The sequence below is a fragment of the Anaeromyxobacter sp. Fw109-5 genome (genome assembly GCF_000017505.1).
Taxonomy (GTDB): Bacteria; Myxococcota; Myxococcia; order Myxococcales; family Anaeromyxobacteraceae; genus Anaeromyxobacter.
Genome location: NC_009675.1, coordinates 2,985,001 through 3,041,853 on the forward strand (window position 1 = coordinate 2,985,001; position 56,853 = coordinate 3,041,853).

Annotated in this window: 53 protein-coding genes (2 of these 53 cut by a window edge); 15 read left to right on the forward strand and 38 right to left on the reverse strand. The window is 73.7% G+C overall.

All coding sequences use genetic code 11. The annotated features are described in order from the left end of the window. From ANAE109_RS13190 to lpxB, 16 genes are all read right to left on the reverse strand, one after another. On the reverse strand, positions 1–561 hold the 5' portion of the coding sequence (locus ANAE109_RS13190; protein WP_012097369.1) for a YicC/YloC family endoribonuclease. 315 nt of this gene lie to the left of the window's left edge; only the first 561 of its 876 coding nucleotides appear in the window; it begins with the start codon at positions 559–561; the stop codon falls past the left edge of the window. A gap of 56 nt (positions 562–617) precedes the next feature. After that, a complete protein-coding gene (locus tag ANAE109_RS13195) occupies positions 618–830 on the reverse strand; it encodes a Trm112 family protein (protein ID WP_012097370.1) in 213 nt (70 codons plus the stop codon). A gap of 20 nt (positions 831–850) precedes the next feature. Continuing rightward, positions 851–1,984, reverse strand: coding sequence for a glycosyltransferase family 4 protein (locus ANAE109_RS13200; RefSeq protein ID WP_012097371.1), 1,134 nt, complete (start codon positions 1,982–1,984; stop codon positions 851–853). A 13-nt stretch (positions 1,985–1,997) separates the two neighbouring features. Then, positions 1,998–2,480: an adenylyltransferase/cytidyltransferase family protein gene (locus ANAE109_RS13205; RefSeq protein ID WP_012097372.1), complete on the reverse strand. Its 483-nt coding sequence runs from the start codon at positions 2,478–2,480 to the stop codon at positions 1,998–2,000. Between the two features lie 7 nt (positions 2,481–2,487). Beyond that, positions 2,488–3,498, reverse strand: a complete 1,011-nt coding sequence (locus ANAE109_RS13210; RefSeq protein WP_012097373.1) for a bifunctional heptose 7-phosphate kinase/heptose 1-phosphate adenyltransferase — start codon at positions 3,496–3,498, stop codon at positions 2,488–2,490. 9 nt (positions 3,499–3,507) lie between these two features. Then, positions 3,508–4,428, reverse strand: coding sequence for a lysophospholipid acyltransferase family protein (locus ANAE109_RS13215; RefSeq protein WP_012097374.1), 921 nt, complete (start codon positions 4,426–4,428; stop codon positions 3,508–3,510). Between the two features lie 4 nt (positions 4,429–4,432). Continuing rightward, entirely contained in the window at positions 4,433–5,548 is a 1,116-nt protein-coding gene (gene lpxK, locus ANAE109_RS13220; protein WP_012097375.1) for a tetraacyldisaccharide 4'-kinase, read from the reverse strand. Next, the gene (locus ANAE109_RS13225; RefSeq protein WP_012097376.1) at positions 5,545–6,543 is read right to left on the reverse strand and encodes a glycosyltransferase family 9 protein; all 999 of its coding nucleotides are present in this window, start codon (positions 6,541–6,543) and stop codon (positions 5,545–5,547) included. The genes lpxK and ANAE109_RS13225 overlap by 4 nt, the downstream gene beginning before the upstream one ends. Next, positions 6,540–7,823: a 3-deoxy-D-manno-octulosonic acid transferase gene (locus tag ANAE109_RS13230; RefSeq protein ID WP_041449165.1), complete on the reverse strand. Its 1,284-nt coding sequence runs from the start codon at positions 7,821–7,823 to the stop codon at positions 6,540–6,542. The genes ANAE109_RS13225 and ANAE109_RS13230 overlap by 4 nt, the downstream gene beginning before the upstream one ends. A 23-nt stretch (positions 7,824–7,846) precedes the next feature. Then, the gene (locus ANAE109_RS13235; RefSeq protein WP_012097378.1) at positions 7,847–8,941 is read right to left on the reverse strand and encodes a PHP domain-containing protein; all 1,095 of its coding nucleotides are present in this window, start codon (positions 8,939–8,941) and stop codon (positions 7,847–7,849) included. Between the two features lie 3 nt (positions 8,942–8,944). Then, entirely contained in the window at positions 8,945–10,780 is a 1,836-nt protein-coding gene (locus ANAE109_RS13240; protein ID WP_012097379.1) for an ABC transporter ATP-binding protein, read from the reverse strand. A 148-nt stretch (positions 10,781–10,928) separates the two neighbouring features. Further along, a complete protein-coding gene (locus tag ANAE109_RS13245) occupies positions 10,929–12,998 on the reverse strand; it encodes a translation factor GTPase family protein (RefSeq protein WP_049768582.1) in 2,070 nt (689 codons plus the stop codon). 143 nt (positions 12,999–13,141) lie between these two features. After that, a complete protein-coding gene (locus tag ANAE109_RS13250) occupies positions 13,142–14,842 on the reverse strand; it encodes an AMP-binding protein (RefSeq protein ID WP_012097381.1) in 1,701 nt (566 codons plus the stop codon). Positions 14,843–14,943: 101 nt separating this feature from the next. Then, on the reverse strand, positions 14,944–15,594 hold the full coding sequence (locus ANAE109_RS13255; protein ID WP_041448329.1) for a MarC family protein: 651 nt from the start codon (positions 15,592–15,594) through the stop codon (positions 14,944–14,946). 99 nt (positions 15,595–15,693) lie between these two features. Next, a complete protein-coding gene (locus ANAE109_RS13260; RefSeq protein WP_012097383.1) occupies positions 15,694–16,431 on the reverse strand; it encodes a polyprenol monophosphomannose synthase in 738 nt (245 codons plus the stop codon). After that, positions 16,428–17,561: a lipid-A-disaccharide synthase gene (gene lpxB / locus ANAE109_RS13265; RefSeq protein ID WP_012097384.1), complete on the reverse strand. Its 1,134-nt coding sequence runs from the start codon at positions 17,559–17,561 to the stop codon at positions 16,428–16,430. The genes ANAE109_RS13260 and lpxB overlap by 4 nt, the downstream gene beginning before the upstream one ends. Before the next feature lie 115 nt (positions 17,562–17,676). On the opposite strand from lpxB, the gene ANAE109_RS13270 reads away from it, so the two are divergent. Next, the gene (locus ANAE109_RS13270; protein ID WP_012097385.1) at positions 17,677–18,354 is read left to right on the forward strand and encodes a lipopolysaccharide assembly protein LapB; all 678 of its coding nucleotides are present in this window, start codon (positions 17,677–17,679) and stop codon (positions 18,352–18,354) included. A gap of 90 nt (positions 18,355–18,444) precedes the next feature. Next, positions 18,445–18,873: a hypothetical protein gene (locus ANAE109_RS13275; protein WP_012097386.1), complete on the forward strand. Its 429-nt coding sequence runs from the start codon at positions 18,445–18,447 to the stop codon at positions 18,871–18,873. 60 nt (positions 18,874–18,933) lie between these two features. On the opposite strand, the gene ANAE109_RS13280 is transcribed toward ANAE109_RS13275, so the two are convergent. From ANAE109_RS13280 to ANAE109_RS13300, 5 genes are all read right to left on the reverse strand, one after another. Further along, a complete protein-coding gene (locus tag ANAE109_RS13280) occupies positions 18,934–19,245 on the reverse strand; it encodes a helix-turn-helix transcriptional regulator (RefSeq protein WP_041449166.1) in 312 nt (103 codons plus the stop codon). A 53-nt stretch (positions 19,246–19,298) separates the two neighbouring features. Then, positions 19,299–20,675, reverse strand: a complete 1,377-nt coding sequence (locus ANAE109_RS13285) for a cytochrome c3 family protein (RefSeq protein WP_012097388.1) — start codon at positions 20,673–20,675, stop codon at positions 19,299–19,301. 101 nt (positions 20,676–20,776) lie between these two features. Next, positions 20,777–21,082, reverse strand: coding sequence for a hypothetical protein (locus tag ANAE109_RS13290; RefSeq protein WP_012097389.1), 306 nt, complete (start codon positions 21,080–21,082; stop codon positions 20,777–20,779). A 40-nt stretch (positions 21,083–21,122) separates the two neighbouring features. Beyond that, positions 21,123–21,836, reverse strand: a complete 714-nt coding sequence (locus ANAE109_RS13295) for a YeeE/YedE thiosulfate transporter family protein (RefSeq protein WP_012097390.1) — start codon at positions 21,834–21,836, stop codon at positions 21,123–21,125. Then, entirely contained in the window at positions 21,833–22,348 is a 516-nt protein-coding gene (locus tag ANAE109_RS13300; RefSeq protein WP_012097391.1) for a YeeE/YedE thiosulfate transporter family protein, read from the reverse strand. Before ANAE109_RS13300 ends, ANAE109_RS13295 begins: the two co-directional genes overlap by 4 nt. Before the next feature lie 509 nt (positions 22,349–22,857). On the opposite strand from ANAE109_RS13300, the gene ANAE109_RS13305 reads away from it, so the two are divergent. The 3 genes from ANAE109_RS13305 to ANAE109_RS13315 all read left to right on the forward strand — a co-directional run bounded on the left by ANAE109_RS13305 (position 22,858) and on the right by ANAE109_RS13315 (position 27,179). After that, a complete protein-coding gene (locus ANAE109_RS13305; RefSeq protein ID WP_012097393.1) occupies positions 22,858–24,204 on the forward strand; it encodes a cell wall metabolism sensor histidine kinase WalK in 1,347 nt (448 codons plus the stop codon). Then, positions 24,201–24,581: a response regulator gene (locus ANAE109_RS13310; RefSeq protein ID WP_012097394.1), complete on the forward strand. Its 381-nt coding sequence runs from the start codon at positions 24,201–24,203 to the stop codon at positions 24,579–24,581. Before ANAE109_RS13305 ends, ANAE109_RS13310 begins: the two co-directional genes overlap by 4 nt. 87 nt (positions 24,582–24,668) lie before the next feature. Beyond that, a complete protein-coding gene (locus tag ANAE109_RS13315) occupies positions 24,669–27,179 on the forward strand; it encodes a heavy metal translocating P-type ATPase (protein ID WP_012097396.1) in 2,511 nt (836 codons plus the stop codon). An 18-nt stretch (positions 27,180–27,197) separates the two neighbouring features. On the opposite strand, the gene ANAE109_RS13320 is transcribed toward ANAE109_RS13315, so the two are convergent. Next, positions 27,198–28,289 carry a hypothetical protein gene (locus ANAE109_RS13320; protein ID WP_041448331.1) on the reverse strand — a complete coding sequence of 364 codons (1,092 nt, stop codon included), beginning with the start codon at positions 28,287–28,289 and terminating at the stop codon, positions 27,198–27,200. A gap of 236 nt (positions 28,290–28,525) precedes the next feature. Further along, positions 28,526–29,107, reverse strand: a complete 582-nt coding sequence (locus ANAE109_RS13325; protein ID WP_012097399.1) for a TIGR00730 family Rossman fold protein — start codon at positions 29,105–29,107, stop codon at positions 28,526–28,528. Between the two features lie 87 nt (positions 29,108–29,194). Between ANAE109_RS13325 and ANAE109_RS13330 the strand changes: the two genes are divergently transcribed. From ANAE109_RS13330 to ANAE109_RS13340, 3 genes are read left to right on the forward strand one after another with little or no spacing between them, the layout of a single operon-like run. Next, positions 29,195–29,887: a succinate dehydrogenase cytochrome b subunit gene (locus ANAE109_RS13330; RefSeq protein WP_012097400.1), complete on the forward strand. Its 693-nt coding sequence runs from the start codon at positions 29,195–29,197 to the stop codon at positions 29,885–29,887. 7 nt (positions 29,888–29,894) lie between these two features. After that, entirely contained in the window at positions 29,895–31,808 is a 1,914-nt protein-coding gene (locus tag ANAE109_RS13335; protein ID WP_012097402.1) for a fumarate reductase/succinate dehydrogenase flavoprotein subunit, read from the forward strand. After that, positions 31,805–32,635 (forward strand): succinate dehydrogenase/fumarate reductase iron-sulfur subunit, encoded by an 831-nt coding sequence (locus ANAE109_RS13340; protein ID WP_012097403.1) that lies wholly within the window; start codon positions 31,805–31,807, stop codon positions 32,633–32,635. Before ANAE109_RS13335 ends, ANAE109_RS13340 begins: the two co-directional genes overlap by 4 nt. A 113-nt stretch (positions 32,636–32,748) precedes the next feature. Here ANAE109_RS13340 and ANAE109_RS23455 read toward each other — a convergent pair whose 3' ends face one another. Further along, positions 32,749–33,537, reverse strand: coding sequence for a DUF4262 domain-containing protein (locus tag ANAE109_RS23455; RefSeq protein ID WP_012097404.1), 789 nt, complete (start codon positions 33,535–33,537; stop codon positions 32,749–32,751). A gap of 185 nt (positions 33,538–33,722) precedes the next feature. On the opposite strand from ANAE109_RS23455, the gene ANAE109_RS13350 reads away from it, so the two are divergent. Beyond that, a complete protein-coding gene (locus ANAE109_RS13350) occupies positions 33,723–35,213 on the forward strand; it encodes a lipopolysaccharide biosynthesis protein (RefSeq protein ID WP_304411958.1) in 1,491 nt (496 codons plus the stop codon). Positions 35,214–35,250: 37 nt separating this feature from the next. Here the strand turns inward: ANAE109_RS13350 and ANAE109_RS13355 are convergent, their stop codons facing one another. From ANAE109_RS13355 to ANAE109_RS13410, 12 genes are all read right to left on the reverse strand, one after another. Next, entirely contained in the window at positions 35,251–36,414 is a 1,164-nt protein-coding gene (locus ANAE109_RS13355) for a glycosyltransferase (RefSeq protein WP_012097406.1), read from the reverse strand. Continuing rightward, entirely contained in the window at positions 36,399–37,697 is a 1,299-nt protein-coding gene (locus ANAE109_RS13360; RefSeq protein WP_012097407.1) for an O-antigen ligase, read from the reverse strand. Before ANAE109_RS13360 ends, ANAE109_RS13355 begins: the two co-directional genes overlap by 16 nt. Positions 37,698–37,825: 128 nt before the next feature. Next, positions 37,826–39,052, reverse strand: coding sequence for a polysaccharide deacetylase family protein (locus tag ANAE109_RS13365; RefSeq protein ID WP_012097408.1), 1,227 nt, complete (start codon positions 39,050–39,052; stop codon positions 37,826–37,828). A gap of 79 nt (positions 39,053–39,131) precedes the next feature. Then, a complete protein-coding gene (locus ANAE109_RS13370) occupies positions 39,132–40,337 on the reverse strand; it encodes a GNAT family N-acetyltransferase (RefSeq protein WP_012097409.1) in 1,206 nt (401 codons plus the stop codon). Beyond that, a complete protein-coding gene (locus ANAE109_RS13375) occupies positions 40,334–41,503 on the reverse strand; it encodes a DegT/DnrJ/EryC1/StrS family aminotransferase (RefSeq protein WP_012097410.1) in 1,170 nt (389 codons plus the stop codon). The genes ANAE109_RS13370 and ANAE109_RS13375 overlap by 4 nt, the downstream gene beginning before the upstream one ends. A gap of 8 nt (positions 41,504–41,511) precedes the next feature. Then, positions 41,512–42,648, reverse strand: a complete 1,137-nt coding sequence (locus tag ANAE109_RS13380; protein WP_012097411.1) for a GNAT family N-acetyltransferase — start codon at positions 42,646–42,648, stop codon at positions 41,512–41,514. Positions 42,649–42,665: 17 nt separating this feature from the next. Next, on the reverse strand, positions 42,666–43,685 hold the full coding sequence (gene yvcK, locus ANAE109_RS13385) for a gluconeogenesis factor YvcK family protein (protein ID WP_012097412.1): 1,020 nt from the start codon (positions 43,683–43,685) through the stop codon (positions 42,666–42,668). A gap of 2 nt (positions 43,686–43,687) precedes the next feature. Further along, positions 43,688–45,085: an exopolysaccharide biosynthesis polyprenyl glycosylphosphotransferase gene (locus tag ANAE109_RS13390; protein WP_012097413.1), complete on the reverse strand. Its 1,398-nt coding sequence runs from the start codon at positions 45,083–45,085 to the stop codon at positions 43,688–43,690. A 146-nt stretch (positions 45,086–45,231) separates the two neighbouring features. Then, positions 45,232–45,966 carry a CpsD/CapB family tyrosine-protein kinase gene (locus tag ANAE109_RS13395; RefSeq protein WP_012097414.1) on the reverse strand — a complete coding sequence of 245 codons (735 nt, stop codon included), beginning with the start codon at positions 45,964–45,966 and terminating at the stop codon, positions 45,232–45,234. A 33-nt stretch (positions 45,967–45,999) separates the two neighbouring features. After that, on the reverse strand, positions 46,000–47,367 hold the full coding sequence (locus ANAE109_RS13400; RefSeq protein WP_012097415.1) for a Wzz/FepE/Etk N-terminal domain-containing protein: 1,368 nt from the start codon (positions 47,365–47,367) through the stop codon (positions 46,000–46,002). A gap of 10 nt (positions 47,368–47,377) precedes the next feature. Next, a complete protein-coding gene (locus ANAE109_RS13405) occupies positions 47,378–48,583 on the reverse strand; it encodes a hypothetical protein (protein ID WP_041448333.1) in 1,206 nt (401 codons plus the stop codon). Positions 48,584–48,626: 43 nt separating this feature from the next. Next, on the reverse strand, positions 48,627–49,208 hold the full coding sequence (locus tag ANAE109_RS13410; protein ID WP_012097417.1) for a polysaccharide biosynthesis/export family protein: 582 nt from the start codon (positions 49,206–49,208) through the stop codon (positions 48,627–48,629). 330 nt (positions 49,209–49,538) lie between these two features. Between ANAE109_RS13410 and ANAE109_RS13415 the strand changes: the two genes are divergently transcribed. Further along, positions 49,539–49,733, forward strand: coding sequence for a hypothetical protein (locus tag ANAE109_RS13415; protein WP_041448334.1), 195 nt, complete (start codon positions 49,539–49,541; stop codon positions 49,731–49,733). A 78-nt stretch (positions 49,734–49,811) separates the two neighbouring features. Here ANAE109_RS13415 and ANAE109_RS13420 read toward each other — a convergent pair whose 3' ends face one another. Beyond that, positions 49,812–51,275 (reverse strand): sigma-54 dependent transcriptional regulator, encoded by a 1,464-nt coding sequence (locus ANAE109_RS13420; protein WP_041448335.1) that lies wholly within the window; start codon positions 51,273–51,275, stop codon positions 49,812–49,814. 155 nt (positions 51,276–51,430) lie between these two features. Between ANAE109_RS13420 and ANAE109_RS13425 the strand changes: the two genes are divergently transcribed. The 4 genes from ANAE109_RS13425 to ANAE109_RS13440 all read left to right on the forward strand — a co-directional run bounded on the left by ANAE109_RS13425 (position 51,431) and on the right by ANAE109_RS13440 (position 54,369). Beyond that, a complete protein-coding gene (locus ANAE109_RS13425) occupies positions 51,431–51,688 on the forward strand; it encodes a hypothetical protein (RefSeq protein ID WP_041448336.1) in 258 nt (85 codons plus the stop codon). A gap of 209 nt (positions 51,689–51,897) precedes the next feature. Then, a complete protein-coding gene (locus ANAE109_RS23460; protein WP_012097420.1) occupies positions 51,898–52,698 on the forward strand; it encodes a PHP domain-containing protein in 801 nt (266 codons plus the stop codon). A 1-nt stretch (position 52,699) separates the two neighbouring features. Continuing rightward, the gene (locus tag ANAE109_RS13435) at positions 52,700–53,347 is read left to right on the forward strand and encodes a sugar transferase (protein WP_012097421.1); all 648 of its coding nucleotides are present in this window, start codon (positions 52,700–52,702) and stop codon (positions 53,345–53,347) included. Beyond that, positions 53,305–54,369: an ATP-grasp domain-containing protein gene (locus ANAE109_RS13440; RefSeq protein ID WP_083776882.1), complete on the forward strand. Its 1,065-nt coding sequence runs from the start codon at positions 53,305–53,307 to the stop codon at positions 54,367–54,369. Before ANAE109_RS13435 ends, ANAE109_RS13440 begins: the two co-directional genes overlap by 43 nt. A gap of 79 nt (positions 54,370–54,448) precedes the next feature. On the opposite strand, the gene ANAE109_RS13445 is transcribed toward ANAE109_RS13440, so the two are convergent. Beyond that, on the reverse strand, positions 54,449–56,230 hold the full coding sequence (locus tag ANAE109_RS13445; RefSeq protein WP_158305890.1) for a hypothetical protein: 1,782 nt from the start codon (positions 56,228–56,230) through the stop codon (positions 54,449–54,451). Between the two features lie 138 nt (positions 56,231–56,368). Here ANAE109_RS13445 and ANAE109_RS13450 point away from each other — a divergent pair, with 138 nt between their 5' ends. Beyond that, positions 56,369–56,853, forward strand: partial view of a right-handed parallel beta-helix repeat-containing protein gene (locus ANAE109_RS13450; RefSeq protein WP_012097424.1) — the 5' end (the start) only. Its footprint extends 805 nt past the window's final position; the window shows 485 of its 1,290 coding nt (coding positions 1–485); it begins with the start codon at positions 56,369–56,371; its stop codon lies beyond the right edge, outside the window.

Below are 56,853 nucleotides of genomic sequence, written 5' to 3' on the forward strand. Positions count from 1 at the left end.
CAGACGCGTGCGGTGGTGCTCCACCGCCTGCGGCGCGAGCTCGGCCACGCGGGCCGCCAGCGCCTCGATGGTGTCGAGGCGGCCGGACAGGTCGCGCGCGAGCGCCGCGCCCTCGCGCGCGCGCATCTCCACGAGCGCGTCCAGCGCGGTCGAGAGCGCGGCCCGCAGCGCCTCGCGCCCGGCCTCCAGATCGACCTCCCGCTCGTCGAGCCGGACGACGCCGTCGGCGGCGAGGATGTCCGCGAGGGTGGCGCCGCTCGCCAGGCCGAGCCGGGCCTGCAGCTCCGCGAACGCGCGCGCGTACGCCTCGGCGAGCTGCACGTCCACGCGCGGGGCGAGCCCGCCCACCCCCGCGGCGCGGCGGATGGAGACGTCCACTCCACCGCGCGCGAGCCGCTCCTTCACGAGCTTCGCGGCCTCGAGCTCGAGGGCCGCGTACTCGCGCGGCAGTCGGACCTTGACCTCGCAGAACTTGTGGTTGACGGAGCGGATCTCGGCGTCCAGCTCCTCGCCCGCGGCGGCGCCGTGGCCGGCGCCGAAGCCAGTCATGCTGCGGATCATCGCTCGACCCCGGGAGCACGCATGGGCGCGGACCGTAGCGTCGCCCTGGGGGACCGTCAAGGCGCGTCGCCGCCCTCGCCGGAGCTGCCGGCCGGGCGGACGCCGAGCGGTCGCGCCTCGTCGAGGAGCATCACCGGGATGTCGTCCTCGATGCGAAAGGCGAGCTGACACCGGTGACAGCGGATCTCGTGGACGTCCTCGCGGAACTCGAGGTCACCCTTGCAGCGCGGGCAGGCGAGGATCTCCTTCAGCTCGGGCGCGAGCGCCATGGACACCTCCGTCGCGGAGATTACGCCGCGCGTCCGGCGGGCGGCAAGGAGAGGATCCGCGTCAGGAACGCTGCGACGGCCTCGCCGCGCGCCGCCTCGGTGAAGGCGGTCTTCATCCGCTCGCGCGCCGCGCGGCCGAGGGCCCGCGCCCTCGCGGGCGCGCCCAGGAGCTCGACCAGGGCGTCCGCCAGCGCGGCGACGTCGCCCTCCGGCGCGAGGAGCCCGGTCGCGCCGTCGACGATCGCCTCGGCGGGAGCGCCGAACCGGTAGGCGACGCCGGGCCGCCCCGCGGCCATGCCCTCGAGGAGCGCGCGACAGGTGCCGTCGTTGCCCTCGGCGAGCAGCACGTTCACGTCGAACGTGCGGTAGGCCGCGGCGAGCGCGTCGCCGGTCCGGTAGCCGGCGAAGCCCACGTTGCGCTGCAGGCCGCGGTGCGCGACCCGCACGCGGATCGCCTCCTCGCCCTCGCCCCTGCCCACGATCACGAGCCGCGCCTCCGGCAGCCGGTCCGCGACCGTCCGGAAGGCGTCCACCAGCTCCTCGTGCCGCCGCCCGGGCTTGATGCGCGAGACGATCCCCGCGACCGGGACGCCCGGCGCGATGCCGAGCTCCTCGCGCAGGTCGGGCCCCGCCGGCGCGAAGGCCGCGGCGTCCACCGCGCCGCGCGTCGCGAGGACGCGCGCCTCGGGCACGCCGGAGCGCTCGACGAGGGCGCGCGCGTGCGCCTCGCACACCGCCACGAGCCCGTCGGTCCGCCTGAACGCCGCGCCCTGCAGGCCGCCCCGCGCGAGGGCCCGGGCGGAGTGGACCGTCCGCACGACGCGCGCCCCTTCGCGATCGCGGAGCGCCAGGAGCGCGAGCACGTGATCGTGCGAGAAGTTCGCGTGCAGCACGTCCACCCCGCCGCGCGCCAGCGCCGCGAGCCGGCGCACGTCGCGCAGGTAGCGCACGGGGCCGGACTTCGTGGAGAGCGCGAGGTCGTCGCGGACCGTGAAGCCGTCGGCGCGGAGGCGCGCGACGAGGTTGCCCTCGCGGAGCGTCTCGACCGCGAGCTCCACCGCGTGCCCGCGCGCGGCGAGCTCCCGCGCGACCGACGCCATCGGCTCGGCCGGGCCGGTCCACCAGGCGGAGGAGAGGAGCTCGAGGACCCGCACGACACCCGGGCGCCTAGCGCCGCGTCGCCTCGAGCTTGCCGATGAGCTCGGTGGTGGAGTGGTCCTTCGGGTCCCCGGCGACCGCGACGCGCCCGCCGTAGGCGCGCACCTCGGCCGCCTCGGGGATGGTGTCGGGGGTGTAGTCCGTCCCCTTCACCTGCACGTCTGGGCGGAGCGCGCGGATCACGGGGACCACGTCCTTCGAGTCGAAGAGCACCACGTGATCGACGCAGCCGAGCGCCTCGACGATCTCGGCGCGCTCCCCCTCGGGCACGATCGGCCGGCCGGGCCCCTTGTTGGCGCGCGTGGAGGCGTCGCTGTTGACGGCGACCACGAGCAGATCGGCCTCGGCCCGGGCGCCCTTCAGGTAGCGCAGGTGGCCGACGTGGAAGAGGTCGAACACGCCGTTCGCCAGCGCGATGGTGCGCCCCGCCGCGCTCGCGGCGGCGCGCACCCGGGGGAGCTCGGCGAGGGTCACGCGCTTCGGGGAGATCACGCGGGCCTCACGGGCGGAGGAGCTCGGCGGCGAGCTCCTCGCGGGAGACGGTGGCGGTGCCCGGCTTCTGCACGACGAGCGAGCCGGCCACGTTCGCGAGCCGCGCGGCGGTGACGGGGTCGCCGCCCGCCGCGAGCCCGGCGCTGAAGGTCGCCGCGACGGTGTCGCCGGCGCCGGTCACGTCCACCGCGTCCTGGCTGCCGTGCGCCGGGACGTGGACGGGCGGGAGCCCCTTGCGAAAGACGGACATGCCGTTGCGGCCGCGCGTGACGAGCAGCACCTCGCAGTCGACGCGCCGCTGGAGCGTTCGCGCCGCGCGCTCGAGCGCGCCCGGCTCGCCGAGGGGCACGCCCGAGGCGGCCTCCAGCTCGACCTCGTTCGGCTTCACCATCGTGAGGCCGGTGTAGGAGCGCAGCTGGTAGCGCGAGTCGACGCAGACCGGCACGCCGCCACGCTTCAGCCGGCGGAGCGCCTCGATCGCGTCCGGGTGCACGGTCCCCGAGCCGTAGTCGCTCGCCAGCACGGCGCTCGCGCCCTTCCCGTGCCGCTCGAGCTCGCGGACGATCCGCCGCTGGATCACCGCCGGGAGCGGCTCGCGGGGCGCGCGGTCGAGGCGGATCATCTGCTGGCGACGGGTGGAGCGGCCACCGGCCAGGATGCGCGTCTTCGCCTCCGTGGCGCGGCCGGGGACGCGGATCAGCCCCGAGACGTCGATGCCGCCCTCCTCCAGCTCCTCCAGGAGCGCCGCGCCGAGCCGGTCGTCGCCGACCACGCCGACCGCGCGGACCTTCACCCCCAGCGCGGCGAGGTTCTGCGCGGCGTTGCCGGCCCCGCCCGCCTTCAGCTCGGACGACTCCCAGCGCACGATGAGGACCGGCGCCTCGCGGCTGATCCGCTCCGTCTCGCCGTACACGTACTCGTCCGCCACGAAGTCGCCGACGACCACCACCTCCGTCCGCTCGAACGAAGGGAGCAGGCCGGCGAGCGACGGCAGCAGGTTCTCACGGGGGCGGCGCACGCGCGTTTCCTACCGCGCGCCGTCCGGGCGCGTCAATGCGGCGGCGGCCGCCGCCCCGCCCACCCCTGCCCCCTCGCCCTCCGGCCGCGTCTTCCACCGGCGGTGGAGCCAGTACCAGCGATCGGGGTGCAGCCGGATCCAGTGCTCCAGGCGGTCGTTCAGCGCCTGCATGAAGGCGAGCGCGTCGGCGTCGCGGTCGCCGGTGTCGGGCGGCGCGAGCGGACCCTCGATCACCACCTTGTGGCGCCCGTCCCCGAGCGGCACGGAGACGGTGAACACGACGGCCGCGCCCGTGCGCATCGCGAGCAGCGCGGGCGTCGCCGCGGTCGCCGCCGGCACGCCGAAGAAGGTGGGGAAGATGGCCCGGCGGCGAGGCTGGTTCTGGTCGATGACGTAGCCGAGCACGCGCCCCGCCTTGAGGGAGCGGATCGCCGCCGAGAGCGTGCTGCCCTTCGTGACCACCAGGTCCTCGACGCCGGCCCGCAGCCGCGCCTTGCGCCAGAGGTCGTTCGCGCCCGACTTGCCCATCTCGCGGCTGATCATGGTGATGGGCACGCCGCGCAGCGTGTGGGCGGCGGCGAGCACCTCGAAGTTCCCGAAGTGCGCGGTCGCGGCGATGACGCCCTTGCCGAGCGCCCGCGCCGCCTCGAAGTTCTCCCACCCGTCGTGCACGAAGATGCCCTCGAGCGCCTCGCGCGGCAGCGAGGGCACGCGGAAGAAGTCGGGGATCATCTGGCCGAAGTTGCGGTAGGTGCGGCGCGCGATGTCGCGGCGCTCGGCCTCGGTCTTCTCCGGGAAGGCGAGCCGCAGGTTGTCGAGCACGACGCGCCGGCGGATCCGGCTCTGCCAGGCGAGCCAGCCGAGGGCCGCGCCGAGCGCGGCGACGACGCGGGGCGGGAGGCGGGAGAGGATCCAGCCGAGGAGGCGCATGCGGTCACCCTGCGCTGCGGGAGAGGACGTCGCCGCGCGCGAGCGCGGCGTCGAGGGACTGGGCGAGGTGGTCCTCGCCGCGGACGAGCTCGGCGTCGATGCGCACGGCGCACAGGCGCGGATCGGCGGCGCGCGCCGGCGCGAGGCGCACCGCGTCCTTCTCGGTCGTCACCGCGCGCGCGCCCGCGGCCTCGGCGGCCCGCAGCGCCTCGTCGAGCTCGCGGTCGGTGAACCGGTGGTGATCCGGGAAGGCGCGCTCCCCGACCACCTCGGCGCCGAGATCCGCGAGGGTCCGCCGGAAGGCGCCCGGACGCGCCAGGCCGGAGAGGGCCAGCACGCGCGCCCCGCGCAGCGCCTCGCGCCCGAGGCTCCGCGCGAGGGTCCCGTCCACGACGTCCACGGGGGCGTGGCGCGACTCCACCGGAGCGCGCCCCGTCGCCTCGAGCGCCAGCGCCCGCAGCGCCTCGAGGGCCACCTCGTCGGCCTGATCCACCCGCGACAGCCAGACGAGCCCGGCACGCCGGAGCGCCGCCCGCGGCTCGCGGTTCGGGCCGCGCGGCAGCAGGTGCCCGTTGCCGAAGGGGTTCGCCGCGTCGAGGACCACGACGTCGAGGTCGCGCGCGAGCGCCCGGTGCTGGAAGCCGTCGTCGAGGACGAGCGCGTCGGCGCCGAGCGTCGTGACGGCGGTGGCCGCGAGCGCGGCGCGCCGGGGCCCGCACAGCACCGCCACGCCCGGGAGGCGGCGCGCGAGGAGCGCGGGCTCGTCGCCGGCCTCGCCCGCGCCGAGCAGCACGTGCGCCCCGTCGGAGACGACGCGGGCGTCGCGCCGGGAGGCGCCGTAGCCGCGCGAGAGCACCGCCACCCGGCGGCCGCGCGCGGCCAGCCGGGCCGACACCGCGATGGCCGCGGGCGTCTTCCCGGCGCCGCCGACCGCCACGTTGCCGATGGAGATCACCGGCACCCCCGCCCGCGCCTGCGCGAGGAGCCCGGAGTCGTAGAGGGCGCCGCGCGCGGCGGCGCCCGCGCGGAAGAGCCCCTCCGCGAGGAGGAGCGGCGCGAGCAGCACCGCCTCGCCCGGCGCGGCGCGGTGACCCCACCAGATCCGCTCCACGACGCTCATCGTCCGAGCATCTCGCGGGAGGCGGCGAGCACCGCCTCCGGCGCGAGGTCGCGCAGGCAGCGGTGGTGGCCCTCGGGGCAGTAGTCGCCGCCGTGGTTCGAGCAGGGCGCGCACGAGAGCGCGAGGGAGAGCGACCGCCCGGGCGCGGGCGGCCCCCAGCGGGCCGCGGAGGTCGGACCGAAGAGCGTCAGCGCCGGCGTCCCCACCGCCGTCGCGAGGTGGACGGGGCCGGAGTCGCAGGCGACGAGCAGCCGGACGCGGGCGAGCGCCGCCGCCAGCGCGTCGAGCGGCAGGAAGGAGAGGTCCGCGGCCACCTGGCATCGCGCCGCGGCGCGGAACGCGGCGAACGCGTCGCGGTCCGGCGGCCCGCCGCAGAGGACGATGTGGTGGCCGTCGGCGGAGAGCGCGTCGGCGATCGCGGCGAACCGCTCCGCGGGCCAGCGCTTGGTCGCCCAGCGCGCGCCGGGAGCGATCGCGACGATCGAGCCGTCCACCCCGCCGAGCGCGTCGGCCGCGAGCGCGCGCGCCTGCGGCGACAGCGCGACCTTCGTGCGCCCCGGCTCCGTGATTCCGAAGGGCGCGAGCGCCTCGGCGTAGAGGTGCGTCTGGTGGGCGCGGACGAGCGGCGGATCCGCCCCGAACACCGAGCGCAGCGCCTGCGCCGCCGAGCGGCGGCGGAAGGCGGCGCGCATCGGAGCGGCCGCATGCGCGAGCAGGACGCTCTTCGCCTTGTGCTGCAGGTCGATGGCGACGTCGAAGCGGCCGCGCAGCCGGGCGGCGAGCGCCCACGCGCCGTTCGCGCCGTCGCGCGCGAGCCGGTGGACCTGCGCGAGCTCCGGCAGGCCCTCGAGGAGCGGCGCGTAGAGCGGATCGGTGACCCACTCGACGCGCGCCCCGGGGAAGCGGCGGCGGAGCGGCTCGAGCACGCTCGTGGCGAGGACGACGTCGCCGAGCGCGCTGTACCGCACGACGAGGATGCTCGCGGGCTCCCTCACGCGACCGCCGCCTTGGCCCGGGGGAGGATCGACAGCATGTGCTCGACGTTGCGGGCGCTCGCGCCGCGGATGGAGGTCACCGACCCGCGCGCCAGCGTGCCGAGCTCGGCGAGCTGGTCCGGCCGGGAGATCAGCTCCTCGGCGACCTTGAGGAGCTGCTCCGGGGAGGCGACCTGGATCCCGCCGCGCCCCTGCAGCACCTGCACCGAGTCCTTGAAGTTCTCCATGTGCGGCCCGAACAGCACGGGCTTCCCCTGCGCCGCCGGCTCCAGCACGTTCTGCCCGCCCCGGGTGACGAAGCTCCCGCCCACGAACACCAGGGTGGCGAGCCGGTACGCGAGGGAGAGCTCTCCGATGGTGTCGAGGATCGTCACCTGCGCGTGCCCGGCGGCGGCGCCGCCGCTCCGCAGCCGCACCGAGAGGCCCGCCTCCGCCGCGAGCGCCATGATCTTCCCGGAGCGCTCGACGTAGCGCGGCGCGATCACGAGCTGCAGGAGCGGGTGGCGCTCGAGCAGCCCCTTGTACACGCCGAGCACGAGCTCCTCCTCGCCCTCGTGCGTGGAGCCCGCCATGAAGGTGGGGGCGGCCGGATCGAGCGCCATCTCCGCGCGCAGCGCCTGCTCCCTTCCCTCCGCGCCGTCGAGCACCAGCGCGTCGAACTTGGTGTTGCCGGTCACCCAGACGCGATCCGGCGCGGCGCCCAGCGCGAGGGCCCGCTCCGCCTCCTCGTCCGAGCGCATGAGGAAGCAGTCGATGCGGCGCAGCGGGTTGCGGATGGCGCGGAACATCGCCCGGTAGCGCGAGAGCTTCGCCGGGTTGAAGCGGCCGTTCGTGAGGGCGATCCGCACCCCGGCCTTGCGCGCGGCGCGGATGAGGTTCGGCCAGATCTCGGTGTACTCGAGGACGAGGAGGTCGGGGCGGAGCGCCGCGACCGCGCGGCGGGTCGCGCCGAACAGGTCGTACGGCGCGTAGAGCACCACGTCCGCCTCGGAGAGCTTCTTGCGCGCCATCTCGAGGCCGCTGTTGGTGATGGTCGTGACGATGATGCACGAGCCGGGCAGTCGCCGCTTCAGCTCGCGCATCATGGGCTGCAGCGAGAGGAGGTCGCCGGCGCTCGCGCCGTGCAGCCAGATGCGGGGGGCTCCCCGCCCCAGGTCGAGGCCGCGCCGGTAGAGCCCGAGGCGCTGGCCGATGCCGTGGCGCAGCTTCCGGTGCGTGAGCAGCACCGGCAGCGTGACGAGGAAGAGCGCGTAGCTCGCGATGACGTAGACGACGTGCAGGAGGACCTCTCGTCGGGCGCTATTTACTCGATGCGCAGGGGGTTGGTGAAGATCCACGGACGGCCGTCGACGCGGGCCTCGACCCGGTAGTCGCCGGGCGGGCACGCGCCGTCGCAGCGGAACGCCGCGCCGTCGGCGCCCGGCGCGAGGTCGCCCGCCGGGCGGCCGTCGCGGAAGAGCGCGAGGCGGGCGCGGGGATCGGGGGGACCGCCCAGCGAGAGCGCGATCGTGCCGGCGTCGGCCCGGACGAGCCTCACGCGCGCGGCGGGCGCCACGCCGTCGAACACGCACGCGGCGCTGCCGTCGAGGAGCGCCGCCGTCACCGCGCGCGCGTCCGCCTCCGCGTCGCCGGTCCGCGCCGCGGGCACGCGCATGGAGAACGCCTCGAAGGCCGCGCGGTACCCCGGATAGCCGTGGGCGTCGGCCGAGCACAGCAGCACCCGCTCGTCGCCCGCCGCGCGCGCCGCCGCGTTCTCGGCGTCGAAGCGCGCGAGCTCGTCGGCGGGATCGTCGGACAGCGCCAGCACGGCGCGGGCCCCGTCCCACGGCAGCGACGCCACGGCGCGCACGAGCTTGCCCGCCTCCCGATCCGCGACGACGCGGGACCAGGAGGTGTCGTTGGAGACGATCTCGAACCCGCGCCACGGGCCCCTCCCCCACCCCGTGAACGGACGCCGCGGGTGGAAGGGGTGGGCGAGCACCGCCCGCCCGCCCAGGGCCGCGATCGTGCCGAGCGGGTCCCGCTCCCGCTCCTCGCGGCTGAGGGCGCGGGGGACGCCGAGCGCCACCACGTGCCCGAACGGCGTGGACACCTCGGTCGCGGGCACGACGAGGACGCCCTCGAGGTACTGCGGCCGCTCCGGCGCGCGGACGTTGTGGTCCGTGACGACGACGAAGTCGAGGCCCGCCTCCCGCGCCGCCGCGACGACCTCCGCGAGCGAGCCGCGGCCGTCGCTCGCGGTGGTGTGCACGTGGTAGGCGCCCCGCAGCCCGTCCCGCGCGGCGTCGACGTGGACCGCCGCGGCGCGCCGCAGGGCGCGCTCCCGCCAGGACGTCGCGGCGAGGACCCCGTAGGCGGCGATCAGGAGGACGACGGCGAGCGAGACGATCCGCTTCACGGGCTAGCCGGCGCTGGCGCGCGCCTCGGCGCGGGCCTCGCCCTCGAAGATCCGGTGGAGGCGCGCGTACTCCCCGCCGCGGGCGACGAGCTCGGCGTGCGTGCCGAGCTCCACCACGCGGCCGCCGGAGAGCACCACGATGCGGTCGGCGTTCCGCACGGTCGAGAGCCGGTGCGCGATGACCAGCGTCGTGCGGCGGTGGCCGCCCTCGATCGCCATGAGCGAGTCGAGCGCGCGCTGCACCTCGCGCTCGCTCTCCGCGTCGAGCGCGCTCGTCGCCTCGTCGAGCACCAGGATGGGCGCGTCCTTCAGGAACGCGCGCGCGATGGCGATGCGCTGCCGCTGCCCGCCCGAGAGGAGGACGCCCCTCTCGCCGACGCGCGTCTCGTAGCCCTGCGGCAGGGCCTCGATGAACTGGTGCGCCTGCGCGAGGCGCGCCGCCCGCTCGACCTCGGCGAGCGACACCTCCGGCCGGCCGTAGGCGATGTTGGCGCGGATGGTGTCGTTGAAGAGCACCGTCTCCTGCGTCACGAGCGCGAGCTGGGCGCGCAGGCTCTCCAGCGTCACCTCGCGGAGGTCCTTCCCGTCGACGGTGATCCGCCCGGAGGAGACGTCCCAGAAGCGGGGCAGCAGGTTCGCCACCGTGGTCTTGCCGCCGCCCGAGGACCCGACGAGCGCGACCACCTCGCCCTTGCGGATCTCGAGATCCAGCCCGTGCAGCACCGGCCGGTCGCCGTAGGCGAAGGTCACCCGCTCGTAGCGGATCGCCTGGGAGAACGGCGGGAGCCGATCGCGCCCCTCGTCCGGCACCGCGCTCGGCGTGTCGAGGATCTCGAAGATCCGGTCGCCGGCGGCCGCGCCCTGCATGGCGATCTGCCCGACGCGCCCGAGCTGCTTCACCGGCGTGTAGAGGAGGAGCACGGCCGCGACGAAGGAGAAGAACTTCCCCGGCTCGAGCTCGCCGGCGAGGATCCGCCCGCCCACCCACCAGATCGCCGCCGCCAGCCCGGCTGCGCCCATGATCTCCATGAGCGGCGAGGAGAACGCGCGGACGAGGTAGCTGCGGCGCAGGATGCGGATGAGCTTGCGGTTCGCGTCGGAGAACCGCCCCGACTCCCACCGCTCCATGCCGTACGCCTGGACGACCCGCATCCCGCTCACGGCCTCCTGCACCATCTCCGAGAGCTCGCCGGCCGTGGACTGCGCGTGGCCGGTGACGCGCTTGAGCCGCTTCGCGAGCCGCACCACGGGCAGCAGCGTCACCGGCACCGCGCCGAACGCGACGAGCGACATGCGCCAGTCCAGCAGGAAGCAGGAGGCGAGCATCACGATCACGGTGATGCCGTCGCGCAGGTAGCTCGGGATGGCGTTCGAGACCGCGCTCTCCACCGAGAGCACGTCGGCGGAGAAGCGCTGGAGGATGTCCCCCGAGTGGCGGCGCGCGTAGAAGTCGGGCGACAGCCGCAGGAGGTGGTCGAACAGCGCGCGGCGGACGTCCGCGATCATCCGCTGCCCCACCATGCCCATGAGGTAGAACTGCCCGAAGTACGCGACCCCCTTCACCATCGCCAGGGCGACGATGATGGCGGGCAGCACGCCCAGCACGGCCGTGCGGTCGAGCCGGGCGAGCTGGCCCGCGACGTCCCACGAGGCGGGCAGGAACCGGGCGAGGCCAGCGAGCGCGTGAGGGTCGCCCCGGAACAGGAACTCGAGCACCGGCCCGAGCAGGTACACGTACGCGGCGGTCGAGAGCGACAGCACCGCCATGCACAGGATGGCCAGTGCGAGGGTCAGCTTGTACGGCGCGGCGAAGGCGAGGAGTCTCAGGTACGAGCGCAAGGCGCGGCCATCCTATGCCAGAACGCCCGCCTTAGGCAGGACGACGGCACCCCGACCGGGGGCGACTCGCGCCCACCCCTTCGCTCGCCCGCCCGCTCGCCGCCTCAACCCCGCCATCGATCGGCGCCGCCGGGGCAGAGGGGCAGCTTCATTCCTCGACGCCCTTGACCTTCCCCTCGGCCCTCCGCCGCTCGATGATCTTCTGCGCGATGGGCGGCGGCACCGGATCGTAGTGCGACGGCTCCATGGTGAAGTAGCCGACGCCCTGGGTGAGCGAGCGGAGATCGGCGTCGTAGGTCATGGCCTCCGCGTGCGGGCAGACGGCGCGGATGAGCACGCCGCGCGCGAGGGGCTCCATGCCCTGCACCTTGGCGCGCCGGCTGTTCAGATCGCCCATCACCGCGCCGACGTACTCCTCGGGGACGCGCACCTCGAGCTTCATGACCGGCTCGAGCAGGATGGGCCGAGCCTCGAGCACCGCCTTCTTGAAGGCCATCGACCCGGCCACCTGGAACGCCATGTCGGAGCTGTCCACGTCGTGGTAGCTGCCGAACACGAGCTTCGCCCTGAAGTCGACCACCGGGTAGCCGGCGAGCGGGCCCGAGTGGAGCGCCCCGCGGATCCCCTTCTCGACGGAGGGGATGAACTGGCGCGGGACGACGCCACCCACGATCGCGTCCTCGAACTCGAAGCCCTCGCCGCGCGGCTTCGGCGACAGCTCCACGTGCGCGTCGCCGTACTGCCCGTGCCCGCCGGTCTGCCGCTTGAACTTGCCCTGGGCCTTGGCGGGCGCGGTGATGGTCTCGAGGTACGCCGGCGTCGGAGGCGCGAGGGTGATCTCGACGCCGTGCTTGCGCTTCACGCGCTCGACGGTGACATCGATGTGCGCCTGGCCCATGCCCTGGAGGAGCATCTCGCCGGTGTCCGGGGAGCGGGCGAGCTCCAGCGAGGGATCCTCCTCGATGAGCTTCTGGAGCGCCGCGGCCGCCTTGTCGTCGCCGGCCTTCGCGTGGACCGCGTACGACACCGGGCGCGTGTGCTGCGCGAAGGGAGGCAGGACGAGGGGCGCGCCGGGGTCGCACAGCGTGTCGCCGGTGTGCGCGTCCTTGAGCTTCATGAGCACGACGAACTCGCCGGGCCCGGCCTCGGGGACCTCCGCCGTCTGCGCGCCGTCGGTGCGGTGCAGGTGGGCGACGCGCTCCTCGCTGCGCGTCCGCGGGTTCATCACGGTGGCGTCGTGCTTCAGCGTGCCGGAGAAGACGCGGACGTAGTCGACGCGCCCGGCGAAGTGGTCGATCGTCGTCTTGAACACCTGGCCGCAGAACGGAGCCTCCGCCGAGGCCTGGCGGGAGACCTCCTTGCCCGCGAGGTCCTTCCCCTTCAGCTCGCGGGTCTCCGGGGCCGGGAAGACGCGGACGGCGAGGTCGAGCAGCTCCCGGATCCCGACGCCGCTCTTGGCGCACGCGCAGGCGACGGGGAGCAGGCGCTGCGCCGCCGCGCCCGCCGCGACGCCGCGGGCGATCTCGTCCTCCGTCAGCGCGCCGCCCTCGAGGTACTTCCCGAGCAGCTCGTCGTCCGACTCCGCCGCGGCCTCCACCAGGCCCGTGCGGAGGCGCTCCGCCTCGCCGCGCAGGTCGGAGGGGATCTCGCCCTCCGCGTACTTCCCCTTGCCGTCGTGGAGGTGGGCCTTCATCGACAGCAGGTTCACGAGGCCGGCGCACTTCCCGCCGGCGACGATGGGGAGCTGCAGCGGGACGGCCTTCACCTTGAGAGAGGCCTCCGCGTCGGCGAGCGTCTTCGCGAAGTCGGCCTGCTCGTGGTCGAGCCGGGTGATGACGGCGATCGCGGGCCGGCCCGACTCGGCGAGCACGTCGAAGGTGCGCTCCGCACGGTTGTGCGCACCGTCGGCGGCCGAGATGGCGAGCACCGCGCCCTCGGTCACCTGGAGCGCCCACTCCACCTCCGTCAGGAAGGCGGCGAAGCCCGGGCAGTCGAGCACGTGGAACGCGCGGCCGCCCTCCTCGAAGCTCTCGGGGTGCAGCGACAGCGTGAAGTTGCGCTTCTTCTCCTCCGGCTCCGCGTCGAGGCGCGAGGTCGAGCCCTCGGCGGGGGGGCGCTTCGGATCGGCGATGCGCCAGAGCGCCTCGACGAGGGCGGTCTTCCCCGCCCCGTCGGCGCCGATGATGGAGAAGGTGCGGATCACGCGGGAGTTGGCCATGTCGTTCTCCGGCATCCCGCGCCCCCGGGCGCGGGGTGGTCGCTGAAGGATGCAACGAGACACGGCCGCGGCGCCACGGGTTCTTCACCGCGCGGCCGGCGCGGCCCGAGAGGGCCGCGCCGGTTCGCCGCGGACCGTCGTGATCAGTCGCCTCGGGCGAGCTCGGGGAAGTCGTCCTGCCAGAACTCGCGGGGACCGCGCGGCGCGCCGGGCTCGCGCGCCTGCTCGCGGCGGCGGAGCTCGACGCGGCGGATCTTGCCGGACACGGTCTTCGGCAGCTCCGAGAACTCGAGGCGCCGGACGCGCTTGAACGGCGCGAGCCGCCGGCGCAGGAACCGGAAGACCTCCAGCGCCAGCTCTCGATCGGGCGCGCGCCCGGGCTTGAGGATGATGAACGCCTTGGGGACGAGGCCGCGCACCGGGTCCGGGCTCGGCACGATCGCCGCCTCCGCCACCGCGTCGTGCTCGATGAGCGCGCTCTCCAGCTCGAACGGGCTGATCCGGTAGTCCGAGCTCTTGAAGACGTCGTCCGCGCGCCCGACGTAGGTGATGTACCCGTCCGCGTCCCGGGTGGCCACGTCGCCGGTGTGGTAGTGGCCGTGCCGCGCGGTGAACTCGTTGAGATTGGGGTCGTCCTCGTAGCCCGCCATGAGGCCGGCCGGGCGCGGCTCGAGCGAGATGCTGACCTCGCCCTCCTCCGGCGCCGGGCGCCCGTCCTCGTCGAGCAGCGCGATGCGGTAGCCCGGCAGCGGGCGGCCCATGGAGCCCGTCTTGAGCGGCTGCCCGGGCGAGTTGCCGATCTGGGCGGTCGTCTCCGTCTGGCCGTAGCCGTCGCGGATGGTGACGCCCCACGCCCGCTTGACGCGCTCGATGACCTCGGGGTTGAGGGGCTCGCCCGCGGAGAGGGCCTCGCGCAGCTTCACCTGGTGCTGGGCGAGCTCCTCGAGGATGAGCATGCGCCAGACGGTGGGCGGGGCGCACATCGTCGTGACCTCGTGGCGCGCGAGCACCTCCAGCGTCGCGCGCGGCACGAAGCGCGCGTAGTTGTGCACGAACACCGTCGCGCCCGCGTTGAACGGGGCGAAGAAGCTCGACCAGGCGTGCTTCGCCCAGCCCGGCGACGAGATGTTCATGTGCACGTCGCCCTCGCGGAGGCCGATCCAGTACATCGTGGAGAGGTGCCCGACCGGATAGCTCCGCTGCGTGTGCACGACGAGCTTCGGCTTCGCGGTCGTGCCGCTCGTGAAGTAGAGCAGCACCGGGTCGGACGACATCGTCTCCCCGTGCGGGATGAAGAGCGACGACTCCTCGTAGGCGAGCTCGAACGGGATCCAGCCCGGGACCTGCTCCCCGACGACGAGGCGCGTCAGGCCGCCGTCGATGGTGCGCATCTTCTCCGCGCCCGCCGGGTCGGTCACGACGTGGCGCACGCGGCCGCGCTCGATGCGGTCCACGAGGTCCTCCGGCGTGAGGAGCGTGCTGGCGGGGATCACGCACGCGCCGAGCTTCATCGCCGCGAGCATCACCTCCCAGATCTGGACGCAGTTCGGCAGCATCATCAGGATGCGGTCGCCGCGCTCGACGCCGTGACGGCGCAGGTAGATGGCGACGCGGTTCGACCGCTCCGCCAGCTCCGCGTAGGACAGGCGCACCTCGGCGCCGTACTCCTCGACGATGTGCAGGGCGGTGCGGGGGTTCCCGTCCGCGACGATGTCGAACCAGTCGAGCGCCCAGTTGAAGCGATCCAGGACGGGCCAGCGGAACTCCCGGTAGGCGGTCTCGTAGTCCTCGCGGTGCTTCACGAGGAAGTCGCGGGCGCGGCGGAAGCTCTCCGTGGACGACATTCGGCCTCCCGTGGTTGGGGACGGCGAGTGTGACAGAGGGCCGCAGGCGCCGCGAGCCGTCCGGGGCGTCCCGGCAGGGTACCCTCGGGACGGCCGCGCTCTCACCCGCCGAGCAGCCGTCCGACGAACGACTCCGACAGGCCGTCGAGCATGAACTGGATCCCGATCGCCACGAGGAGCAGGCCGGCGGCGCGCTCCAGGATGGCGAGGCCGGTCCGCCCCAGGACCTTCTCCGTGCGCGTGGCGCCGGCGAGGATGGCGTAGCTCGCCGCGGCGGTGAGCGCGATCGCGACGAGCACCGGGAGGGCGTGCCACCACGGGCCGCCCCGGGCGCGGGCCATGAGGACGACGGCGGTCGCGATCCCCCCGGGCCCGGCCAGCAGCGGCATCGCGAGCGGGACGATGGCGATGTCCTCCTTGTCGGCGCCGGCCTCCACCTCACCCTCGGTGATGCGCGTCCGCGACGGCTGCGTGCGGATCATGTCGAGCGCCAGGAGGAGGAGCACGACGCCGCCCGCGATCTTGAAGGCCCCGAGGCTGATGCCGAGGAGCTTGAACACCCACGCGCCGGCGAGCGCGAAGCCGGCGAGCACGACGCCGGCGGCGATGGAGGCGCGGAGCGCGATCACGCGCCGCTCCTCGGCGGAGTGCCGTCGCGTCATCGCGAGGAAGAACGGCACCGCCGAGAACGGGTCGACGACGAAGAAGATCGCCGAGAACGACACGAAGCCGAGGCTGAGGAGCTCTCCCATGACGCGGGGCGCAACATACCCCAAACGACCGGTCGTCATTCCGGAAACAGCGCGCGAGGCGGGCCGCCGGGGCGCACCCCCCTCGCCTGCGGCGCGGGGCTACTGCTCGGACGCGCGGCGGGCGAACGGCGAGCGGCGGATCGACCAGACCTTGCGCACGGCCTCGAGCACGATGCGGCGCGACATCTTGGACTGCCCCACGCGCCGGTCCGCGAAGACGATGGGCACCTCGACGACCCGGAACCCCCGCCGCAGCGCGCGGTAGGTGAGCTCGATCTGGAAGGCGTAGCCGGTGCACTCCACCGTGGAGAGGTCGATCGCCTCGAGCACCTCCCGCCGGAAGCACTTGAAGCCGCCGGTGAGGTCCCTCACGCGGACGCCCAGGATCGTGCGCGCGTAGAGGCTCCCGCCGCGCGAGATGAGCTTGCGGCCGAGGCCCCAGTTCACCGTGCCGCCGCCGCGCACGTAGCGCGAGCCGAGCACGAGGTCCGCGTCGGTGCGGGCCCGCCCCAGCAGCGCGGGCAGGTAGCGCGGATCGTGCGAGAAGTCCGCGTCCATCTCCAGCACGTACGCGTAGCCGCGCGAGAGCGCCCAGTCGAAGCCGGCGAGGTACGCCTTCCCGAGCCCCTGCTTGCCGGCGCGGTGCAGCACCTGCACGCGCGGCTCGCGCGCGGCGATCTCGTCGGCGAGCCGGCCGGTGCCGTCCGGCGAGTTGTCGTCGATGACCAGCACGTCCACGTCCGGGGTGGCCGCCAGGACCGCCGCCAGGAGGGGCTCCAGGTTCTCGCGCTCGTCGTAGGTGGGGAGGCACACCAGGGCCGGACGGCGATCGTTCATGTCATGACCCCAGCCACCTCCTCGGCCACCCGCCTCGGCGCGCCGGGCTCCCCGAGCGAGTCGCGCACCTCGCGCAGGGCCGCGAGCTGCGTGTCGCGCGCGACGCGGTCGCCGAGGAGCTTCTCGATCTCCGCCGCCATGCGGGCCGGGGAGGCCTCGCCCTGCAGCAGCTCGGGCACCACTCCACGACCGGCGAGGATGTTGACGAGCGCGAAGTGCGCGATGCGCACGAGGAGGCGGCCGAGCGCGTACGTGAGCCAGGAGAGCCGGTACACCACCACCATCGGGCGGAGCATGATCGCCGTCTCGAGCGTGGAGGTGCCGCTCTTCACGATGGCCGCGTCGCTCGCGCCCACCACCTCCTCGGTGCGCCCGTCGACGAGCTTCACCTCGATGGTGCGGTGCTGCGCGAGGTACGGCTCGAGCGCGCTCCGCGGCAGCGTGGGCGCCACGGGGACCACGAACTGCGCGTCCGGGTGAGCGGCCTTGATCCGCTCGGCGGCCTCGAGCATCGGCGCGAACAGCCGCTTCAGCTCGGAGGGGCGACTGCCCGGCACGAGGGCCACGGTCGTGCGCGCCCCGTCGAGCCCGAGCGCGGCGCGGTAGCTCCCCGGCGCCTCCGGAGGCGGCCGCTCCGCGAACGGATGCCCGACGAAGCGCGCCCGGACGCCGGTGCCTTCGTAGTAGCGCGGCTCGAACGGGAGGATGCAGAGCATCCGGTCCACCACCTTGGCGATCTTCTTCGCGCGGCCCTTCCGCCAGGCCCAGATGGTGGGAGACACGTAGTAGACGACGGGGATCCCGAGCTTCTTCAGCTTCGCGGCCAGCCGAAGGTTGAAGTCGGGCAGGTCCACGAGCAAGGCCGCCTTCGGGCGCCGCTCGGCGGCGGTCCGCGCGAGCAGCCGCAGGATCCCGAGGATCCGCGGCAACCTGGGCAGCACCTCGGCGACCCCCATGACGCAGATGTCCTCCGCGGGGGCGATCGCCTCCAGCCCGGCGGCGCGCAGCCGGGGCCCCCCGACGCCGAAGGCGTGGACCCCCGGGCGCAGGCCGCGGAGCTCCTCCAGCGCGCGCGCCGCGTGCAGGTCGGCGCTCGCCTCGCCCGCGACGATGAGGATCTCCTCGGCCAAGCGGGCGGGTCATAACACCGCGCCGACGGCCGGTCCAACGGCGGGGGCCGATGTGGGCGGACGGCGCCACGATGACGGGTGGAGCTTCGCGCCCGAGCGCGGCTAACATCGCCGCGTGGCCCTCTTCCGCCGAAAGCCCCGCTCCCGCGTCGAGATCATCGCCGCGGCGGACCGCGCCCGCGCGCGCGGACGGATCCGCAAGGCCGTCGCGGGATACCGGGAGGCGCTCCGCGCCGACCCCGAGGATCCATCACTTAACGTGAAGATCGCCCCGCTGCTCGCGCGCATCGGCCAGGGGGCCGAGGGCGCGCGCTGCTTCCGCCGCGCCGCAGAGCGCCACCTCGCGGCCGGCTTCACCGATCGCGCCGCCGCGGTCTGCGCGAACGCCATCCAGGTGTTCCCGCAGGAGCCGGCGTTCCGGAGGGAGCTCGCCCGCCTTCACGCGCTGCGGGGGCGGCGCGCCGACGCGGTCGGCGCGCTCGTGGACGGCGGCCAGGTGCTGGCCCGGCGCCAGCGCCCGGCGGCCGTCTCGCTCCTGCGCTTCGCCCTCGAGCTCGAGCCCATGCACGTGGAGGCGCGACTGACGCTCGCGCCGCTCCTCGCCGCCCTGGGGGAGCGCGTCGAGGCGCGGGCGATCCTCCGCGCGCTCGAGGGACACGCCCGCGGGCGGGACCTGCGCCGCGTGCGGTGGGCCGCGCTCCGGCTGGCGCCCTCTCCGAGAGCGCTGTGGCGCTGGGTCGCGGCCGCCTTCTCCCGCGGCGGCGCGGCAAGGCGCCTCCCCTCTGCGCGGTAGGGCCCCCTCGGGCGACTCCCGACGGGATGGCAGGATCTGGTCCACGTTCGGATTTGCCTCCCAGCCTGCCCCATGCTGGAGTGCGACCGAATGTCACGGGGAGGGAGCAAGATCCGGGCCGAGCTGCCCTGGCTCGCAGTGTCGCTCTGCGGCATCCTGGCCGCGCACGCCTTTTCGCACTTCGTCATCCACCGGGGCGCGATCCTCGCGTCGATCGCGGCGACGGGGACGGTGCCGGCGTGGATGTGGGGCGCCCTCTTCGCGCCGGAGCTCCTCGCTTGCTTCATCGTGGGCTGGCGGCTGTCCACGTGGCCGCAGGTCGTGGTGTACGCCGCAGCGGCCGCCGTGGTGCGCCAGGCCTGCGAGCTCGGGCTCCACGCCTCCGGCGATCCCGGGCACGCGCTGGAGGGTCCGCGCGACGTGCTCGTCGCCACCCCGGTCGTGGCGCTCGTCTACCTCCTGCTGATCGGCCTCGCCTCCTCCTCCGGGCGACAGGAGCGGCAGCTCGACCGCGCCTAGAAGCCCGCTCCCACGACCCCGCCGGCGAGGATCGCTCGGTGGAGCGAGCTTCTCACGGCCTCACCGCTCGCAGCGCTCCATGCAGCACACGAGGTCCACGAGCGCCGGCTCGGCGAGGCGGTAGCGCGCGAAGCCGTCCTCACGCGTCGCCGCCACGAGCCCGAGGCTGCGCAGGATCCGGAGCTGCTGCGAGACGATCGCCTGGCTCGCGCCGAGGCGCTCGGCGAGCGCCGACACGTTCAGCTCCTCGCGGCAGAGCGACGCGACGATGCGCAGCCGCAGCGGGTGCGCGACCGCCTTCAGCACCTCCGCGATCCGGCCGGCACGGTCGGGGTCGTCGGCGAGGGGCGGCTCTGGGCGAGGGCTCGGCACGTCGGTGACAGGATAGCGCGGGCGGGCGCGACGCGCCCGCCCGCCGTTCACGCTCACCACTCTTCCTTCTTGCGTTCCTTCTCGTGGAGCCGGTCGAACCAGAGCGCGGCGCTCTTCAGCTTCCGCCGCGCGATCTCCCCCTTCGAGTAGCCCAGCGCCTCGAAGTCGAGCTGCCCGTTGGCGGTGTGGCACCGGTCGCAGGACAGCGCCTTCGTCTTGGTGACGAGGTGGCTGTTCGAGAAGTAGATGGTCTGCCAGCCGGGGACCGGGTCCACCTTCTTCAGCCCCAGCGTCTTCGCGGCGGAGGCGACGCCGGCGAGCGTGTCGCCGGTGGCGGTCGGCTGGGCGAAGTCCATGGAGAGGAGCTTGCCGGTGCGGCGGTCGTAGTAGGCCCGCCCCTCGTAGATCTTGAAGGGGAAGATCTTGCTCTTCGGGTCGGAGCGGCTCCCCTTCGGCCCGATGAGGTGCGGCTCGTTGCGGACGTTGCCGTTGAACCAGGCGTAGACGGGCTTCGTGCCGGCCGGGTCGCGGCGGATGGTGGACGGCTCGTAGAACCCGGTGGACTCGTCCTTCGCCCACTTCGTGAAATCCTTGGCGACGGCGCCGCCGGAGGTGGGGATGTGGCAGGTCTGGCAGGCGAGCTTGGCGGTGTGGGCGTCGTAGTCCGCGTCCTTGTGCGGCTTGGCGCCATGGCAGTCGGCGCAGCCGATGCGCACGCCGTCGTTCGCCCAGTTGTTCGGGTCGAAGCCGGTCGGGATCTTGTGGTCCTTCGCCTTGTGGCAATCGGCGCACGTCATGCCCTTCGCGGCGTGGACGTCGTGCTCGGCGTCGAACGCGAAGCCGCGCTTGATGAGCTGGCCGCCGCCCGCGGTCTCGTGGCAGGTCATGCACGCCTTCACGGTGGGCTTGCCGACGGCGAGGGCCGCCTCCTTGCTGCGGTCCTGCCCGATGGCGACCTTGCCGTCCGCCGTCTTGAAGGGCTTGCGCTTCGAGTAGTCGTACTTGCTCGAGTGACAGACGAGGCAGTCGATGGCGGCCTCCGCGTCGGGCCCGGTGGAGCCGACGTCGGAGAGGTGGTTCCCGGGATGGCAGCTGTTGCAGCCCGTGAGCTTCGTCTTGCCGAGCTCGTTCTGCGGGATCTCCTTGAGATCGTTGACGATGTCGTTGCCGTTGCAGAACGTGTAGATGCGGTTCTTCATCCCGTATTCCTGACGGGGATCCAGGTTGTCCACGTTCGTCACCTTCGACGCGTGCTTCCAGTGGACGGTGGCGAGGAACGCCTTGGCGCTGCCGGGGTGGCACTCCTCGCAGGTGCTCGGGCCCTGGTAGCCCTTCTCGCGGATGACGTCGTTGCCGGGGTGCTCCCCGGCGAGCGCGGGCCCGGCGAGGATCGCCGCGGCGAGCGCGAGGCTGCGGATCATGTTGGACATTTCACTATCCGTTTCGATCGAGGAGCGAAAAACGGGCTGCGGCGCCGCAGGGGGCGCGCCGCAGCCCAGCTCCGGCTCCGGGGGAAGGAGCGCGGAGCTCTCTAGCAGCCGCCCGCCTTCTTGAAGAAGGTGGAGTGGTTCTTCCCGTCCTTCTGCTCGTACTTGGCCTTGATCTCGTCGCCGACGCCGATCCGCTTGTCCTTGAACTTCTCCAGCGTGACGGTGTCGTCGACGAGCAGGTCCACCGCGGCGCCGCTCCTGGCGTCCTTGAGGGTCGCCACGGCGGACGCGCCGGACAGCTCGATCTTGGTGACGGTGCCGAGCATCTTCTCCTCGGCCTGGGCCGGGGTCGCGGTGGCGAGCGCGAACGCGACGGCGAGCGCGACGGCGGACAGCAGCTTCTTCATCGGTCTTCTCCTCGTCTCTACTGCGGGGTGAGCGGCGGGGTTACGGCGCCGCCGAGGTGCCGGTCGGGAGCGCGAGCATCGCGACGCCGGCGAGGGCGACCGCGACCAGCCCGACGAAGATCCACTTGCGCGCCGCGCCCGGGGCGGCGCCCTCCGGCGTGCCGCCGGCGACGATGCGCTCGATGCGCTCGCCCCCCAGGAACGCCGCGATGGCGATGGCGACGACGAACGCAGCGACGACCGGGGCCGGCAGGCCCAGCCACTCGGAGAGCGAGAGCGCCCCGAGCTTGCCGGAGTTGGGGAACGTGCCGAGCGCGGGCTCGACGTGCGCGTAGACGAGCCCGCCGGCGACCACGCCGAGCACGGTCGCCGCTCCGTCGAGCTTGCCGGAGGCCGTCGCGACGAGCGAGGTGCCCGGGCAATAGCCGGACGTCACGAACCCGGCGCCGAGCAGCAGGCCGCCCACGATCATGGGCCAGAGGTAGGTGGGGTAGTTGAACTGCATGGCCTCGAGGTCCGCGATCCCCGCGGAGGAGAGCACCACGAGCCCGAGCATCGCGGTCACGACGGCGGTGAACATCACCTTGAGGACGGTGAGGTCGTTTCCGTAGAACTGGCCGACCAGCTTCTGGGCCCGCCCGAAGCCGGAGCGCTCCAGGACGAACCCGAAGGCGATCCCGACGAGCACGGCGACGCCGAGGCCGAGCGCGCGGCGCTCGTCCGAGAGCGCGTCGATGGGGAAGATCGTCGTCATCGCCACTGCCTCCTCATGGACCACGCGACGGCGTAGCCGCCCGCGAACACCGACAGCATGAAGGCCCAGGACCCCACGGACATCACCGCGCCGCCCGAGAGCGCCTGTCCCGACGTGCAGCCGCGGGTCAACTTCGCGGCGAAGCCCATCAGCACGCCGCCCACTATCGCGAACCCGATCCGTCCCGCGCTCGAGAAGCTCGGCCCCTTCAGGACCTCGCGGGAGAAGCGCCCCGAGGTGATCGCCGCGAGGGCGCCGCCGACGAGCATCCCGACGACCTCGAACACGAGCCAGTCGTCGAGCGGGTGGCCCTCCTCCACGACGCCCGCGATCGCGGGCACGCTCTGCGCGTGCGCCGGCGCGACGCCGTCCAGCGCCCAGACGCCGAGCCGGTAGGTGGCCCCCGACGCCCCGAGGCCCTTGCCCATGAGCAGGAAGGTCGCGAGCAACACCAGCCCGAGCGCCACGCCTCCGGCGTAGGGATTCCAGAATCTGCTGGGGTTCTTCTCCATCCGTTTTCCTCCACTGCCGTCACGCCACGAGCTGCCCGCACCACCGCGGACCGACCGGTAGAGCCCACGCTCCCCCATGAGGTTCCGGAGCGGGCGCTCGGCCGTGGATCTCACCGGTCCGCGGGCGCGCCTCACGAGCGCGCGGGGCGCTCGCGGCCGGACCGCCTGGCGCTGCGCCCGTGTCGCCGAGCCCTCGGCCGAGGCGCTCCCTCGAAGCGCAGCATCGCATACATAGCGACATCGCTATATCGTTATGCAACCACCAGGCCGCGGGTGCTCCTCCCCGCGTTCGACTGCAATTGCGCGTGACGGAGGGCCGGACGCGCTGCCGCACCGCGCAAGGGATGCGTGCGCCGCCGTCGGAGCGCAAAATCTCCCAAGCTGGCGGCGAGCTTGGGGCGCTCGGCGGTCCGCCCCGCCACGACGCGCCGTATGCACCATGGGTGAACACCGGGCCGAGGTCGCGCGGCCGGGGTGACAACTCCGGGTGGTGTCGCTAGACAATCCTGGTGACCTCCGGCCCCTCCCAGCGCGCGGGCGCGCCCGGAGCCACCCTCCCCGAGCTCTCCCGCACTCCTCGCTGGCGACGCCGCCTCCCGTGGTCCCCCGGCCGCATCGTCGGCGCCTACGCCCTGGTCGCCTCGCTGTGGATCGGCCTCTCGGACCGGGTGGTGGAGGCGGTCGTGGGTGACCACGCCCGCACCGCCCTGCAGACCGCGAAGGGGATCGGGTTCGTCCTCGTCACCTCGGCGCTGCTGTACGCGCTCATCCATCGCCGCGAGCACGGCCTGCGTCTTCGGGGCGCGGAGATCCGGGCCACCATCGAGAGCATGGCCGACGCGGTCCTCGTCGTGGACACGCGCGCCCAGATCGTGGAGGTGAACAAGGCCGCCGCCGAGCTCCTGCGCGTCGGAGCGCGCACGGAGCTGCTGCTGCCGTTGCAGGAGTGGGGGCGGCGCTTCCAGCTCCGGTACCTCGACGGCTCGCCCGTGCCGTACGAGCGCTTCGCCACCGTCCGCGCCCTCTCCGGCGAGCGCGTGCCGGCCTACGACGGGATCGTCCGCGCCGCCGACGGGCGCGACGTCTTCCTCTCCGTCACCGCCGCGCCGGTGCTGGTCTCCGGCGGCCGCACGGAGCTCGCGGTGGCGGTCCTCCGCGACGTCTCGGCCGCGCGGCGCCTCGACGAGCTTCGCGACGAGTTCCTCTCCACCGCCGCGCACGAGTTCAAGACGCCGCTCGCCGTCATCAAGGCGTACGCCCAGCTCCTGCAGAAGCGCGAGCCGGCCGAGGCGCAGGCGCTCGTCGTGATCCAGCGGCAGGTCGATCGCCTGAACCGGCTCGTGCAGCACCTCCTCGACACGACGCGCCTGCGGCTCGACGTCCGCGACGAGCGGCTGCACCGCTTCGATCTCGGCGCGCTCGCCGACGAGGTCGTCGGCCGGATGCGCGGCTCCGCCCCGGCGCACGACATCACCGTCTCGAGCGTCCCGGCTCCGGTGCGCGCCGATCGCGAGCGGCTCGCCCGCGTCATCACGAGCCTCGTGGACAACGCCATCCGGTTCTCGCCGCGCGGCGGACCCGTCGCGGCGCGGGTCGAGGCGCGCGACGGCGCCGCCGTCTTCTCGGTGGAGGATCGCGGCCTCGGCATCGCCCCGGAGCGGCAGGCGCGCATCTTCGAGCGGTACTACCGCGCCCACGCCGGCACCCCCCAGGACTACGGCGGCCTCGGGCTGGGGCTCGACATGAGCCGCGAGATCGTGGCCCGCCACGGCGGGCGCATGTGGTTCGAGAGCACGCCCGGCCACGGCTCGACCTTCCACTTCAGCGTGCCGCTCGCCGACGAGGGCGCGCCGTGACTCCACGCAGCGTGCTCGTCGTCGAGGACGATCCCGACCTGCTGTCGCTCCTCGAGATGATCCTCGAGGACGCGGGCCACCGGGTGCGCACCGCGCCGGAGGGCTTCGCGGCGCTCGCCCGCGTCGACGAGGAGATGCCGGGGGTCATCCTCCTGGACATGCGCATGCCCGGGATGAATGGCTGGGAGTTCGCGAGGGAGTTCCGCGCGCGGCACGGACACGCCTGCCCGATCGTCGTCGTGACCGCCGCCGAGAACGCCCGCGCGCGCGCCGAGGAGATCGGCGCCGAGGGGTGGCTGGCGAAGCCCTTCGAGCTCGAGGACGTGCTCTCTACCGTCGAGCGGCACCTCGCCGCCGCGGGCGCGGCGGGCACTTGAGCCCCCAGGGGGAACCGTCCCGCGCCCCGGTGGCTCCCACCGCGCTCAGGCCTCCCCCGGATCGTTGCACCATCAGGAGAACCCGAGATGCAGAACAGCTCCGGCACGAACCCGGTCGCCGCCGCCCCGCCGCCCACGCGCGACCCCGTGTGCGGGATGGACGTCGACCGCGAGAACCCGCAGGGCGGGATCGTGCAGCGCGGCCGCTACGCCTACCACTTCTGCAGCGAGGACTGCCGCGCGCGCTTCGAGGCGGCGCCGGAGCGCTACTTCGCGCTCGATCCCGTCTGCGGGATGGAGGTGAACCCGAAGGCGCCGAAGGGCGGCGCGCACGAGCACGGCGGGGTGCGCTACTACTTCTGCAACCCGAAGTGCCTCGCCAAGTTCTCGGCCGACCCGGCGCCCTACCTCGCGCACGGGCCCGGCGGCATGCCGAAGGAGGCCCCTCCCCCGCCGCCCGGCGGGGAGGTGGTGTGGGTGTGCCCGATGTGCCCGGAGGTCCGGGAGAAGGAGCCGGTGCCGTGCCCGAGCTGCGGCATGGCGCTCGAGCCGCTCGTGGTGGGCGGCATGCCCTCCGCGGAGGAGCCGCCGAACCCCGAGCTCGAGAACATGAGCCGGCGCTTCTGGTGGGGCCTGCTCCCCACCCTCGCCGTCCTCGCGCTCGCCATGGGCGACATGCTCGCGGGGATGGCGGTGCGCGAGCGGCTGGGCTTCCGCGCCTTCGCGCTCCTCCAGCTCGCCTTCTCCGCGCCGGTGGTGCTCTGGGGCGGTCTCCCGTTCTTCGAGCGCGCGTGGCTGTCGCTCCGGACGTGGAAGCTCAACATGTTCACGCTCATCGGGCTCGGGACGGCCGCGGCCTTCCTCTTCAGCGCGGCCGCGACGCTGCTGCCCGCCGGAGCGTTCCCCCCCGCCTTCCTCGAGCACGGCGCGCCGCCCGTCTACTACGAGGCGGCCGCGGTGATCGTGGAGCTCGTGCTCCTCGGCCAGATCCTCGAGCTGCGGGCGCGCAGCCGGGTCTCGGGCGCGATCCGCGCGCTGCTCAAGCTCGCGCCTCGGACCGCCCGGCGCGTCGAGGCGGATCTGACGGAGCGCGACGTCGACGTCGACGAGGTCCGCGTGGGCGATCGCCTGCGGGTCCGCCCCGGCGAGAAGGTGCCGGTGGACGGCGTCGTGCTGTCGGGGAGCTCGTCCGTCGACGAGTCGATGGTCACCGGAGAGCCCGTCCCGGCGGAGAAGCGCGAGGGCGATCCGGTGACGGGCGCGACCCTGAACGGGAACGGCAGCTTCGTCATGCGGGCGGAGCGCGTGGGCAAGGACACGCTGCTCTCCCAGATCGTCCGGATGGTGATGGACGCGCAGCGCAGCCGCGCGCCCATCCAGCGCCTCGCCGACGTGGTGTCCGGGTGGTTCGTGCCGGCGGTCGTCGCCGCCGCCGGGATCGCCTTCGTGGCCTGGGCGACCGTCGGGCCGGAGCCGCGCCTCGCCCACGCGCTCGTGGCCGCCGTCGCCGTGCTCATCATCGCCTGCCCGTGCGCCCTCGGGCTCGCGACCCCCATGGCGATCATGGTCGGGACGGGGCGCGGCGCGGCGGCGGGCGTGCTCGTGAAGAGCGCGGAGGCGCTCGAGCGGTTCGAGCAGGTGGACGTGCTCCTCGTGGACAAGACCGGGACCCTCACCCGCGGCAAGCCGGCCCTCGGCCGCGTCGAGGCGGCGGGAGACCTCGCCGGCGACGAGCTGCTCCGCCTGGCGGCCAGCCTCGAGCGCGGCTCGGAGCACCCTCTCGCCTCCGCCATCGTCGCGGGGGCGCTCGCCCGCGGGCTCCGGCTCGTCGAGGCGCGGGAGTTCCGCGCGTTGGCCGGCAAGGGCGTCGTCGGCACGGTGGAGGGGCGAGCCGTCGCGCTCGGCAACGCGGCGCTGCTCGAGGAGCTGGGCGTCGAGGCGGCCCCGCTGATCGCGCCGGCGGAGGCCCTCCGCGCCGACGGCGGCACGGTCATGCTCGTCGCGGTCGACGGCCGCGCCGCCGGGATCGTGGAGGCGATCGATCCGGTGAAGCCCGACGCCGCCGGGGCGATCCGGGCGCTGCACGCCGAGGGGCTCGAGATCGTGATGGTCACCGGCGACAGCCGCACCACGGCCGCGGCCGTGGCGCGTCAGCTCGGGATCGACGCGGTGGAGGCGGAGGTGCTGCCCGCGCAGAAGGCCGACGCGGTCGCGCGCTGGCGCGCCCGCGGACGCGCCGTCGCCTTCGCCGGTGACGGCATCAACGACGCGCCCGCGCTCGCGGCGGCCGACGTGGGCATCGCCATGGGGACCGGCACCGACGTCGCGATCGAGTCCGCCGGGCTCACGCTCGTGAGGGGCGACCTCGGCGGCATCGTCCGAGCCCGCCGGCTCTCACGCGCCACCATGCGCAACATCCGGCAGAACCTGTTCTGGGCGTTCGCCTACAACGCCGTGGGCGTCCCGCTCGCCGGCGGCGCGCTCTACCCGCTCTTCGGCTGGCTGCTGTCCCCCATGATCGCCAGCGCGGCGATGAGCTTCAGCTCGGTGACGGTGATCTCGAACGCGCTCCGGCTCCGGCGCGCCCGCCTGGATTGATGGCGCGCGCGCGGGAGCTCACGGGAACAGCGTGAACCGCACGCCGCCCTCGAAGAGCGGCTGGAGGTCGCGGTCGTCGATGGATCGCTCGGGCAGCCCCTCCACGTCCACGTCCCAGTACGAGGTCCAGGAAACGCCGCCGTAAAGCCCCACGCCGAACACCGGGTTCGAGCGCAGATCGATGCCGCCCATGAGGCGCAGGATCTCGTGGCCGGTGTAGGTGACGAGCTCGCGCCCGTCGTAGTCCGAGGTCGAGACGTTGGCCCACGCGAACCCGGTGCCCACCGCGAGCCACTTGCCCAGCGGCTCCGTGGCGCCCCACGTGTGCCGGAGCAGGAGGCCGAACTTCGCGGTGGACGACATGCAGTCGTGGAGCCCCGAGGTCCTGCAGGCCTGGCGGTACACGTCGCCCGCGTCGCCGAAGCCGATGTCGCCGTAGAGGCCGAGGCCGAGGGCGGGGGTGAGGCGCAGGCCGCCCTCGAGCCACACGTCGAACTGCCCCTCCAGCACGTCTCCCGTCTCGACCCCGTCCCCCATCTCGCCGCCGAACCCGATCCCGCCCAGGCCGACCGCCGCATAGAACGGGGCGATGGGCGCGTAGCCGCGCGGCCGCGGCGGAGCCGCCGGTATCGGCTGCGGCGGGGGCATCGCCGCCGGAGGCGGAGGCGGAGGGCGCGGCTGGGCCCCGCGGCGCACTCGGACCGACCCGTCGGCGTACTCGATCCGCGTGATCTGATCGGACGGGAAGCGCCGGGTCGAGCCGTCGGGGAGCTGGATGGTCACCCCCTCGCGCGGCAGCTCCGCGATCACCCTGCCGCGGACGCGCCCCCCGGAGACGAGATAGACCGTATCGAGCGGCCCCTGCGGCACCGCGGTGCCCGCGGGCGGGGGTGCCACCGCGGCCGGGCCCGGAGCGGCGTTCCCGCGCTCGATCCGCACGATCGCGTCCGGATCGAAGCGGCGGAGCGTCCCGTCCTCCAGCCGGATCGTCACGCCCGCGGTAGGGCTCTCCTCCACGATCGTGCCGGTGAGGCGGGTGCCATCCTTGATGACGAGGGTGTCCTGGGTGGGCGCCGCGGCCAGGGCGGCGGCGAGCAGGATAGCGAGCATGATTCCTCCGGCGGACGTGGCGTCCGTCCCGCCGTCGCAGAAGCCACAAACGTGCCGGGCTGGGGGGCGGGCCGGCGACGGCCAGGCCCGGGCCCCGTCGCCCCGGCGCCGCACCGCGACATCACACGTCTTTTCCTGCCCCTGGCGGCGGCGCGGCGCCCCTCCCCTGCCCGGTGCCGTGCCGTGCGACGCGTGGACGGACGGCCCGCGTGTCGCAACGGATTCACGCCCGCCGCTCAGGTGGTCCCGGCGTCGATCCAGCGCTGGACGAGCGGCGGCTCGTACCTCGCGAAGGCGTCGAGCAGCGCCTCGGGATCGTCGCCCGAGAGCACCAGCCGCCGGTGCTCCGGGCGGAGGAAGCCCTCCTGGACGGCGTGATCGAAGTAGGCGACGAGCGGCCGGTAATATCCCCCCACGTCGAGGACCCCGCACGGCTTCACGTGCAGGCCGAGCTGGGCCCAGGTCAGGATCTCGGAGAGCTCCTCGAGCGTGCCCATGCCGCCCGGCAGCGCGAGGAACGCGTCGGCGAGCTCGGCCATCTTGGCCTTGCGCTCGTGCATCGAGGCGACCACGTGAAGACGGGTCAGGCCGCCGTGCGCGAGCTCGCGCGCCTGCAGCGCGCGAGGAATGACTCCGTCCACCTCGCCGCCCAGCTCGAGGGCGCCGTTCGCGACCGCCCCCATGAGCCCGACGCTCCCGCCGCCGTAAACGAGGCCGAGGCCACGCCGCGCGAGCGCCCTGCCGACCGCGCGCGCCGTCTCGGCGTAAAGAGTGTTTGTTCCGGTTGCGGATCCACAGAACACGCAGATGCGATTCATTGCCGGAAATTAGCGGACCGGTCTGGCCCGCAAAGAGCCCCTCCCGGGACTGGCGTACCCGCGCGTGGTCTGGCACCGTGTCGCCTCATGTCGACCTCGGTGAGTCCTGTGTCCGTGCCCCGCGCTTCGCGCCTGGGCGCGCTTTGGAGCAGCGCCGTCGGCAAGAAGGCGCTCATGGCCGTGACGGGGATCGTGCTGTTCTTGTTCGTCCTCGTTCACATGATCGGCAACCTGCAGGTGTTCCAGGGTGCCGAGAAGATCAACCACTATGCGGAGTTGCTCCGCATCTCGATGCCGTTCCTCTGGTTCACGAGGATCGTGCTGCTCGTCGCGGTGTTCGTGCACGCGCTCGCGGGCATCGAGCTCTGGATGGACCGCCAGCGCGCGCGGCCCGTGGGCTACCAGGACTACCGTCCGGTGGTGTCGTCCACGGCGTCGCGCACGATGATCTGGAGCGGCCTGCTCATCCTCGGCTTCGTGGTCTACCACCTGCTCGATCTCACGATCGGGGTGGTGAACCCGAGGTTCGAGCACGGGCAGGTGTACGCCAACATCGTCGCGAGCCTCTCGCGCGGCCTCGGCTTCGCCATCTACGTCGTCGCGATGATCGGGCTCGGCTTCCACCTGTGGCACGGGCTCTACTCCATGTTCCAGTCCCTCGGCCTCTCGAACCGCGGTATCTCGCCGACGATCCAGAAGTTCGCGATCGGCCTGGCCGTGCTCCTGACGCTCGGGTTCTCCGCCGTTCCGCTGGCCGTCATCGTCGGCCTCGTGGGGTAACCAACACATGCCGCTCGACGCCAAGATCCCTTCCGGCCCCATCGAGAAGAAGTGGGAGAAGGCCAAGTTCGACCTGAAGCTCGTCAACCCCGCCAACAAGCGGAAGTACCGCGTCATCGTCGTCGGCACCGGCCTCGCCGGCGGTGCGGCCGCGGCGACGCTGGGTGAGCTCGGGTACGAGGTCCTGAACTTCTGCTTCCAGGACACGCCCCGCCGCGCGCACTCCATCGCGGCCCAGGGCGGTATCAACGCCGCCAAGAACTACCAGGGCGACGGCGACTCGGTGTTCCGCCTGTTCTACGACACCATCAAGGGCGGCGACTTCCGCGCCCGCGAGGCGAACGTCTACCGCCTCGCCGAGCTGTCGGTGAACATCATCGACCAGTGCGTCGCGCAGGGCGTCCCCTTCGCCCGCGAGTACGGCGGCGCGCTCGCGAACCGCTCGTTCGGCGGCGCGCTCGTCTCCCGCACCTTCTACGCGCGCGGCCAGACGGGTCAGCAGCTCCTGCTCGGCGCCTACCAGGCCCTGCAGCGGCAGGTGGCGGCCGGCACCGTGAAGCAGTTCGTCCGCACCGAGATGCTGGAGCTCATCGTCGTGGAGGGGCGCGCCCGCGGCATCGTGGTCCGCGACCTCGTCACGGGGAAGATCTCCTCCTACGTCGCCGACGCGGTGGTGCTCGCGACCGGCGGCTACGGCAACGTCTTCTACCTGTCGACGAACGCCAAGGGCTCCAACGCGACGGCGATCTGGCGTGCCCACCGCAAGGGCGCGTTCTTCGCGAACCCCTGCTACACCCAGATCCACCCGACCTGCATCCCGAAGTCGGGCGACTACCAGTCGAAGCTCACGCTGATGAGCGAGTCGCTCCGCAACGACGGGCGCGTGTGGGTGCCCAAGGCGCGCGGCGACAAGCGGTCGCCGGACCAGATCCCCGAGTCGGAGCGCGACTACTACCTCGAGCGGATCTACCCGACCTACGGCAACCTCGCGCCTCGCGACATCTCCTCCCGCCAGGCGAAGAACGCCTGCGACGACGGGCGCGGCGTGGGCCCGGGGGGTCTCGGCGTCTACCTGGACTTCCGCGACGCCTTCAAGCGGCTCGGCCGGAAGGTCATGGACGAGCGCTACGGGAACCTGTTCGAGATGTACGAGCGGATCACCGGTGAGGATCCGCACGACGTCCCGATGCGCATCTACCCCGCCGTCCACTACACGATGGGCGGCCTCTGGGTGGACTACAACCTCATGTCCAACCTCCCCGGCCTGTTCGTCGGCGGCGAGGCGAACTTCTCCGACCACGGCGCGAACCGCCTGGGCGCCAGCGCGCTCATGCAGGGGCTCGCGGACGGCTACTTCGTCCTGCCCACCACCGTCGGCGACTACCTCGCCCGCGGCGGCTTCGCCAAGATCGACACGTCGCACCCGGCCGTGAAGGACGCCGAGCGCGAGGTGAACGAGCGCACGAAGAAGCTCATGTCGATCGGCGGGACGAAGAGCGCCGACCAGCTCCACCGCGAGCTCGGCAACCTCCTGTGGAACGACTGCGGCATGGCGCGCTCGAAGGAGAGCCTCACGCACGCGCTCTCCCTCATCCCCGAGCTCCGCGAGAAGTTCTACCGGGAGCTTCGCGTCACGGGCTCGGGCACGGAGCTGAACCAGCAGCTCGAGCAGGCCGGCCGCGTGGCCGACTTCTTCGAGCTCGCCGAGCTCATGTGCTTCGACGCGCTCCAGCGCAACGAGTCCTGCGGCGGTCACTTCCGCGTCGAGTACCAGACGCCGGACGGTGAGGCGCAGCGCAACGACGCGGAGTACACGTACGCGGCGGCCTGGGAGTTCAAGGGCGTCGGCGAGACGCCGGTCCTGAACAAGGAGCCGCTCGTGTTCGAGAACATCCACCTCGCCCAGCGGAGCTACAAGTGAGGATCTCCCTCGACATCTGGCGTCAGAAGAACCCCCGCGACCCCGGCCGCTTCGAGCGGCACGAGCTGCCGGAGGTCAACGAGCACATGTCCTTCCTCGAGATGCTGGACGTGCTGAACCAGCGCCTCGTCTCGGAGGGCAAGGAGCCTGTGGCGTTCGACTCCGACTGCCGCGAAGGCATCTGCGGCATGTGCGGCTTCCTCATCAACGGCGAGGCGCACGGGCCGCTCCGCAACGCGACCGTGTGCCAGACGCACATGCGCCACTTCAAGGACGGCGACGTCCTCCGGCTGGAGCCGTGGCGCGCGGCGGCCTTCCCGGTGCTGCGCGACCTCATCGTCGACCGCACCGCCCTCGACCGCATCATCGCGGCGGGCGGCTACACCTCCACCCGCACCGGCAGCGCCGCCGAGGCGAACCAGATCCTCGTCCCGAAGCAGGACGCGGATCGCGCGATGGAGGCGGCCGCCTGCATCGGCTGCGGCGCCTGCGTGGCCTCCTGCCCGAACGCGGCGGCGGCCCTCTTCACCGGGGCGAAGATCGCGCATCTCGGCCACCTCCCCCAGGGGCAGCCGGAGCGCCTCGCGCGCGCGATCTCGATGACGAACCAGGCGCGCGCCGAGGGCTTCGGTCACTGCACGACCATCGGCGAGTGCGAGGCCGTCTGCCCGGCCGGGATCAAGCTCGAGGTGATCTCGCGCATGAACAAGGACGTCCTCAAGGCGACGCTCGGCGGACGCGCCGCCGAGGTGCAGCCGCTCGCGGCGCTGCCGCAGTCCGCCGCGATGCGCTTCTTCGAGTCGGAGCCGCAGAAGAAGGAGCCGTAGCCCGAAGCTGCACCGCCGGCGCTCGCCGGCGTCCCCGCCCCGCCCGCGCCGCGTTCCAGCGGCACGCGCGGGGCGGTGGCGTTTCGGGACGCCGCCGGCCAGGCGCGAAGCGGCTAGGCCGGCTCGAGCTCGGACAGGATGGGCTCGGCCTCCCGGAGCGCGGGGGAGAACCAGCGCTCCCACGGGAACCGCCCCTCCGCGTCCGGCCACACCGCCTGCAGCGCCGGGAAGCGGGGACCGCCGTGGTACCACCCGGCGTATCCGAGGTAGGCGAGGTAATGACGGCGGGCGACCACGCGGAACGTGACCGGTCGATCCGCCAGGATCCCGTCCGCGACGCCACCGTCCTCGAAGCGCTCTCCCGCGCGCACGCGCGCGCCCAGCCGGTCGAGCGCCGCCTCGCGGATCTCCGGTCCGAAGCCGAAGAGGACGACCTCGGGGTGATCGAACGAGCGAAAGAGGCCGATCGTGAACGCATGGCTGCGACCGGTCTCGACCGCCTGGACCACGTGCCAGCCGACCTCGGCGACGTCGGCGAGCACACGCAGGTCGCGCGCGTCGAGCGGCTCGCCGCGGCGCGGCGCGAAGCGCGGATCGAGGGAAGGCCAGCGGCGCGACGGCCGCCCCGGAAGGGGCAAGGTGCCCTCCTTCACGTGCCAGCGCCCACCGACCGAGGCGCGGGCGAGCACCGTTCCACGCGGGTGAAGGGCGATCTCGACGGTGGACGGGTCCCTCCCGACGACCTCCTCGAGCGACGAAAGCCGCTCGTCCTCGACGTCGTGCGGAGCGCGTTCGCAGCGGAATAGCCACTCCGGCGCTCCCTCGCGGGCGCGCGCGGCGTACAGGATCGGCGCCTCGCCCTCGGCGACGTGGCTGCACACGGCGGCGGGATCGCTCGACATCGGGGTGAGCAGACCACGTCAGCACCCGGTTGTCACGGGACGTCACGGACGGTGTCCGGGATCCGCCCGCCTGCCCAGCAGGGTGAGCGGAGGGGAACCGGTTGCCAGCGCTCCCCCGGATCCCGACCGTCTCTGAGGATATGGCGGGCGGCGACGGAACCTCGGGCGCGAGCGAGACGTCCCTCATGAGCCAGGCGAGCCCGCTGATCGCGGCGCGCCTGTTCACCGCCGTCCTGACGCTCTCGATCCCGCTCGTCCTCGCCCGGGTCCTCCCGCTCTCCGAGTACGGCACCTACAAGCAGCTGTTCCTCATCGCGCTGACGCTCTCGTCGATCCTGCCCTTCGGCGTCGGCCAGAGCCTCTACTACTTCATCCCCCGCGCGGCGCATCCCCGGGTCTACTTCGGTCAGACGCTGCTCTTCCTGCTCGTGGCCGGCGCGGTGGCGGCGGTCGGCCTGCACGCGGCGATGCCGCGGGTCGCCGCAGCGTTCGACAACCCCGAGCTCCTGGACCACCGGCTCCTCCTCGCCCTCTACGCGGGGCTCACGGTGGCGGCCTCTCCGCTCGAGCTCTCGATGACGAGCCGCGGTCAGACCCGCCGCTCCGCGATCACCTACCTGGTCTGGGACAGCGCGCGGGCCGCCGCCTTCGTCGTCCCCGCCGCGACGGGACGCGGCCTGGGCGCCATGATGGCGACCCTCACCGCCTTCGCGGCGCTTCGCCTGGTGGCCACCTGGGTCACGATGCTGGGCGGGACCCGCGGTCCCGTGTTCGACCGCCGCCTCTTCGCGGGGCAGCTGGCGTACGCGCTGCCGTTCGGGCTCGCGATGCTGGTCGCCATCCCCCAGCAGTACGCGCACCAGTACGTGGTGGCGAGCTCGGTCGCCCCCGCGCTCTTCGCCATCTACGCGGCCGGCTGCTTCGACCCGCCGTTCGTCGACCTCCTCTACACCCCCACCGGCGAGGTGCTCATGGTCCGCCTCGGCGCCCTCGAGAAGCAGGGGCGAGCCGGGCAGAGCGTGGCGGCGTTCCGCGAGGCCGCGGGGCACCTCGCTCGCTACCTCCTGCCGTGGATCGTGCTGCTGTGGGCGCTCGCGCCCGAGTTCATCCTCGCCATCTTCGGCGAGCGGTTCGCCGCCTCGGCGACCATCTTCCGCGTCTGGCTGCTCGCCATTCCCCTGGGCATCTTCCCCATCGACGCCGCCCTGCGCGCCCGCAACGAGACCCGCCACCTGCTCCGGGCTTACGTCGTGAAGGCGGTCGCGACCGTGCCCCTCGTCTGGGTCGGAGTGACCCGCTACGGCATCGTGGGGGGCGCCGCCTCGTACGTCGCCGCCGAGCTCGTCGGCAAGATCGTGCTCGCGGCGCGGCTGCCCCGCGCGCTGGCGGACGAGGGGGTCTGCCCCTCGCTCCAGGCGCTCGTCCCGTGGGCCGAGATCTCGCGCGCGGCGATCGGGGGGGTCCTCGCGTCGATCGCCGCGGTCGCGATCCTGCGCGCCGCCCCGGCGCTGGAGGGGCCCGGCTCGGCGGCGACCGCGCTCTACCGATTCCTTCCTCTCGGCGTCGCAGGCGCCGCCGCCGCGGCGGTCTACCTCGCCGTGCTCTGGATGACCGGGGTGCGTCCGGCGGCCGTGCTCGCCGTGTTTCGCTCGCGCCGTCCCGCCGGCGCGCCGTGAGGGAGCGCGGCGAGGCCGCTCGACCGCGGCCGGGGGCTCAGCGGGCGCCGGCCTCGCGAGAGGGCGCCCCGTACACGAGCCGCGGGACGTCGAGCCCGGTGAGGTCCTCGTAGAGCGCGTCGTAGCTCGCGCGCATCTGCTCGAGCGAGAACTCGCGCTCGACGATCGCCCTGCCCCGCGCGCCCAGTCGGGCGCGCAGGGGGGCGTCGTCGAGCAGCTCCAGGATGCGCCGCGCGAGGGCCGCGGGCGCGCCGGGAGGGACGAGGAAGCCGTCCTCGCCCTCGCGCACGATCTCCGGCGAGCCGCCCACGGCGGTGGCGACGACCGGCAGGCGCGCGGCCATCGCCTCCAGGATGGCGTTCGAGATCCCCTCCGCGTGGCTCGCCGACACCGCGAGCCTCGCGCGCGCCAGGATGGCCGGGACGTCGCGGCGGTGGCCCAGGAAGTGGCAGTGCTCGGCGATCCCGAGCTGGCGGGCGCATCGCTCGAGGAGCGGGCGCCGCGCGCCGTCCCCGACGAGCACCAGGCGCGCCTCGGGACGGTCGCGGACCACCTCCCGCATGGCGTGCAGGAGGTCGGTCTGGCCCTTCACGGGATGGTGCATGTTCGCCACGCACACCACCGCGCCGGGCTCGGGGACCGGACCGTCGGGGCTCCGCCGCGCGGCGCGGTCGAGCTCGTGCAGGTCGACGCCGTTGCGCACCACCGTGATCCGGTCCGGCTCCACGCCGTCGCGGATGGCGTGCTCGCGGATGCAGAGGGCGTTCACCAGCACGCGCTGGGCCTGCCGCGAAGCGAGCGCGAGGAGCAGCCTGCGACGCCTGGTGAGCTGGTGCCCCAGATCGACGCGGGTGACGATCACCGGCACGCGGGCGACCCGGCCCACCATCGCGCCGAGCAGGTTCGTGTAGAGGTCCTGCGCGTGGACGATCCGGATGTCCTCCTGCTGCGCGAACCGCACGAGGCGCGCGACCTGGAGGACGGTGTTCGGCCGGAGCATGGCCCTGCCGATGTCGAACACGAAGGGTCGCACGCCGGCGGCGGCGAGGTCGTCGAGGTGCTCGCCGTCGTCGTGGAGCGTCGCCACGACCGGCTCGAAGCGCGTCCGGTCCATCGTCCGGACGTTCAGGACCGTCTGGCGCTCCTGCCCGCCGAGCTGGAAGCGATCCTGGAAGACCAGGACCTTCAGCGGGCGGCCCACGGCGGCAGCTCCCTGCCCAGCGCCGCACGCGCGCGCGAGAGCCGGATCGTCACGAGCGCGCACGCAAACAGGAAGTAGAGGAACCAGGACAGCGAGTAGCCGTTCGCCATCTCGATGAGGAGGTAGCCGGCGAGCGCGCCGAAGATGGCGCGTGCCTCGGTCCCGACCAGGGGATCGGAGCCCGCGCGCCAGAGCTTCGGCAGCAGCCACGCCGCGAACCCGCAGAAGAGCGCGAAGGCGACGACGCCGAGCTCACCCACGATCTCGAGCAGGAGGTTGTGGGCGATGTAGCGGCGCCCGCCGGCCTCGAGGGGTGCGTAACGTCCCCACGCCTGGATGAAGGCGGCGGCGCCGACCCCGGTGAAGGGTCGCTCCTCCATGATGACGCCCAGCACCTTCCAGGCGTTCTCTCGCCCCGCGACCGACACGTCCGTCTCGTACGACGCGATGGTGGCCTGGCGTTGCCAGAACGTGGCCGGCGCGAAGGCGACGATCCCCAGCGCGATGACCGCCGCCGCGGCGACCTTCCTGGGCGGCGTGAGGGTCCGGCCCCGGAAGAGGAACAGGGCGAGCGCCAGCCCCGCGGCCACGAAGCCCGAGCGCGAGTGCGTGAGCACGATGGCGCCGAGCTGCGCGGCCAGGGTCAGCGCGAACACCAGCCGCGCCCAGCGCCGCCGCGCGGTGACCGCGCCGTAGAGCGCGAACGGCATCACCGCGATGAGCGCCATGGCCAGCCGGTTGGGGTCGGCGTACGCGCCGCGCCAGTGCGTGCGGAACCCGTCGATGAGCGCGTCGTCGTTCCGCCAGACGTCGATCGCGCCGAGCGCGGGCCCGAGCGCCGCGAGCGTGCCGACGAGCATGAAGCGCCGCAGCCGCCGGGGGCCGTCGACCGCGTTCTGCACGACCACGAACACGATCGCCATCTTGGCGGCCTCGATCGTGGCGACGCGCGTGTCCGGCACGGAGATCGTCCACGCGAACGACAGCGGGATGAACGAGAGGTAGAGGAGGATCGGGATCGCGGCCCGGCCGCCCACGCGGATGCGCTCGCCCGAGGTGAGCCGGTGCATGACCAGGGCGAGCGCGCCCACGCCCATCGCCACGAAGGCGAGGCGGAACTTCTCGAACGAGGGCCACCAGAACTGGGGGTTCGAGTACAGCATCACGACGAACGCGAGCGTGGCGCCGTGCAGGAGCAGGTGCCACCGCCGGCTCGCGCGCTCGATCCACTCCTGCCTGTCGTGGAGCGCCGAGTCGAGCGTCGCTGCGTCTGCATGAACCATGTCCACCTCTGTGGCCTAGAAGGTGCGCGCACCCCGGGCCGCCCGGCCACCGTCCGTTCGGGGTCCGCTCGGCGGCCGGCCGGGCAGGCGTGCGCACGCGCAGCGCGCCCCGCCTCGGGCGGAGCGCCTCAGGAAGCCGCCCGCTCCCGGGCCGAGCCCTTCTGGCCCGGCGCGGCCGAGCCCCTCGGCCCGGGAGCGGACGAAGGCTTGGGTTCGTCCTCGACGGCGCTCGGGAGCGCGTCGGGCCGCTCGCCAGAGACGGGGTGCGCCAGCCCGAGGGCGTGGAACACGCTGTCCAGGTTGCAGATGGCGAGCGCGGCGCTGTACGAGACCGGGCCGAGCGTCGAGTTCTCCCACAGCACCTTGCGCGACATCGCGAAGGGATCCCCGCCGCGGGCGTTCTCGCGGTCCTCGGTGGTGAGCCCCGTCTCGAAGCCCGCCTCGGCCACCGCGCGCCGCACCGCCGGAGTGTAGTAGCCGTTCGGGTAGGCGAAGTGGCGCGGCGGCCCGAGGCGCTCGGCGATCATCTCGTGACAGCCGGCGATCTCGCGGCGCGCCTCGGGCAGCGGGAGGTTCGAGAGGACGGCGTGGTTCACCGTGTGACCCCCGACGTCCATCCCCGCCGCGCGCAGCTCCGCGAGCTCGTCCCACGTCATGGCGCGCGTGTCGTCCGGGAGATCCTGCTCCGCGAGCCCGGTCCGCGCCTCGAGCGCGTCCGCGATGGCGGTGAGCCGGTCGTGCGGGAGGCGCGCGATGAGGCGGTCGAGCGTCGCCGCGGGCCCCGCCTCCGTGCACGCCGTGAGGAGCGCCTGCAGCGCCCCGGGCAACCCGGCGCGCTCGATCGGGATGCCGCGCCGGCTCAGCTCCGTGAGCGAGGCGAACAGCCGATCGTGCGGGAAGCGCCGCCTCGTGCCGATGTAACCCGTCGCGACGAAGAAGGTGGCCGGCACCTTGAGGGCCGCGAGGACCGGCATGGCCACGTGGTGGTTGTCCCCGTAGCCGTCGTCGAACGTGACGACGAACGCGTCGCGGCGGCGCGTGCCGGGCGGCTCGGCGAGGATCCGCCGCGCGTCCGCCAGCGACACGATCTCGCGGCTCCGCGCCAGCTCCTCGATCTGCCGCTGCATCGTCTGCGCGGAGACGAACATCGACGCGATCGACTCCCGCGTGCTCGCCTCGAAGTCGAGCGTGGCGCGGTGATAGGAGAGGACGACCACGCGGGTCCCACCCGCCCGCCGTCGCTGGAACGACCGCACCGCCCGGTGCACGCCGGCGACGAGGAACGTCCCCGCCGCCGCGGCCTTGACCGCGCGCCTCAGGATCCACTTGGGGCTGTTGTCCGCACGCTCCGGCATCTTCCGCCTCGCTCCCGCTCCCTCAACCGCTCGGGCCCCGCCGTCTCGCGCCCGGGCCCCGCCAGCGCAGCATCGCCAGTCAGCCGCCCCGGGCCCCCGCGAGCCCGCTCGCCTCCAGCGAGCGGCGCGCCCGGCGGAGGGCTCCCCACACCAGCTCCGGCGCCACGGATCTCGCGAACCCCCGCGCGGCGCGGAAGGCGTCCTGCGCCGCCACCGCCGTGCCCGCCCGCACCGACGGCGCCTGGAGCCGGGCGCTGCACGTCTCGCGGCGATCCCACGCCCAGTCCATCTTGTACGCCTCGGTGCCGCGCAAGAAGTCGTAGTCGGTGAGCCCGCGCGCGTAGGCGTCCTCGACGGTCCGCCCGACCAGCACGACCCCCGGGCTGCGCGCCGACCACGCCGGGTCGTAGCCGGACTGGTAGTAGAAGAAGCGGCGGCCCACCTCGAGGCCGTAGACCGCCGCGATGGCGTCCCGCCCCACGAACAGCCGATACAGGCGCAGCCAGCCGCGCTCCGCGAGCAGCGGCGCGAGCTCGCGGTGGAAGTCCTCGACGGGGCCGGGCGGGATCCCGGAGGAGCCTCCCTCGACCTGCCAGCGCAGGCGGTGGAGCCGCAGGAAGTCGTCCATCGCCGCGGCCGCCTCCTCCTGGCTCGTGGTCACCTCGACGCGGAAGCCCGGCTGTCGCTCCAGCCATCGGACGCGACGGCCGTAGGTCTCGCGCCGGCGGATCCGCGCGAGGTGCTCCTCGAACGTGCCCCGCACGACGAACCCCGGGCAGACGAAGCCGCGCTCCACCTGCGTACGCACGCCCGTCGGCGCCATCGCCTCGCGCAGCGCCGAGAGGGTCGGCGAGCCGCAGGGGAGGTCCTCGAGGTCGAGCACGTCCCACCGCGTCACGCCCGCGGCCAGCGCGCGCGCGACGGCGCTGCGAGCCGCCGCCGCCAGGTCGGGGCGGGCGAGCACGTCGAGGCCGTCCGCGCCGGTGAGGCCGTTCCCGAGGAGGCTCCAGCGCCGCTCGCCGAGGAGTCCGTGGCGCCCCGACAGCACGAGCAGGCCGGCCAGGCGCGCGGCGGGATCGCGCGCCTCGAGGATCCAGATCGGCCGGCGCGCCGCGAAGCAGCGGTGGAAGGTGTGGAGCCACTCCCACGAGAGGAACGGCGACGGCGCCTGCGCCGCGTCGAACAGCGCGCGCCACTCCTCCTTCAGCGCGCCGAGCCGGGCCGCGTCCCGGTGCTCGAGCACCGTGAGGCCGCCCGCGGGGCGGGCCTGGTCCGCGGGGTTCACTCGAGGGCCTCCTTCACGCACCGGGCGAGGTACGCCATGTCGTCGGGCTGCAGGTCCTGGTGGACGGGCAGCTCCAGCACGCGGCGCCGGAGCGCTTGCACGTCCGGGAAGGAATCGTCCGGACAGAGCGGGTGCCCGGTGCGCCAGAAGTCGACCGTCTCGATGCCGCGGGCCGCGAGGCGCGCGGCCACCGCCGCCTTGTCGTCGCAGAGGAGCGGGTAGAAGAGCGGGCTCGCGCCGGCGGGCAGCTCCGGGAAGACCGGCGAGACGCGCTCGCGCAGGCGGCCGAGGAGCAGGAAGTAGTTGCGGCGTCGCGCGGCGACGATCGCCTCCCCGTCGAGGCGCCGCGCGATGAGCTCGGACACCGCGCTCATCCCGAGGTCGACCGTCGCCGGATCGAAGGTCATGGTGCCGGTGGACACCGGCCGGACGCCGGTCGCGCCGCGCACCAGCGCGTAGGCGCGCCGCGCCGCGCCCCGCAGCGCCTCGCCCGCCTCGCCGAGCCGGAAGGCGGCGTTCTGGAGGAGCGAGCCGGTCGCGTGGGACAGCGTGGACACGAGCGGCGCGGCCTCGGGGGCCGGCACGTCGCCGTGCAGCGCGGGGTCGTTCACCACCAGCGCGCCGCCGTTCGGCACGGGCAGCGTCTTGTAGAAGCAGAAGATCCCGAGCGTGCCCACCGAGCCGAGCGGCCGCGTCCCTTCGGCGGCGAGGAGCGACAGCGCGCAGTCCTCCATCACCGGCAGCCCGTGGCGCCGCGCGACCGCCATGACGTCGTCCATGGGCTGCGCGAACCCCGCGTAGTGGATGACGTACAGCGCCCGCGTGCGGGGACCGATCTTGGCCTCGAGATCCTCGAGGTCGAGGCGCATGCGCGCGTCCACCCGCACGAAGCGCGGGAGCGCTCCGGCCGCGACGAGCGCCCCCACCTCCACGCCGTGGTGGTAGGCCGGGACCAGCACCTCGTTGGCCGGCAGCCCCAGCAGCTTCGCGCCGTGGTAGACGGCGTTCCGCGCGAGGTAGTAGCGCGTCAGGCGCTTCGCGCCGAACGGGAAGGCGGGCGGCCGGGAGGCGGCCAGGGGAGAGAGCATCCCGGGCCAGAGCGTGGGCAGCGCCGGGATGTAGCGCCGCCGGGACTCGCGCGCGGTGGGCCAGGTCCGGACCGCCATCGCTCGACTCATCTCCACCACGAGAGCGCCTCCTTCACGGCCGGCCGGACCCGGTGCTTCAACGTGTGCATGGCCCTCCCGGCGAAGGAGGGCCGGTACACGTAGAGCCAGTCATGGGGCGCGTGTGCCGGGGCCCAGTCGCGCTTCCACTCCATGTCCGGCCCGAGGAAGTCGAAGCGTGCGAGGCCGCGCGCCTCGCACTCGGCGAGCACCTCTCGCTGGAGGAGCTGCCCGGGCGAGACCTGTCCCAGCCGCTCGTCGTACGCGGTCTTCGGGAGGTAGTAGACGCCGCGGTGGACCATCCCGAGGTGCACCGCGACGGCGCGGCCGTCGAGGGTGAGCGCGCGGAGGGCGAGGCCGCCGCGCGCCGCGGCGTCACGGGCGATGCGTGCGTAGAACCGGACCAGGGCCGGATCGCCGGCGATCGCCGTGCCGCCCTCCCCCTTCCAGCCGCTGGCCTCGAGCGACAGGAACTCCGCCACCGCGACGTCGAGCCCCTCCGCGTCGTCCACGCGCTTCAGGGCCACCGCCCCCATCTCCCCGAGCCGCTTCGCGCGCCGGCGCAGGTTCGCGCGGAACTTGGAGCTGACGCGCTGCTCGGCGCCGCCTCCCGCGAGCTCGACGTACGGGGTGCGCAGCGACTCCCAGCGACCGGTGAGGTGGCGATCGGCGCGGGCGGCGGTCTCGAGCAGCACCGAGGTCGGCCCCTCGCGCGGGAGGTCGCGCAGCACGAGCACGTCCCACCGCAGCTCGTCGCGCAGGTACTCCCAGAGCGCTGCGACCGCGCCGGGAGGGTCGTCCCCGAGCGCCCACTCCACCCGGCAGGAGTGATCGTTGGCGGGCGCGACGAGCCGCGTCACGCCTCGCTCCCGCTCCACCAGGAACGCGGCCATCCCGGCTGCGCGGCCGCCGCGACCGCGCGCCACGAGGACCCGGAGCGGCGCGTCGGGGGCGAACGCGTCGAGCCAGGCCGCGAGCCACTCGTGCCTCGAGAAGGGTACGTCCACCGGCCCGCGCGCGAGCAGCGCGTTCCACTCCTCCCGGAGCGCGTCGAACGCCGCACGCCCCCGCAGCTCCTCGACCTCGTAGCGGGCGCCCGCCCGCTCGGGAGCGGCGACGAGGACGGTCTCGGCGGTCTCGATCAAGGTGTCTCCTCGAAGCGTCAGCGGACACGCGCGATCGCGAGGAGCGCGCGCGCCAGCTTGCGGGGGTCGTGGCGGCCCGGCGCTCCCCCCGCGATGAGATCGGCCACCATCGGCACCGCCCCGGCGGCGTCGATTGCCTCCCGGTCCACTCGCACCGGCTCGGCGCCTTCCGCCGCGTAGGCCGCCACCGCCTCCGCCGGGAGCGGCGGCCGCTGCGCGAGCGCGACGTCCACCACGTCCCCGAGGTGGCGCTGGACCGCGCGCACGTGGTCGGCGGCGTCGAGCCCGTCTGACTCCCCCGCCTGCGTGAAGAGGTTCACGACCAGCACGCGGGTCGCGGAGGTGGAGCGCAGCGCCTCGGGGATCCCCGGCACGAGGAGCCCCGCGAGGACGCTCGAGTACAGGCTCCCCGGCCCGAGCACGACCAGGTCCGCCTCGCCGATCGCCTCGATGGCCGACTCCGGCGCCACGCCCGCGCCGGCGAGCCGCAGCGTCGCGACCCGCCCGTGCGCCGCGGCGATGGCCGTCTCGCCCCGCACCACGCGGCCGTCGTCGAGCTCCGCCACGAGCTCCACCGGGGCGGCGGTCGCGGGGACCACCCGCCCGCGCACGCCGAGCATCCCGGCCGCGGCGTCGACGGCGCGGCCGAAGTCCCCGAGCCGCTGCGCGAGCGCCGTGAGCACGAGGTTGCCGATGGTGTGCCCGCCGAGCGCGCCGTCACCCGGGAAGCGGTGCTGGAACACGGCGGCGAGCGGGCTCGTCCCTCCGGCGAGCGCCACGAGGCAGTTGCGGACGTCGCCGGGCGCAGGGACGCCGTAGCGGCGACGGAGCTCGCCCGAGCTCCCGCCGTCGTCCGCGGTCGTGACGACGGCGGTGACGATCAGCTGCTCGCCCTCCTCGTCCGCGTCGGCGCCTTCGGTGGCGAGCCCCTCGAGCACGCAGGGCAGGCCGGTCCCGCCGCCCACGGCGGCGATCCGGAGCGGCCGCTCGGGCTCCGCGCGGAGCGGCGGCGCGACGGGCTGCTCGAGGACCCTCATGATCACTTCGCCCCCTTCCCGAGGAGCACCACCTTCGCGGTCGCGAGGAGGCAGACGAGGTCGAGGAACAGGGAGGCGTTCTTGATGTAGTAGAGGTCGTACTCGAGCTTGCGAGCCTGCTCCTCCATCGTGGAGCCGTAGCCGTACTTGAGCTGGGCCCACCCGGTCAGCCCCGGCTTGACGAGCTCACGTAGCGTGAAGAGGGGGTAGCGCGCCTTCAGCTCCGAGAGGAACACGGGCCGCTCCGGCCGCGGGCCGACGAGGCTCATGTCGCCGCGCAGGACGTTCCAGAGCTGCGGGAGCTCGTCGAGCCGGGCGCGCCGAAGGAAGCGGCCCACGGACAGCACCCGCGGATCCTCCTCGGTCGCCCACACCGCCCCCATCTTCTCGGCGTCGCGCCGCATGGTCCGGAACTTCCACATCCGGTAGGTCCGGCCGCTGCGCCCCGTGCGTTCCTGCGAGTAGAAGATCGGCCGGCCGTCGGACAGCCAGATGGCGAGCGCGGTCCCGAGCATGAGGGGCGCCGCCGCGACGAGCATGAGCAGGGACAGGGCGAGGTCCAGCACGCGCTTCGAGGTGCGCGTCCCGCGCGACACGCGGAACCCGTCGTCGAAGATGAGGGAGCTGGGCCGGACCAGGGAGAGCGGGATGCGCTGCAGCGTCGCCTCCGCGAAGCCCACGTCGTCCACCACGCGCCTGCCGCGGGTGCGGAGGGTGAGCAGGTCGTCGATGGGCAACCCCTCGCGCCGGTCCTCCATCGCGACGACGACGATCTGGGCGCGCTCTCGCCGCGCCACCTCGTACAGCGCGCCCGGGAGGATCGCCTGCGGCGAGACCGCCGGGGGCGCCACCGACCGGTCGGGCTTCACGAAGCCCACCGCGCGGTAGAGCCCGTCGGCCTCGCGCTCCATCGCGCGGGCGAGGTCGCGCGCCCTCGCGCCGGTCCCGAGGAACACGACGCGGGTCGGCGATCCCACCACGGCCGGCATCAGCACCCGCGCGGCGATGACGCCGAAGGCGCCGCCCGCGGCCGCGAGGACGAGCGAGCGGTGCAGCATCCAACCGGGGAGGAACAGGTCGAGGGCGACGTCGGCGAGGGCGATCGCGATCGCCGCGACGCCGATGGCGCGCAGCAGCCGTCTCCCGTCGGCGCGGTCCCGCACGGCCGCGTGCAGGTCGTACAGGTCGCCGAGGTAGAGCGCGCCGGCGAAGAAGACCGAGGCGAGCGCGGCGCGGAGCACCGCCGGGTACACCGGCGGTCCGCCCACCGCGCTCGTCGCCTGGGCGGCCACCGGGCCGAGCGAGGCGCCCGCGAGCAGCGCGAGCACGAGCACCGTCTCCTCGGCGAAGAAGTACGCCGCCTTCCGCGGCGAGAACCAGTGGTTGAAGACCCGGACCAAGCCCCCTCCCCTCCCACCCGACCACCAGCGCCGCCGGACACACGGCGCGCCGTCCCGCCCACCGCCGCTCGGGGCCGCGCCACGCCGCGGCGCCCCCTCCCCGTCCTCCCCCGCCGCCCCTGGCGGCGGAGGAGCGTCTCTCCCCGCTACCCGGCGCGCCGGTTCGCGATGGCCGGCGCGGCCTCCCGGGCGCCGCCGTACAGCCAGCGGCCGTGCGCCACCGTCTCCGGATCCACGTCGTTCAGCACCACCCCGGCGGCGAGATCGCCGAGCGACTCGAGCGCGAGCCGCACGACCTGCCGCGGCGTCGCGCCGGCGCGGACCACGAGCACCGCCGCGTCGGCCGCGCCCGCGAGCCGCTCGCCGTCGGCGAAGGCCAGCGCCGGCGGCGCGTCGAGGACGACGAGGTCGTACGCCGCGCGGAGCTGCTCCACGAGGGCCGCGGTGCGCGGGTGGCGGATCGCCGCCGATGCGTCGCGCACCTCGCCGGCGCACAGCACCGACAGCTGCCCGACCCGCACGACGGCCTGGGACAGCTCCGCGGAGCCGTCGAGCACCTCGGCGACGCCGGCGCGCGGCGCGAGCCCGAACAGGCTCGCGAGCGACGGCCGGCGGAGATCGGCGTCCACCAGCACCACCGTGCGGCCCTCCTGCGCCGCGGTGAGCGCCAGGTTCGCGGCGCTGGTGGTGCGCCCCTCGCCGCGGCTCGCGCTCGTGACGGCGATGACGCGCATGGGGCGCCGGGCCGCGAGCCGCGCGAGGCGCTGGTACAGCACGCGGTACTGCTCCGCCGCGGGGGAGTCCGGCGCGGCCAGCGCGACGAGGCCCTTCTCGGGCGCGGCCGCGGGGTGAGTTGCCTGAAGGGTCTCGGCAGGGATCATGTTTCCGTTCCTCCGATCGAGTACGCGCACGTTCTAGGAAGCCCGCCGACGGTCGATGCGCGGGATGGCGGCGAGCACCGGCACGCCCAGCGTCGCGGCGTCCTCCGGCCCTCGCATCGAGGCGTCCAGCCACTCCGCGAGCGCCGCCGCCCCGAGCCCCAGGGCGATGGCGGCGAGCACCGCGATCCACAGGAGCTTCGGCCGATCCGGCGAGGAGGGCAGCCGCGGCGCGATCGGCGTCTCCACCATGCGGAACATCGTGGGCTGGTCCGCCGCGAGGAGCTGCTCGGCGGCCGCGGAGTCGGCGCGGCGCGAGATCGTCGCGGCGTACTTGGCGCGCAGCACCTCGTAGTCCCGCGACAGGTTCGCGAGCTCCTGCCCGAAGCGCGGCGCCGCGTCGATGCGCTTCTGGTAGCCGGCCATCTCCTTGCGCAGCGACGCGATCTGCGCCTCGTGGCCGCGCACCTCCTCGTCGAGGCGGGCGAGGTGACCCTGCACCCGCTCGCTCCGGAACTTGTCGAAGGCGCCCTCGCGCTGCGAACGCGACTCCTCCAGCTCGCGCCGGGCGCGCTTCACGTCGGGGTGATCCGCCCCGTAGGCCGCCTCGGCGGCGTTGAGCCGGCGCTGCGCGTCGGCGAGGGTGGACTCGGCGAGCCCTGGACCGCTCAGGCTCTCGGGGATGGAGGAGAGCACCTCCAGCCGGCGGCGCTGCGCGTCGGCGATCGCGCCGAGCCGCATCTCGATCTGGCTCTGCGCGCGCCCGATGGCGCGGGCGTTGTCCTCGAGCAGCTCGGGCAGCTCGGCGGTGTGCTCCACCTTGAAGGCGAGGAGCCGCTGCTCGTGCGCCGCGAGCTCCTTGCCCATCTGCTCCACCTGGCCGTCGAGCGTCTCGCGCAGGGCCCGCGCCTGCCCCTCCAGCACCTGGCGGGTGAGCTCGCCGTAGTACTTCGGCAGGAGCTCCGCCGCGCGCGCGACCTTCTCGGCATCACGGCCGTGCACCTCCACCACGAAGAGCAGCGCAGGAGCGCCGGAGGGGACCTCCCCCTCGAGCCGCACCTCGACGTTGCGCCTCATCTTCTCGAGCGCCTTGTCCATGTCGTCGCGCAGGTCGGGGTAGAAGTCGGTCTCGCGGATCACCCGCTCGAGCACCGGGCGCGCGAGGATGCCGTGCTTGATGGTGCGCATCCGGTCCTCGAACGGAGTCCCGTTCTGGGCGGGGAAGAAGTCGAGTCCCAGCCGCCGCGGCTCGATCTGGACGACCGAGGTCGCGGAGTACTCGGACGGCACGCCGAGCGCGAGGGCCACGCCGACGACGAGCACCGCGCCCGCGACGACGAGCGCGAGAAGCCGGCGACGCCGCAGCGCCGCGAGGAGATCCTGCAACGTGTAGGTCCGTTCCATTCGTCCTTCCTCACCGTTCCGGCAGAGCCCAGCCCAGCCGGAGGCCGAACGTCGTCCGCGGCTGCGCGAACGGGTCGTCCTCCCCCGTGTCGACCGAGAGAGACTCGATCCGCGCGAAATGTGCCGCTCCGAACGCGATGCGCACCCCTCCCCCGACGAGGAGTGCCGCCTCGCCGGCGACCAGATAGCCCGTCACCGCGTCTTCACCCTTCCAGTACAGACCGCTCCCCGCGCCCTCCCCGCCCGGAGTCCGCCCGGAGCGCCAGATGCCGCTGTCTCCCCGGAGCTCGAACCGCCGCGCGAACCTGCGCGCCAGCCCCAGCTCCGTCCAGTCGTTGAGGCCGGGGCGTGCGGTGTTCCCGAGGCCGAGGCCGTGGGCGAGCACCGCGCGCATCTCCCAGCCCCGGCTCGCGCCGAACAGCTCGATCCCGCCCTCGGGCACCACGGCGCCATCGCCGGACTTGAACCAGAGCGCGGGTCCCGCCCAGGCGTTCGCGTAGTAGTGCCGCGTGAGCTGGTACCGCGCCCGCGCGCGAAGCCCGTGCGCGTTGGCCCACTCGGTCCTGTCCCCCGTCACGTCGTCGACGAGGAACTCCTGGAACAACGACGCGACGTAGGCGCCACCGATCGAGAGTCGGCGGTCCGAGCGGTACAGCGTCTCGACCCCGGCCTGGTGCATCGCGCCGCCCGTGCGATCCTGGGGGAAGCGCACCATCTCCTCGGCGACCGTCCCCGCGACCTCGAGGTGCTCGGTGAGGCGGTACTCCGCCCGGCCTCTGCCACGCAGCGTGAACACCTCCTCGAGGCCGTCCACGTCCTCGGGGAAGATCCCCATCTGCGCGAGTCCGGCCGGGTCATAGGCGTACGCGCCCCGGAGCGTTCCGCGCAGCGTGAGGCGCCTGGTCGCTCGGGCGTCCAGCGAGACGGAGCCCCGGTGGTTCCAGCTCCCGTTCGGCTGGAGCCGGTCGTACCTGACGAAGTCCGCGCCGTAGACGGTGCGGAGATCCCACGTGTGGTCGCGCAACCGCAGCCCGACCTCCGGAGACACCCGCCCCGTGCGATCGCTGCTCCCATAGTACAGCGCGTTCGAGTCGTAGCCGCCCTCGAGGGTGAGGCGGGCGATGGGCTCCACCACCGTGCTCGCCGCCGCCGACGCGGACGCGCAGAGGACCGCGACGCAGAGCGCCGCCTTCCCGGTGCGCCCCCGCGTGCCCACCGCCCACCTCCTCCTGTGCGCTCGCATGGCCGGCTCCGTCCCGCTACGGCACGTAGAGGACGTCGCCTGCCTTGAGCCAGAGCGCACCCTCCGCCTCCCCCTTCACGAGCTCGTCGAACGAGAGCTTCACCCGCTCGGTCTTCCCGTCCTGCTTCTGGCGCAGCCAGTTCACGTCGCCCTTGGCGAACTCGGTCCGCCCTCCGGCCAGCGCGATCGCCTGCACCACGCTCATCGGGCCTCGCAGCGGGAACCCGCCGGGGCGAGTCACCTCGCCGAGCACGTAGACGCGCGTCCCGTTGATCTCGCGGACCAGCACCGCGACCGAGGCGTCCTGGATGTACGGCCCGAGCGCCTTGGTGAGGCCCTGCTGAAGCTCCGCGGGCGTCTTCCCCGCCGCCTCCATCTCTCCCGCGAGCGGGAGGGAGATCTTCCCGTCCGGGCGGACCGGCACGACCCGGGTGAGCTCGGGCTCGCGCCACACGACGACCTCGAGCACGTCCTCGCGCCCGATGCGGTACTCGCCGACGTCGGGTCGGGGATCAGGCCGCTCGGAAGGACCCGACGAGGCGCACGCCGCTGCGGCGAGGAGCACGCCAGCCATCACTGCCCTCTTCGTGAAGACCATCCAGTTCCTCCAGGGACACGCGTCCCGAAGCGACTACCTCGCATCGAGCACACCGCGTGCCACGCCGCGTCGTGCACCCCGAGCGAAGGTCGGCGCGCACCGCGCCGCTCCGTCGGCGCACGTGCTCCGCGCGATCCGGCGTGCGCCCACCACCGCGCCACGCGAGCGAGCGGCTGCCGCCGAGAGCGGGCCGCGGTTCGCCGCTGAGGAACAATTTTCCCTCGCGTGGGAACGTTCGTGCCCGCGTTGCCGCGGAGGCGAATCGGGATGAGGTTCTCCCTGGACGCGGCAGAAAGTACCGGCCGAAGCCGGCGCGGAGGATGGGAGAGCATGCTGAGGGCGGCGGCGTGGACGCTGGGCCTGTTCGGGGTTGGGACTTCCGTCGTAGGACTGTTCCCGGAGTCGGCGTGGATCGAGCCGGTGGTGCTGCTCGCGCTGGGCGTCGCGTTCCTGTACGTGAGCGCGCGGACGAACGTCCGGGAGCGGCGGACGGGGGCGCTCGCGCCGAAGCAAGCGGCGGCCTGACCTGATCGCGAGGTGGGAGGCATCGGCAGCTCCGGGGGGAAGGGACGCGGCGCGGCTCGAGAGGGCCGCGCCGCGTCGTCATTCGATGGTCGCTGCGTCGCGCGGGTCGACGATCCCGCAGTCCTTGATCTTGTAGAGGAGCGCCTTGTAGCTGACCTGCAGGCGCTTCGCCGCCTTCCGCTTGTTCCAGCCGGTGCGCATGAGCGCGCGCAGGATCGCCTCGCGCTCGGCGATGCGCGCGGCGCGCCGCGCGACGTCCTTGAGCGGCGCGTCCTCCGGCAGGGACGGCGCGTCCGGGGAACGAACGGCCGTGTTCACCGGCGGCGCGTGGGGCGTGGGCTGCCCCGGGAGCGACAGCGCGGTCGGGGCCCCGCCGAGCTCGCCGAGGACCATCGCCGGGTCGCGGAGCACGACGAGCCTGCGCACCAGGTTCTCGAGCTCACGGACGTTGCCCGGCCAGTCGTAGGCGTGGAACCGCTCCATCACCTCCGCGGGGATCTCCTCGAGCCCGCCCCGATACCGCTGGCGGTACTTCTCGACGAAGTGGCGGACGAGCGGCCCGATCTCCTCGCGGCGCTCCCGAAGCGGCGGCACCCGGATCGTGACGACGTTCAGCCGGTAGAAGAGGTCCTCCCGGAAGGTCCCCTGCCGGATGGCGGCCTCGAGGTTCCGGTTCGTCGCGACCACCACGCGCGCGTCGACCCGCACCGGGCGCTTGCCGCCGACCCGGTAGAACTCCTCGTCCTGAAGGACCTGCAGGAGCTTGGCCTGCAGGCGGGGATCCATCTCGCCGATCTCGTCGAGGAAGATGGTCCCGCGGTGGGCCAGCTCGAACTTGCCGGGCTTCTCGGCGTGGGCCCCGGTGAAGGCCCCCTTCTCGTGACCGAACAGCTCGCTCTCGAGCAGCTCCCCCGGGAGGGCCGCGCAGTTGATCTTCACGAACGGCCGCCCCGACCGGTGGCTCGTCGCGTGGATCCGGCGCGCGATGACGTCCTTGCCGACGCCGCTCTCCCCGATGAGGAGCACCGGCACGTCGGTGTCGGCGATCCGGCTCACCAGCTCCCAGACGCGCTCCATCGGTCCGGAGAGCGGGGCGCTCGGCAGGAGGTCGCCGTCGCCGGGATCGGTCGTCGCGGCGGCGCGCGACTCCGCCACGTCCGGCGGACGCCGTCCGGGGCCCTCGAGCGCGCGCCGCAGCACCAGGTTCAGCTCCGAGACGTCGAACGGCTTCGGGAGGTAGTCGTTCGCGCCGAGCTTCATCGCGCGCACCACGTCCTCTGCCTGGGAGAGCGCGGACATGACGATCACGGGCACCCGCGGGTCCCGCTCGCGGATGCGCCGCAGCACCTCGAACCCATCGGGCTCGGGGATGACCAGGTCGAGCAGCACCGCGTCGGGTCGTGAGTTCGCGGCGGCGGCGAGCGCCTCCACCCCGTTGCGGAGAGGGCGCACGCGGTAACCCGCGGTCGCCAGGAACTCGCAGAGCGCCTCGCGGGCGTCGTCGTCGTCCTCGATGACGAGCACGGTGCAATCGTTGTCCATCGTGGTTCCATTGGCAGCGAGGTCCTTGCCGCCGGTGTGAAAATGGAACGACCACCTGTTTCCGGCACCGGCCCGAACGCGGCGGGGGACAGGCGAGCGAGCGCTTCGCTTCGCTCGCGCAGCGTGGCGTTCCATGACATACCGGGGCGGTGCGGATGACCCGTCCTCGCCTCCTCCTGCGGGCGACCCTCCTCGTGATCGGCGGCGCGTTCATGCTCTGGAAGGCCTTCGACGCGAGCCGCGAAGCGCGCTCCCTCGGCGACGGCGACGCGCTGCTGTTGCAGCGGATCGCGATCATCGAGGCGCTCGTCGGCGTACTGGCGATCGGCGCGGCGGCGTTCGCGGTCGCGGCGCTGCGTCCTCGCCGGCGCAGGCGCACGCTGGACCTGCACGATCCCGGTCGCCGGCCCTGACTCGCCGCGCGCCCGCGCGGGACGGCGGCCTCCCCCCTGCGCTCGCCTTCGTTCGCGCTCCTCGTGCGGTGCGCGCCCGGGCGTGACGCGCGGGGGTGACGGCCCGCGCGAGCCGCGCCCGCGTCGGACTCTCGAGCGCGGCGCCCCCGTCCCTCGACGCCCCCCTCTGGATCGGCGCGCCGCCCGCAGCCCGTGCGCACGCTCGTGTCGTGGCGCGCGCCGAGTACCACGTCCACACCTCCGCCTCCTACGACTCGCGGGCCAGCCCCGCGGAGCTCGTCGAGCGCGCGCTCGCCGCCGGCCTCGACGTCGTCTTCGTGACCGATCACGACACCATCGACGGCGCGGTGGCGGTGCAGGCCGCCGCCGGGCGGAGGCTCCGCGTCGTGGTCGGGTGCGAGTTCACCTGCGACGACGGCTCGCACGTGATCGGCCTCGGGCTGCGCGACTTCATCGCCGAGCGGCGCGTCCCCGCCGTGCTCGAGCGCCTCAAGGCGCAGGGCGCGACGATCGTGCTCCCGCACCTGTTCCGGCGCGGCAGCGGCATCTTCCGCGACGAGCTCCGGCGCGATCAGGACTTCGTCCGGATGGCGCTGTCGTACGCGGACGCGGTCGAGTGCTTCAACGCCCGCGACGGCTGGGAGAAGAACCAGCGCAGCCAGCGGTTCGCGCTCGAGCGCGGGCTCCCGGTGGTGGCGGGCAGCGACGCGCACGCCGCGCGCGAGCTCGGCCGCGTGTTCGTCGAGTACGACGAGGAGCCGTTCGCCGAGAGCTTGTCCGCGCGGCGCATCTACTTCCCTTCGCAGCGCGCGGTCGCGGAGGCGCCCTCGAGGCGGAGGGCGATGGAGCTCGTCCACGGATCGCTCCGGCGGTTCCCCGCCCTCGACCGGAGCTACCGCGCGCTGCGGAGCCGGCTCGGACGCGACCGGCCGCGCTGGGCGAACGCCGCGCCCTGCATGCAGCACGATCTCCCGCGCGCGACGCCGCGCGCCGCTCCGCGCGAGGGCTGACGTGGCCCGGGCGCTCCAGCTCGCGGTGAAGCGCGCCGCCGACGTGGTCGGGGCGGCGCTCCTCCTCGCCCTCCTCTCCCCTCTCCTCGCGGTCATCGCCGTCGCCGTGCGGCTGACGTCTCCCGGAGAGGCGCTGTTCCGGCAAGCCCGCGCCGGGCGGGGCGGCCGCACCTTCACGATCCTGAAGTTCCGCACGATGGTACGGGACGCCCCGTCGTCGCCCCTCGGCTCGTACTGCTACGCGGACGACCCGCGCATCACGCGGCTCGGGCGGATCCTGCGCGCGACGAGCCTCGACGAGCTCCCGCAGCTCGTGAACGTGCTGCGCGGCGACATGAGCTTCGTCGGGCCGAGGCCCGACCTCCCGCATCACGTCGCGCGCTACACGCTCGCGCAGCGGCGCCGCCTCGAGCTGCGGCCCGGGATCACCGGGTGGGCGCAGGTGAACGGTCGGAACGACATCCCGTGGGAGCGGCGGATCGAGCTGGACCTGCAGTACATCGCCCGCTGGTCGCTCTGGCTCGACGCCGTCGTGGTCGTGCGGACGGTCCGGGTGCTCTTGACGGGCAAGGGAGTCCGGCTCCCGAAGAAGGTGGGGGACACCTCGTGGCAAACCGAAGGGAAGGCGAGCGGCTCACCGCGGTCGTGACCGGGGTCGGGGCGCCGCCCGCGATCAGCATCTTCAAGGCGCTGCGCCAGTCGGCCCTCCACCCGCGCGTCGTCGCGACGGACGCGGAGCCGACGTCCGTCGGGCTCTTCCGCGCGGACGCAGGTTACGTCGTCCCGCGGATCCGGGACGGCGAGGAGGCGTACCTCGATCGCCTCGAGGCGATCTGCCGGCGCGAGCGCGCCGCGATCGTGTGCTTCGGGTCCGAGGAGGAGCTGCGCCGCGTGGCGCCGCATGCGCGACGGATCGAGGAGCGGACGGGCGCGAGGCCGATCGTGAACGCGCCGCACAACCTGGACGCGTTCCTCGACAAGTGGGGGATGTTCGTCGCGCTGCGCGAGAAGGGGCTGCCCGTCCCGGACTCCGTCCTCGCGAGCGACGGCGACGCCGTCCGCGGGTTCCTCGCGCGGCACCGCTTCCCCCTCGTGCTGAAGCCGCGGCACGGTTCCGGCTCGAAGAACCTGTTCCGCGTGAAGGACGCCGACGAGCTCGGCTTCCTCGTCCGCTACGTCCCCGAGCCGGTCCTGCAGGAGCTGCTGCTCCCGGACGACGAGGAGTACACGGTCGGCGTCTACAAGAGCCCGCGGGCCGGCTACGTGGGTCAGATCGTGTTCCGCCGGAGCCTCGCCGCGGGGCTCACCTACAAGGCGGAGGTCGTGGACGATCCGGAGATCGAGGCGGTCTGCCGCCAGGTCGTGGAGGCGTTCGACTTCTGGGGGCCGGTGAACCTGCAGCTCCGCAAGACGTCGGCCGGGGTGCGCGTGTTCGAGATCAACCTGCGCTTCTCGAGCTCGGCGGTGATGCGCGCGTACTTCGGGTTCAACGAGCCCGAGCTGTGCCTGCGCGACCTCGTCCTCGGCGAGCGGCTCGCCGCGCCCGAGGTCCGGCCGGGATGGGCGCTCCGGTACTGGGACGAGGTGTACGTCTCGGAGGGAGAGGTCGCGCGGGTGCGGGAGCGCGGGTATGTCGAGGGCGCGCCGGGCGTGAAGGCGAACGATCTCTGAGGGCACCTTGCCTGACGAGGCGCGGCGATCGCGGTCGCGGCCTCGGCCGCTGCGTTGCCTCGACCGCGGAGACCGCAGTTCACGGTCCGTCGTAAGCTCCGACCCCACCCGGCGCGATGATCGCGCCGGTCGAGTCCTTCACCGCGCCGAAGGCGAAGTACACGACGCGACCGCCCTCGGACCAGCGGTCGACCTGGATGTTCTGGACCGAGTGGCCCGCGAACGCGGGCGCGCCCTCCACGGCGACGCGCTCGAACGCCCCGTTCTTCCACCGCAGGACGCCGCCCGCGGCGACTCCTATCCAGACTGAGCCGTCACTCCAGTCGCAGGCGACCGAACGCGCGCCCTCGTAATCCGGCAGCGGGAAGTGCGCGATCGCGCCGGATCGATCGATGCGGGCCAGCCCGTGTCTGAGCGATCCCGCCCAGAGCGTTCCGTCGGCGCAGTGTGACAGGGATCGTACGGCGTCGTCCGCCTCGTCGTCGACCGGGTACGGATCGTCACCGTCGGGCCAGAGGTCCCTGGCCCACATGCCGAACCGCCGGTTCGTCAGGTCGACGCCGTATCCCAGGATCGTCGCAGTACGAAGGCCGTTCGACGCCCAAGGCATCCCGTTCCTCGGGTCGATGGACATCGCGTACCCCTCGCCGAAGTGGGACTGGACGGTGCCGTCCGGCAGCTTGCCTTCGACGATGGGGTGGTGGTGCTCCCAGAAATCCTTCATGTCGGCCCACATCGGGTCCACGCCGGCGGTGGTGTCCTTCCAGTTCCGCAGCTCCGTGGCGTTCAGCAGCACCGCCAGCGTGGCGTGCCCCCCGCCCATCCACGCGTCGCCGTACATCAAAGTGGAAGCGTCGTGGTTCACGGCGATGCGGTTGACGCGCCGGAACAGGCGGCGGCCCCAATCCCACCATGGCGTGGACTCGAGCGGCTCCGCACCCTCCGGCGGTTCGCACGTGTCGACCCACTGCTCGTGCCCGTAATCGCAGATGACGTGAGGCGGCGCGCCGGTCCGGACGTGGCGCACCCGGTTCATGGTCTTGGCGACGGGATCGAACGCGACCACGTCGACTCCCCCGGTGTCGAGGGCCCAGTCGACCCCATCGTCCGCCTCGTGGCCGAATCCGTCGAAGCCGATCAGGGCCTTTCCGGGCGCGGCACCTGCGACCGAGATCGCAGGGCACAGAACGAACGGGTTTGGCGGAAACTGCACGAAGATGTCCGCCGGATCGTTGCATTTCGCGGAGAGTCCGGCGTTGCCGGCGTCGAAGCGAAGGAACTGCTCGTCGGTACGGGCCTTGGCGAACACGGCGTCGCCGCCGGCCACGTACACGTTGCCGCCCTCGTCGGCCGAGACGTCATGGACCTCCGGGGAGATACCCTGCGACACGCCGTGGTACGTCCAGTACCCGACGCGGACGGGCGGCTGGTCGACGGGGGCCGGATCCGACGTGGCGGGATCGGGAGCGCCCGCGTCGGGGGTCGCCGGGTCCGGTGCGCCCGCGACCGGCGGCCCGTAGGTGGGCGCAGGCGTGTCACCCGCCCGATCCCGGTCCGTACAGCGCGCTGCGACGAGCGCCAGCAAAGCGCCGGCAGTGAGCGCAATCCGCGAGGCTTCGAGCATGGCAGGGCTCCGAGTTCCCGGCGCCTGGAAGCTATCGTCGCCCCCTCGCCAGTGGTGAGGACCGCACTGGGTGGGCACGTCGGGCAACCCCTGCGTCGATCGGGCACCCTTCCGCTCACCGCGTCTCTCCCCGGGGCGATCTACCGGCGCGCTCCAGGACGTCGGGAATCCGCCGGGTCGACCTGGCACAGAGACCTCTCCTTCGGCCCCTGAAAACGCGGGCACAGCGCCCGACATGTGGCTGCCTGTAGGCCGCGCGTCCGGAATTGCGCCTGGCTCCTCGCGCGTTTGAGAGGGGCCGCGCGAAAGGGGCGCTCCTCACCGGTCTTCGCCCGCTCGCTCGGCTTTCTCCTGGGAAGGGGCAACGAGAGGCCGATGAAGAACAGCATCCGTGGAGTCGTCGCGTCCGCAATCGCGGCATTGATCGTGACCGCTGGCTGCAGCGATTCGTCGCTGGTGGATCCCTCGACCGTCCAGTTCGGTGCGGACACGCTCCCTGACCCGTCGCGTGGAGCTCTCGCCGTCACCCCCGCAGACGTCGAGGTCGTGCCCGGCGGAACCCTGGCGTTCTCTGCCTCGTCGGCCGCGACCTGGTCCGTCGCCGAGCCCGAAGGTGGCACGATCGACGAGCGCGGCAGCTACACCGCCCCCCAAGCCGAGGGCACGTACCAGGTGGTCGCCACGAGCCGCGATGGCGTCGGCCAGGCGATCGCGTCGGTGCGCGTCACGCAGGGCGCGCGCCCCACCAGCCCGCCGGCGGACGGCACCACCCCGTGGGCGCCCGCTCCGGATGACACGGAGTGGGTGGACGTGCGGAGCTTCGGGGCGGTCGGCGACGCCGTCGCCGACGACACCTCGGC

Coding starts and splice junctions, on each gene's coding strand:
- ANAE109_RS13195 (WP_012097370.1), bottom strand. CDS start 830: ATGGCGCTCGCGCCCGAGCTGAAGGAGATCCTCGCCTGCCCGCGCTGC.
- ANAE109_RS13215 (WP_012097374.1), bottom strand. CDS start 4,428: ATGCGCCTCCTCGGCTGGATCCTCTCCCGCCTCCCGCCCCGCGTCGTC.
- lpxK (WP_012097375.1), bottom strand. CDS start 5,548: ATGAGCGTCGTGGAGCGGATCTGGTGGGGTCACCGCGCCGCGCCGGGC.
- ANAE109_RS13245 (WP_049768582.1), bottom strand. CDS start 12,998: ATGGCCAACTCCCGCGTGATCCGCACCTTCTCCATCATCGGCGCCGAC.
- ANAE109_RS13250 (WP_012097381.1), bottom strand. CDS start 14,842: ATGTCGTCCACGGAGAGCTTCCGCCGCGCCCGCGACTTCCTCGTGAAG.
- ANAE109_RS13255 (WP_041448329.1), bottom strand. CDS start 15,594: ATGGGAGAGCTCCTCAGCCTCGGCTTCGTGTCGTTCTCGGCGATCTTC.
- ANAE109_RS13260 (WP_012097383.1), bottom strand. CDS start 16,431: ATGAACGATCGCCGTCCGGCCCTGGTGTGCCTCCCCACCTACGACGAG.
- ANAE109_RS13275 (WP_012097386.1), top strand. CDS start 18,445: ATGTCACGGGGAGGGAGCAAGATCCGGGCCGAGCTGCCCTGGCTCGCA.
- ANAE109_RS13285 (WP_012097388.1), bottom strand. CDS start 20,675: ATGTCCAACATGATCCGCAGCCTCGCGCTCGCCGCGGCGATCCTCGCC.
- ANAE109_RS13290 (WP_012097389.1), bottom strand. CDS start 21,082: ATGAAGAAGCTGCTGTCCGCCGTCGCGCTCGCCGTCGCGTTCGCGCTC.
- ANAE109_RS13295 (WP_012097390.1), bottom strand. CDS start 21,836: ATGACGACGATCTTCCCCATCGACGCGCTCTCGGACGAGCGCCGCGCG.
- ANAE109_RS13300 (WP_012097391.1), bottom strand. CDS start 22,348: ATGGAGAAGAACCCCAGCAGATTCTGGAATCCCTACGCCGGAGGCGTG.
- ANAE109_RS13315 (WP_012097396.1), top strand. CDS start 24,669: ATGCAGAACAGCTCCGGCACGAACCCGGTCGCCGCCGCCCCGCCGCCC.
- ANAE109_RS13320 (WP_041448331.1), bottom strand. CDS start 28,289: ATGCTCGCTATCCTGCTCGCCGCCGCCCTGGCCGCGGCGCCCACCCAG.
- ANAE109_RS13325 (WP_012097399.1), bottom strand. CDS start 29,107: ATGAATCGCATCTGCGTGTTCTGTGGATCCGCAACCGGAACAAACACT.
- ANAE109_RS13330 (WP_012097400.1), top strand. CDS start 29,195: ATGTCGACCTCGGTGAGTCCTGTGTCCGTGCCCCGCGCTTCGCGCCTG.
- ANAE109_RS13335 (WP_012097402.1), top strand. CDS start 29,895: ATGCCGCTCGACGCCAAGATCCCTTCCGGCCCCATCGAGAAGAAGTGG.
- ANAE109_RS23455 (WP_012097404.1), bottom strand. CDS start 33,537: ATGTCGAGCGATCCCGCCGCCGTGTGCAGCCACGTCGCCGAGGGCGAG.
- ANAE109_RS13350 (WP_304411958.1), top strand. CDS start 33,723: ATGAGCCAGGCGAGCCCGCTGATCGCGGCGCGCCTGTTCACCGCCGTC.
- ANAE109_RS13360 (WP_012097407.1), bottom strand. CDS start 37,697: ATGGTTCATGCAGACGCAGCGACGCTCGACTCGGCGCTCCACGACAGG.
- ANAE109_RS13365 (WP_012097408.1), bottom strand. CDS start 39,052: ATGCCGGAGCGTGCGGACAACAGCCCCAAGTGGATCCTGAGGCGCGCG.
- ANAE109_RS13375 (WP_012097410.1), bottom strand. CDS start 41,503: ATGGCGGTCCGGACCTGGCCCACCGCGCGCGAGTCCCGGCGGCGCTAC.
- yvcK (WP_012097412.1), bottom strand. CDS start 43,685: ATGAGGGTCCTCGAGCAGCCCGTCGCGCCGCCGCTCCGCGCGGAGCCC.
- ANAE109_RS13395 (WP_012097414.1), bottom strand. CDS start 45,966: ATGATCCCTGCCGAGACCCTTCAGGCAACTCACCCCGCGGCCGCGCCC.
- ANAE109_RS13400 (WP_012097415.1), bottom strand. CDS start 47,367: ATGGAACGGACCTACACGTTGCAGGATCTCCTCGCGGCGCTGCGGCGT.
- ANAE109_RS13410 (WP_012097417.1), bottom strand. CDS start 49,208: ATGGTCTTCACGAAGAGGGCAGTGATGGCTGGCGTGCTCCTCGCCGCA.
- ANAE109_RS13415 (WP_041448334.1), top strand. CDS start 49,539: ATGCTGAGGGCGGCGGCGTGGACGCTGGGCCTGTTCGGGGTTGGGACT.
- ANAE109_RS13420 (WP_041448335.1), bottom strand. CDS start 51,275: ATGGACAACGATTGCACCGTGCTCGTCATCGAGGACGACGACGACGCC.
- ANAE109_RS13425 (WP_041448336.1), top strand. CDS start 51,431: ATGACCCGTCCTCGCCTCCTCCTGCGGGCGACCCTCCTCGTGATCGGC.
- ANAE109_RS13445 (WP_158305890.1), bottom strand. CDS start 56,230: ATGTCGGGCGCTGTGCCCGCGTTTTCAGGGGCCGAAGGAGAGGTCTCT.